Source organism: Nonomuraea sp. H19 (genome assembly GCF_052068215.1).
Taxonomy (GTDB): Bacteria; Actinomycetota; Actinomycetes; order Streptosporangiales; family Streptosporangiaceae; genus Nonomuraea.
In genome coordinates this window covers 57,672-104,952 of sequence record NZ_JBQHCV010000033.1, presented here as the reverse complement: position 1 = coordinate 104,952, position 47,281 = coordinate 57,672, and the positions used below count along the sequence as shown (strand labels likewise).

Annotated in this window: 44 protein-coding genes and 2 pseudogenes (1 of these 46 running past the window's edge); 25 read left to right on the top strand and 21 right to left on the bottom strand. The window is 69.2% G+C overall.

From position 1 onward, the window contains the following. Nucleotides 1–226: 226 nt before the first annotated feature. Complete coding sequence (locus ACTMTI_RS47740; RefSeq protein ID WP_441127509.1) at nt 227–469, bottom strand: class I SAM-dependent methyltransferase; 243 nt, start codon at nt 467–469, stop codon at nt 227–229. A gap of 311 nt (nt 470–780) precedes the next feature. Next, nucleotides 781–1,626, bottom strand: a complete 846-nt coding sequence (locus ACTMTI_RS47735) for an SDR family oxidoreductase (protein ID WP_441127508.1) — start codon at nt 1,624–1,626, stop codon at nt 781–783. Nucleotides 1,627–1,729: 103 nt separating this feature from the next. Between ACTMTI_RS47735 and ACTMTI_RS47730 the strand changes: the two genes are divergently transcribed. Further along, the gene (locus ACTMTI_RS47730; RefSeq protein WP_441127507.1) at nt 1,730–2,737 is read left to right on the top strand and encodes a helix-turn-helix transcriptional regulator; all 1,008 of its coding nucleotides are present in this window, start codon (nt 1,730–1,732) and stop codon (nt 2,735–2,737) included. Nucleotides 2,738–3,001: 264 nt separating this feature from the next. Here ACTMTI_RS47730 and ACTMTI_RS47725 read toward each other — a convergent pair whose 3' ends face one another. Next, nucleotides 3,002–3,235, bottom strand: a complete 234-nt coding sequence (locus ACTMTI_RS47725; RefSeq protein WP_441127506.1) for a hypothetical protein — start codon at nt 3,233–3,235, stop codon at nt 3,002–3,004. A gap of 170 nt (nt 3,236–3,405) precedes the next feature. Then, nucleotides 3,406–4,992 (bottom strand): annotated as a pseudogene (locus tag ACTMTI_RS47720) (transposase); the annotation flags it as partial. On the opposite strand from ACTMTI_RS47720, the gene ACTMTI_RS47715 reads away from it, so the two are divergent. Further along, nucleotides 4,992–7,424, top strand: coding sequence for a Tn3 family transposase (locus tag ACTMTI_RS47715; RefSeq protein ID WP_441127505.1), 2,433 nt, complete (start codon nt 4,992–4,994; stop codon nt 7,422–7,424). The pseudogene ACTMTI_RS47720 and the gene ACTMTI_RS47715 overlap by 1 nt on opposite strands. Nucleotides 7,425–7,748: 324 nt before the next feature. Continuing rightward, nucleotides 7,749–7,898 carry a hypothetical protein gene (locus ACTMTI_RS47710; protein ID WP_441127504.1) on the top strand — a complete coding sequence of 50 codons (150 nt, stop codon included), beginning with the start codon at nt 7,749–7,751 and terminating at the stop codon, nt 7,896–7,898. Nucleotides 7,899–7,967: 69 nt separating this feature from the next. Here the strand turns inward: ACTMTI_RS47710 and ACTMTI_RS47705 are convergent, their stop codons facing one another. Together ACTMTI_RS47705 and ACTMTI_RS47700 are read right to left on the bottom strand one after the other, a co-directional pair. Then, complete coding sequence (locus ACTMTI_RS47705; protein WP_441127503.1) at nt 7,968–9,059, bottom strand: serine hydrolase domain-containing protein; 1,092 nt, start codon at nt 9,057–9,059, stop codon at nt 7,968–7,970. A gap of 35 nt (nt 9,060–9,094) precedes the next feature. Next, on the bottom strand, nt 9,095–9,820 hold the full coding sequence (locus tag ACTMTI_RS47700) for a MerR family transcriptional regulator (RefSeq protein ID WP_441127502.1): 726 nt from the start codon (nt 9,818–9,820) through the stop codon (nt 9,095–9,097). Between the two features lie 168 nt (nt 9,821–9,988). On the opposite strand from ACTMTI_RS47700, the gene ACTMTI_RS47695 reads away from it, so the two are divergent. Further along, nucleotides 9,989–10,372, top strand: a complete 384-nt coding sequence (locus tag ACTMTI_RS47695) for a hypothetical protein (protein ID WP_441127501.1) — start codon at nt 9,989–9,991, stop codon at nt 10,370–10,372. A gap of 351 nt (nt 10,373–10,723) precedes the next feature. Here the strand turns inward: ACTMTI_RS47695 and ACTMTI_RS47690 are convergent, their stop codons facing one another. Next, nucleotides 10,724–11,458: an alpha/beta hydrolase gene (locus ACTMTI_RS47690; protein ID WP_441127500.1), complete on the bottom strand. Its 735-nt coding sequence runs from the start codon at nt 11,456–11,458 to the stop codon at nt 10,724–10,726. Between the two features lie 529 nt (nt 11,459–11,987). Then, nucleotides 11,988–12,950 carry a serine protein kinase RIO gene (locus ACTMTI_RS47685; RefSeq protein WP_441127499.1) on the bottom strand — a complete coding sequence of 321 codons (963 nt, stop codon included), beginning with the start codon at nt 12,948–12,950 and terminating at the stop codon, nt 11,988–11,990. Between the two features lie 153 nt (nt 12,951–13,103). Between ACTMTI_RS47685 and ACTMTI_RS47680 the strand changes: the two are divergent. Continuing rightward, nucleotides 13,104–13,238, top strand: a pseudogene (locus ACTMTI_RS47680) (YnfA family protein); the annotation flags it as partial. A gap of 400 nt (nt 13,239–13,638) precedes the next feature. Here ACTMTI_RS47680 and ACTMTI_RS47675 read toward each other — a convergent pair. The 4 genes from ACTMTI_RS47675 to ACTMTI_RS47660 form a co-directional block, all read right to left on the bottom strand. After that, nucleotides 13,639–14,172, bottom strand: coding sequence for a CocE/NonD family hydrolase (locus tag ACTMTI_RS47675; protein ID WP_441127498.1), 534 nt, complete (start codon nt 14,170–14,172; stop codon nt 13,639–13,641). A gap of 63 nt (nt 14,173–14,235) precedes the next feature. Further along, nucleotides 14,236–15,417: a serine hydrolase domain-containing protein gene (locus ACTMTI_RS47670; RefSeq protein ID WP_441127497.1), complete on the bottom strand. Its 1,182-nt coding sequence runs from the start codon at nt 15,415–15,417 to the stop codon at nt 14,236–14,238. Between the two features lie 52 nt (nt 15,418–15,469). Continuing rightward, entirely contained in the window at nt 15,470–15,904 is a 435-nt protein-coding gene (locus tag ACTMTI_RS47665) for a hypothetical protein (protein ID WP_441127496.1), read from the bottom strand. A 42-nt stretch (nt 15,905–15,946) separates the two neighbouring features. Then, nucleotides 15,947–17,092 (bottom strand): serine hydrolase domain-containing protein, encoded by a 1,146-nt coding sequence (locus tag ACTMTI_RS47660; RefSeq protein WP_441127495.1) that lies wholly within the window; start codon nt 17,090–17,092, stop codon nt 15,947–15,949. Nucleotides 17,093–17,221: 129 nt separating this feature from the next. Here ACTMTI_RS47660 and ACTMTI_RS47655 point away from each other — a divergent pair, with 129 nt between their 5' ends. Beyond that, nucleotides 17,222–20,374, top strand: coding sequence for a BTAD domain-containing putative transcriptional regulator (locus ACTMTI_RS47655; RefSeq protein ID WP_441127494.1), 3,153 nt, complete (start codon nt 17,222–17,224; stop codon nt 20,372–20,374). A gap of 714 nt (nt 20,375–21,088) precedes the next feature. Here ACTMTI_RS47655 and ACTMTI_RS47650 read toward each other — a convergent pair. Continuing rightward, a complete protein-coding gene (locus tag ACTMTI_RS47650) occupies nt 21,089–22,081 on the bottom strand; it encodes a quinone oxidoreductase family protein (protein WP_441127493.1) in 993 nt (330 codons plus the stop codon). 109 nt (nt 22,082–22,190) lie between these two features. On the opposite strand from ACTMTI_RS47650, the gene ACTMTI_RS47645 reads away from it, so the two are divergent. Together ACTMTI_RS47645 and ACTMTI_RS47640 are read left to right on the top strand one after the other, a co-directional pair. Next, complete coding sequence (locus ACTMTI_RS47645) at nt 22,191–22,634, top strand: MarR family winged helix-turn-helix transcriptional regulator (protein WP_441127492.1); 444 nt, start codon at nt 22,191–22,193, stop codon at nt 22,632–22,634. A gap of 796 nt (nt 22,635–23,430) precedes the next feature. Continuing rightward, nucleotides 23,431–24,210: a hypothetical protein gene (locus ACTMTI_RS47640; RefSeq protein ID WP_441127491.1), complete on the top strand. Its 780-nt coding sequence runs from the start codon at nt 23,431–23,433 to the stop codon at nt 24,208–24,210. 323 nt (nt 24,211–24,533) lie between these two features. Here the strand turns inward: ACTMTI_RS47640 and ACTMTI_RS47635 are convergent, their stop codons facing one another. After that, nucleotides 24,534–24,944 (bottom strand): hypothetical protein, encoded by a 411-nt coding sequence (locus tag ACTMTI_RS47635; protein WP_441127490.1) that lies wholly within the window; start codon nt 24,942–24,944, stop codon nt 24,534–24,536. A gap of 269 nt (nt 24,945–25,213) precedes the next feature. Between ACTMTI_RS47635 and ACTMTI_RS47630 the strand changes: the two genes are divergently transcribed. After that, nucleotides 25,214–26,872 (top strand): hemopexin repeat-containing protein, encoded by a 1,659-nt coding sequence (locus ACTMTI_RS47630; RefSeq protein ID WP_441127489.1) that lies wholly within the window; start codon nt 25,214–25,216, stop codon nt 26,870–26,872. Between the two features lie 710 nt (nt 26,873–27,582). Here the strand turns inward: ACTMTI_RS47630 and ACTMTI_RS47625 are convergent. Continuing rightward, nucleotides 27,583–28,035 (bottom strand): MarR family winged helix-turn-helix transcriptional regulator, encoded by a 453-nt coding sequence (locus tag ACTMTI_RS47625; protein WP_441127488.1) that lies wholly within the window; start codon nt 28,033–28,035, stop codon nt 27,583–27,585. Between the two features lie 99 nt (nt 28,036–28,134). On the opposite strand from ACTMTI_RS47625, the gene ACTMTI_RS47620 reads away from it, so the two are divergent. The 4 genes from ACTMTI_RS47620 to ACTMTI_RS47605 all read left to right on the top strand — a co-directional run bounded on the left by ACTMTI_RS47620 (nt 28,135) and on the right by ACTMTI_RS47605 (nt 34,804). Continuing rightward, entirely contained in the window at nt 28,135–31,359 is a 3,225-nt protein-coding gene (locus ACTMTI_RS47620; protein ID WP_441127487.1) for an efflux RND transporter permease subunit, read from the top strand. Between the two features lie 178 nt (nt 31,360–31,537). After that, nucleotides 31,538–32,968 carry an adenylosuccinate lyase gene (purB, locus tag ACTMTI_RS47615; RefSeq protein WP_441127486.1) on the top strand — a complete coding sequence of 477 codons (1,431 nt, stop codon included), beginning with the start codon at nt 31,538–31,540 and terminating at the stop codon, nt 32,966–32,968. After that, nucleotides 32,965–33,702: a GNAT family N-acetyltransferase gene (locus ACTMTI_RS47610; protein ID WP_441127485.1), complete on the top strand. Its 738-nt coding sequence runs from the start codon at nt 32,965–32,967 to the stop codon at nt 33,700–33,702. Before purB ends, ACTMTI_RS47610 begins: the two co-directional genes overlap by 4 nt. 61 nt (nt 33,703–33,763) lie before the next feature. Beyond that, on the top strand, nt 33,764–34,804 hold the full coding sequence (locus ACTMTI_RS47605) for a DUF4037 domain-containing protein (RefSeq protein ID WP_441127513.1): 1,041 nt from the start codon (nt 33,764–33,766) through the stop codon (nt 34,802–34,804). 45 nt (nt 34,805–34,849) lie between these two features. Here the strand turns inward: ACTMTI_RS47605 and ACTMTI_RS47600 are convergent, their stop codons facing one another. From ACTMTI_RS47600 to ACTMTI_RS47590, 3 genes are read right to left on the bottom strand one after another with little or no spacing between them, the layout of a single operon-like run. Further along, nucleotides 34,850–35,647, bottom strand: a complete 798-nt coding sequence (locus tag ACTMTI_RS47600; RefSeq protein WP_441127484.1) for an SRPBCC domain-containing protein — start codon at nt 35,645–35,647, stop codon at nt 34,850–34,852. Next, nucleotides 35,644–35,952, bottom strand: a complete 309-nt coding sequence (locus tag ACTMTI_RS47595; RefSeq protein ID WP_441127483.1) for an ArsR/SmtB family transcription factor — start codon at nt 35,950–35,952, stop codon at nt 35,644–35,646. Before ACTMTI_RS47595 ends, ACTMTI_RS47600 begins: the two co-directional genes overlap by 4 nt. A 45-nt stretch (nt 35,953–35,997) precedes the next feature. After that, complete coding sequence (locus ACTMTI_RS47590; protein ID WP_441127482.1) at nt 35,998–36,759, bottom strand: MerR family transcriptional regulator; 762 nt, start codon at nt 36,757–36,759, stop codon at nt 35,998–36,000. An 82-nt stretch (nt 36,760–36,841) separates the two neighbouring features. On the opposite strand from ACTMTI_RS47590, the gene ACTMTI_RS47585 reads away from it, so the two are divergent. The 5 genes from ACTMTI_RS47585 (at nt 36,842) to ACTMTI_RS47565 (ending at nt 41,218) form a co-directional block, all read left to right on the top strand. Next, nucleotides 36,842–37,630, top strand: coding sequence for a MerR family transcriptional regulator (locus tag ACTMTI_RS47585; RefSeq protein ID WP_441127481.1), 789 nt, complete (start codon nt 36,842–36,844; stop codon nt 37,628–37,630). Beyond that, nucleotides 37,627–38,139 carry a hypothetical protein gene (locus ACTMTI_RS47580; protein WP_441127480.1) on the top strand — a complete coding sequence of 171 codons (513 nt, stop codon included), beginning with the start codon at nt 37,627–37,629 and terminating at the stop codon, nt 38,137–38,139. Before ACTMTI_RS47585 ends, ACTMTI_RS47580 begins: the two co-directional genes overlap by 4 nt. A gap of 189 nt (nt 38,140–38,328) precedes the next feature. Further along, complete coding sequence (locus ACTMTI_RS47575) at nt 38,329–38,517, top strand: DUF5999 family protein (RefSeq protein ID WP_441127479.1); 189 nt, start codon at nt 38,329–38,331, stop codon at nt 38,515–38,517. Then, nucleotides 38,514–38,666, top strand: coding sequence for a hypothetical protein (locus tag ACTMTI_RS47570; protein ID WP_441127478.1), 153 nt, complete (start codon nt 38,514–38,516; stop codon nt 38,664–38,666). Before ACTMTI_RS47575 ends, ACTMTI_RS47570 begins: the two co-directional genes overlap by 4 nt. A gap of 182 nt (nt 38,667–38,848) precedes the next feature. Then, on the top strand, nt 38,849–41,218 hold the full coding sequence (locus ACTMTI_RS47565) for an ATP-binding protein (RefSeq protein ID WP_441127477.1): 2,370 nt from the start codon (nt 38,849–38,851) through the stop codon (nt 41,216–41,218). 171 nt (nt 41,219–41,389) lie between these two features. Here ACTMTI_RS47565 and ACTMTI_RS47560 read toward each other — a convergent pair whose 3' ends face one another. After that, nucleotides 41,390–41,818, bottom strand: a complete 429-nt coding sequence (locus tag ACTMTI_RS47560; protein WP_441127476.1) for a hypothetical protein — start codon at nt 41,816–41,818, stop codon at nt 41,390–41,392. Nucleotides 41,819–42,129: 311 nt separating this feature from the next. Here ACTMTI_RS47560 and ACTMTI_RS47555 point away from each other — a divergent pair, with 311 nt between their 5' ends. After that, nucleotides 42,130–42,381: a helix-turn-helix domain-containing protein gene (locus ACTMTI_RS47555; RefSeq protein WP_441127475.1), complete on the top strand. Its 252-nt coding sequence runs from the start codon at nt 42,130–42,132 to the stop codon at nt 42,379–42,381. A gap of 41 nt (nt 42,382–42,422) precedes the next feature. On the opposite strand, the gene ACTMTI_RS47550 is transcribed toward ACTMTI_RS47555, so the two are convergent. After that, nucleotides 42,423–43,376, bottom strand: coding sequence for a radical SAM protein (locus ACTMTI_RS47550; RefSeq protein WP_441127474.1), 954 nt, complete (start codon nt 43,374–43,376; stop codon nt 42,423–42,425). A gap of 122 nt (nt 43,377–43,498) precedes the next feature. Here ACTMTI_RS47550 and ACTMTI_RS47545 point away from each other — a divergent pair, with 122 nt between their 5' ends. Genes ACTMTI_RS47545 through ACTMTI_RS47525 form a run of 5 tightly spaced genes read left to right on the top strand, consistent with a single transcriptional unit; the run spans nt 43,499 to nt 45,673 of the window. Continuing rightward, nucleotides 43,499–43,822 (top strand): DMT family transporter, encoded by a 324-nt coding sequence (locus ACTMTI_RS47545; RefSeq protein WP_441127473.1) that lies wholly within the window; start codon nt 43,499–43,501, stop codon nt 43,820–43,822. Further along, entirely contained in the window at nt 43,819–44,388 is a 570-nt protein-coding gene (locus ACTMTI_RS47540; RefSeq protein ID WP_441127472.1) for a TetR/AcrR family transcriptional regulator, read from the top strand. The genes ACTMTI_RS47545 and ACTMTI_RS47540 overlap by 4 nt, the downstream gene beginning before the upstream one ends. Nucleotides 44,389–44,408: 20 nt before the next feature. Beyond that, nucleotides 44,409–44,963: a GNAT family N-acetyltransferase gene (locus tag ACTMTI_RS47535; RefSeq protein ID WP_441127471.1), complete on the top strand. Its 555-nt coding sequence runs from the start codon at nt 44,409–44,411 to the stop codon at nt 44,961–44,963. Next, the gene (locus tag ACTMTI_RS47530; protein ID WP_441127470.1) at nt 44,960–45,256 is read left to right on the top strand and encodes a DUF952 domain-containing protein; all 297 of its coding nucleotides are present in this window, start codon (nt 44,960–44,962) and stop codon (nt 45,254–45,256) included. Before ACTMTI_RS47535 ends, ACTMTI_RS47530 begins: the two co-directional genes overlap by 4 nt. A 42-nt stretch (nt 45,257–45,298) precedes the next feature. Then, nucleotides 45,299–45,673, top strand: a complete 375-nt coding sequence (locus tag ACTMTI_RS47525) for a nuclear transport factor 2 family protein (protein WP_441127469.1) — start codon at nt 45,299–45,301, stop codon at nt 45,671–45,673. A 958-nt stretch (nt 45,674–46,631) separates the two neighbouring features. On the opposite strand, the gene ACTMTI_RS47520 is transcribed toward ACTMTI_RS47525, so the two are convergent. Next, nucleotides 46,632–46,829, bottom strand: coding sequence for a hypothetical protein (locus ACTMTI_RS47520; protein WP_441127468.1), 198 nt, complete (start codon nt 46,827–46,829; stop codon nt 46,632–46,634). Nucleotides 46,830–47,239: 410 nt separating this feature from the next. Here ACTMTI_RS47520 and ACTMTI_RS47515 point away from each other — a divergent pair, with 410 nt between their 5' ends. Beyond that, nucleotides 47,240–47,281, top strand: the 5' portion of a protein-coding gene (locus ACTMTI_RS47515) for a hypothetical protein (RefSeq protein WP_441127467.1). It continues 204 nt past the right edge of the window; the window shows 42 of its 246 coding nt (coding positions 1–42); the start codon lies at nt 47,240–47,242; its stop codon lies off the right edge, out of view.

Genomic DNA, 47,281 nt, shown 5'->3' with positions numbered 1-47,281 from the left:
CACGACCGGCGAGGCCAACCGCCAACTGTCCGGTTCCGCACGAACAGTCGAGGACGTGAGCGTTCGACGGCAGGAGACTGAGGACGTCATCGAACGACGCAGCGAACTCGGCTGGAGGCAACTTTGCATCCGAGATGAGCCATTCATACACCTCGGCAAGCACGTCATAATCCGTCACAACCACTACCTCCGTCACGCGGCAGACTCACGGCGGGACGTCAGTCCATCATCGGAGCAAGCCGGGCACCAATGGTTTTCGCAAGGACAACCCGTCCGCGCATGCCGCGGATAGCGCGAGCTGATCCGCGTCGGCCCCCAGCCGCCGTCGGGCCATCTCCAGCATCCCCGCACTCGCGTCGACGCCGGTCACGAGGGCGCCTCGATCGCGCAGTTCGAAGAACAGAGGGCCAGAGCCGCAGCCGGCGTGGGCGTTATCTGGGGTTGTCAAGTGAACCTGCTGGTCAGCCACTTGAATGCCTGTCAGGCACGTCAGGCAAGTAGGCTGCCCGGATCGGTCCGGGGGTCATATGTGGCAGTAGGTTCGTCCCGGTCCCGCCGCTGTCGCGATTCCGTCATCGGCGGCTCTTGGATCAGGGGCGGGATCGCGGGCGTTGGGATCATGCTGGGTGAACAGATTCCCAGAAGGGCCTGGATCGGCAAACTGGCTGGGCTTGCTGCAGAGATGGCGGGGGGCCCGCCGGGCGGCGATCGGCGCCGTGCATGGTCGAGCGGATTCGGTTTCGGAGGCTCCTGCCCGACCATCGCGTCTGCCCGGTCCCGTCAGGCGGCCTCGAAGTCGGCTCGGTGGTCGGCGGCCCACTCCGCCAGAGTACGGCCCGGCCGCCCGGTCACCACGGTGGCGGGACGCGGGACGTCGGGGACGGTGAGGGTGTCGTGCCAGTAGTCGAGCAGCATCTTCATCACCGGCTCGGGGATGAACTGTGCGGTCTCGGTGCGGAACTCCTCGGGTGTGATCTCCACCAGCGGGATCTCCCGTCCCAGGGCCTCGCTGATGATGGCCACCTGCTCGGAGCGGGTCAGCGCTTGCGGGCCGGTGAGCGGGATCACCTCACCCAGATGATCGTCGGAGAGCAGGGTCTCGGCGGCGGCCTCGGCGACGTCGTACTCGTGGATCGGGGTCTGCGCCGATGCCAGGTACGGCGCCCGGATCGGTGCGCCGGATCGGATCTGCCAGGCCCAGGAGAGCAGGTTGTTGGCGAAGGTGCCGGGCCGCAGGATCGTCCAGGCATCGGTGCGGCCGGTCACGACGGCCTCCACCGCGCTGTGGTGAAGCTGGCTCGCCGACCCGTGGTCACGCTGGAACTCCTTCGCGGCAGCCAAGGAGGACAACACGGTGAAGCGGTGGACGCCATGCGCGATGGCCGCGGTGACGAACGCCTCGACGCCCTCGGCGGGGAAGACGAAGGCGCGATCGACACCGTCGAACACCTGCGACCCGAGCGTGGTGGCATCGGCCAGGTCACCGGCGACGACCTCGACCCCGGCCGGCAGGTTCGCGTCATCGGGCTTGCGGGTCAGCGCACGTACGGCGGCGCCGCGGGCGAGCAGGGTCGCGACGAGGTGACGACCGACGGCACCGGTCGCTCCGGTAACAAGGATGGTCACGATTGTTCTCCTTAGGGAAGTAGCCCGGCCTGTCCGGCTTGAACTGCAATCTAGAGCAGGTTTAGGTCATTTTCTGTCCCTATTTCTCCTAGACTCACGGATCATGCCGGAACAGACCACGACCGAGCGGGCCCTGCGCCTGCTGGAGCTGCTGCAGGCCCGCCGGTCCTGGAGCGGCGGCGAGCTCGCCGACCGCCTCGGCGTCGGCGGCCGCACCTTACGGCGGGACGTGGAGCGGCTGCGGGCCCTGGGCTATCACATCGAGGCACGCCGCGGCCCTGACGGCAGCTACTGGCTGACCACGGGCAGCGACCTGCCGCCGCTGGTGTTCACCCCGGACGAGGCGCTCGCCGTGGCCGCGGCCCTCGCTTCGTCAGCCGCGAACGGCGCCGCCGGCGGGGGTGAGGTCGCGCTCACCGCTCTGGCCAAGATGGAGCAGGTGATGCCCCAGGCGGTGCGCCGGCGGGTGCGGGCGCTGCGCTCCTCGATCGCCCTCGGCGACACACCGAACGCAGCGGCCGGCGCGTATCCGGCTCCATTGAACGCCGATGTGCTGGCGGTCCTGGCGCTGGCGTGCCGGGACGCGGAGCAGGTCCACCTGCGCGTGATGAGCACCGAGGGCGCAGAAACCGGACGGGAATCCTCGCGCCACGTCGAACCTGCCGCCCTGGTGCCCCGGCAGACCCGGTGGTTCCTCGTGTGCCGCGACCTCGACCGCGGCTGGCGGGTGCTGCGCGTCGATCGGATCACGCGAGCATCGGCGACGGGCGTGCGCTTCGAGCCGCGCGAGGTCCCCGGAGGCGACCCGGTCGCGTTCGTCACCAGCCAGCTCGGCGCTCCGCCTCGGAAACATACGGCGACGATCCTGATCCACGCCCCGATTGAACAGGTACAGGCGTACATGGGCGGCTTCGCCGCGGACTTCGCTCCGACGACAACCGCCACGGGTCAGGCAGCGACCCACTGGCGCATCGCCGACGTACGTCTGGAGGTCCTCGCCGGTGGCCTGCTCTGGGTGCGGTGGCCCTTCGAGGTGATCGACTCCCCCGAGCTCGCCGCCCTGCTGCGGGATCGAGCCGCGGCCTTCGCCTTCGCCGCCGACCCGTGCTGATGCCGACTCGCCAGGCCGTCACCACTAAGGGTCTCGCGCGGGCAAAGGGACACGCATTCCCGGACTCCTGCGCGGGCTGGGGCGATCGCCGCCGGGAGCCTCCTTCGTCGGCCCACGGCATCGAGCCCGAAGGCCACCTGAGGTGGCGTGATCACGGCAACGCTGACGTAAACGCATACGACCGAGCCCTGACGAGATTTCGCAGGTGACGAACGTGCCTGACAACCCCAGATAACGTGTCAGGCACGTTCCTCTATAGCCCAGTTACCTGACATGCCTGACGCCTTCTCGGCACCCCAGATAATCGAGCATGCGCCGGCCGGTCACGTCCCCGGCGAGCTCCAGCATCGCGGGCCGCTCGTAGTAGGCGTTCTGGAGGCCGGTCTCGTTATGGTTCGTGTACCCCTCGGCCATCCGATCGTAGTCATTGAATCGGGACGAAGATGTGGCCTCGGTGAGCTTCTCGGGCATAGCAGACATCAGGCCATTGCGGCCCATCAGTCGACGATCTCGTCCCACGCCGGGTGCATCTGCTCAGCCATCCCCAGATCCCCCGAAAGGTCGGCAAAGGGCCAGCCTCGCGCAAGCTCGTCCGCCGCGGCGGACGATTCGCCCGACACCGCTCAAGGAAGCCTTTCCGACACGGGCGCTGGCCGCGATCCTGGCCTTTACACCCCGTCCTCGTCCACGCTGTCGCCGCCCTCGGGCACGTCGGGGATCTCACCGAGTTGCCGCAGCCCTTCGGCCGGGGCGGAGGAGGCGATGGCATAGCGGCCCAGGACGTTGAGGTGGGCGTGACCGAGCGGGCTGAGCCGGGCGGCGTCCTCGTCTTTGACCGGCACGCCGTGGGCGCGTAGCTGGTCGACCGCGGCCGACAGGTACTTGGAGTTCCACAGCGCGACCGCGTTGACCACCAGCCCCAGCGCAGCCAGTTGATCTTCTTGCCCTTCACGGTAGGCCTTGCGGATCTTCCCGCCGTTGCCGTGGCAGATCTTGCGGGCCAGCCGGTGCCGCGACTCCTGCACGGTGAGCTGCTTGTTCAGCTTGCGCCGGTAGGTGTCGTCGATCGGATCCAGGATGGACAGCAGGTGCAGGGTCTTGTCGATCCGGCCGTACTCGGCGAACGCCTGCCCGAGCGGGGTCGGGCGCCCCTTGCGCGCGAACATGCGCAGCAGGTCGTAGGCGCGGACCTGGTTGGTCACCAACGATCCGGCGACCCGGGTCATGTCGGCCCACTGGGCATGGATCTTGCTTCGGTTGATCTTGTTGCGGGCGATCGCCTCCAGCGGCCCGTACTTCGGCGTGCTCCCGTCGGGCAGCTCGGCGCGCCAGAACCGCTGGTCGCCCAGGTCGGCGAAGCGGGGCGCGAACCGGTAGCCGAGCATGGAGAAGATGCCGAACACCATGTCGCTGTCGCTGGCCTGGTCGGTGGTGACCAGCTCGGGCTTCGGCCCGGCGTCGATGTTGATCAGGCAGTCCAGGATGTACAGCGAGTCGCGCGGCGTGCCCGGCACCACCACCTGCCCGATCCCCATCACTTGATCATTGACTGCGTTGAGGAGGGTCAGGCCGCGTTTGTAGCCGAAGTACTTGGGCGAGGGGGCGGCGTTGATCGTCTGCACCGGGACGACGAAGCGCAGCCCGTCGGCCGAGGCCAGCAGCCCGCCGCCCCACAGCTTCACGATCGGCACACCGCGCTGGGCCTCGATCAGGACCGCGTTGGCCGCCGCATGGGTCTCGGCGCGCACGTAGTTCTGGTCGACGTGCGACAGGCGGCCGCGGGTCAGCGCCTCATCCCCGTCCTTGATCACCGGGGTGAGGCCGACGTTGCAGGCCTCGCTGATCAGTAGCGCCGCCAGCGATCGGGGCAGGTCGGGCATGCGGGTGGAGATGTCGGCCAGATGCACATAGGCGTCCAGGAAGCTGGTCCAGGAGTGCACCTCCAGCAGCAGCTCGGGCAGGTCGATGCGCGGCAGCATCGCCTGGCAGGCCGCGCGCAGCCACTTCAGCGACGGCGACTCACCCAGCGCGCCAAGCTTTTCCACCGACAACCGGGCGTGCCCGTCGGCCGGGGTGACCACCCGCACCAGGGCGTCGTCACCGGCCTCCTCGAGTCGGCCGCCCATCTGCTTCCACGCCGCATCCAGCGCCAGCAGCTTGGCGTCCAGATGGGCTTGGACCGGATCGGTCAGCGACAGCGAGGCGAGCACATCCTCGCTGATGGCCTCCCACGCCGCCCCGTCCAGCAGATGAGTTGGCCGGGACCGGGCAGGGCAAGGCGCTGGAGCGGGTCGAGGCAGTGTGGGCGCTGGGCGGTGGAGCGGTGGACACCCTGGGGGTGGCGCCGGTGAAGCTGGCCGAGCTCGCCGCGTACGGGATGTCTGCCAAGGCCCCGAAGATCAAGCAGTTGGAGGCGATGCGGCGCTCGGCCACGTTGCTGGCGACGGTCTGGCATCTGGAGGGCGCCTCGGTGGACGACGCGCTGCTGCTGTTCGACGTGCTGATGGCGACCAGGCTGCTGTCGCGCGCCGCCCGGGCCGGGCGGGAGCAGAAGCTGCAGTCGCTGCCCAGGCTCCGCAAGGCCGCCGCTGACCTGGCCGCGGCGGTCGCGGTCGTCTATGCGACGCCGCTGGAGGCCGAGAAGGGGCCGACGCGGGCGGCGGATCTGGTCGGCCGGATCGAGCAGGTGATCTCCAAGGAGCGGCTGACCGCGGCGCTGGATCTGATCGCCGAACTGGTGCCGGGCGAGGAAGACGACAACGATCTGGAGTGGCGGGCGGAGTTGATCGCCCGGTTCAAGACGGTCCGGCCGTTCATCGACTCCCTGGCCCAGGCGATCCCGTGGAGCTGCACCCCGGCCGGGACGCCGATCGTGAAGGCGGTCAAAGACCTGCCCACCTTGCTGGCGCGCGGCAAGTACGCCGGGGTCGAGCACATGCGCGAGCACGACGGCCTGGTGAGCGGGTCGTGGCGGCGGCTGGTGTATCACAACCCGAACCTGCCCGACGGCTCGCTGGACCGTGCCGCCTACACCTTCTGCCTGCTGGAGGCCCTGCACGCGGCTCTGCGACGGCGCGACGTCTACGCGGTCGGTGCCGACCGGTGGGGCGATCCGCGTGGCAAGCTGATCCCGCAGCCGGTATGGCAGGTGCACCGCGACAGCGTCTTGACCGCGCTCGGCCTGGAGACGGACCCGACCCGGCATCTAAAGGATCTCGCCGAGGACCTGGACGCCGCCTACAAGCAAGTCGCGGCCAACCCGGCCGTCACGGTCAAGGGCGGCCGGTTGAACCTGGAGAAGCTGGAGGCGCTGCCGCTGCCGGACGGCTACCAGGCGGTGCACGACGCGGTGCAGGCGATGCTGCCGCGCATCGACTACCCCGAGCTGCTGCTGGAGGTCAACGGCCACACCGGGTTCTTGGAGGTGATGCCGCACCTGTCGGGGTCGGAGGCACGGCGCCCCGATCTGGACATCAGCCAGGCCGGCGTGCTGGTCGCCCGCTCGTGCAACGTCGGATTCGTCCCCGTGCTCAAGGCCGGTCAGCCGGCGCTCACGCTGAGCCGGCTACGCGGGGTGGAGAAGGGCTACTTCCACCACGAGGGCCTCGCCGCGGCGTCGGCGACGCTGGTGACCGCGCAGAGCGACATCTCGATCGCGGTGCAGGACTGGGGCGGCGGCCTGGTCGCCTCCGCCGACGGGCTGCGGTTCGTGGTCCCGGTCAAGTCGCTGCATGCCCGGCCGAACCCGGTCTACTTCGGGCGCGGCAAACGCTCCCGCGGCTCGACCTGGCTCGCGGTCGTCAACGACCGGGTCATGGGCCTGGGCGGTCTGGTGGTGCCGGGAACGATGCGGGACTCCCTGTTCATCCTGGACGCCCTGCACCGCCTGGACGCCATCGAGCAGCCCGACATCGTCACCACTGACACCGCCTCCTACAGCGACATCGTGTTCGGCCTGTTCGCGATCTGCGGCTACCAGTTCGCTCCCAGGATCGCCGACATCGGTGACGCCCAGATGTGGCGGCTGGACCTGGTCGACGCCGGGCTGGCCGACCAGGCGGTCGCCAAGGCCGACAACGGCTACCGGCACCTCAACGATCTGGGCCTACGCAAGATCAACATTCGGATCATCCGGCACCACTGGGCCCACATGCTGCATGTGGCCGGGTCCCTGGTGACGAACCAGGTGCGCGCCTACGACCTGCTGCGGATGCTGTCGGCCGACGGCCGCCTGACCGGGCTCGGGGCGGCGTTCGCCCACTACGGCCGCATCTTCAAGTCGATGCACCTGCTGCACGTGGCGCACCTGGAGGACTACCGGCGGATGATGGGCGCCCAGCTCAACATCGGCGAGGGCCGCAACGGCCTGGCCCGGCGCGTCTTCTTCGGTAACCTCGGCCAGCTCCGCCAGGGCTATGCGAAGGGCATGGAAGACCAGCTCGGCGCGCTCGGCCTCGGTTTGAACGCGATCATCTATTGGAACAGCCTCTACATCGACGCCGCTGTGAAAGCCCTGCAGGCGGACGGGCAACTGGTGATCGGCCCGGAGATCCGCGCTCGGCTGACTCCGTTGATCTGGGAGCACATCAACTTCCACGGCACCTACCCGTTCACCCGGCCGGAGACGCCGGGAAACCTGCGGCCGCTGCGCGATGCCAGAGCCGAAGACGATGAACAGGACTACTGAACACGCCAGGGACGCAGCCCCTCCGCCGCCGGGGCCAGGTGATCGCCCGCACGGCGGGGGAGTCCCCCGCCTGGCTGCATTTCTCTGTCGAAAGCATCGGGCGGGGAGTTGGATGGGGTCTGTCATCACGTTGGCTGCACCCGGTCTACGACGGGCCCGCCGACCCGCTGGCCGCCGAGCTGTGCCGGGCCCTGGCCCAGCACAACATCCCGGTGCAGACGGCCGCGGTCGGCGAGCACACCGCCGTGGTGGTGTGGAGCGGGCTGGTGGCCCGGGTGGGCGGCGGCCCGCCACGGTGGCCGTCCCAAGGTTTTCGACGACGACATGATCGCCTACGCCCGCGGCCTGCGCTCCCGCGGCGTGCCGGTGCCGGAGATCGCCCGCGAGCTGGTCATCCGGGCCGGGATCGACAAGGGCCGCAACCCGTCCCTGGCCGGCGTCTATCGGGTGCTGGGTCGGGAGGGCCAGAGCTAACACGCCGAGTCCGGCAGGCCAGGAAGGTCCTGGAACAGAACGGCCTGCCGCCCGGCCTCACGACCCGTCTCAACCACACATCAGATGGTCCATCGCGTCGTTGATCAGCTTCTCGATCGGAAGCGCGTTCTCGTTCGGCATCCACAACGTGGTGAACAGGACCATCCCGCGGCGCCCGTCCTCGGTGAACCCACTGTGAGCGGTGTGGCCCGGCGTGTTTCCGGCGTGACCCCAGTACGTGCCACACGGAGATTGGAACTGGCCGATCCCCAGACCGTAGCGTGCACCGGGCCAGACGACATCCCATTCGGCGGCGGGAACGGTCTGTTTCATCGCGGCGAGCTGCGCGGGCTGGAGGAGCTCGCCCCCGAGCAGGGCCTGCCAGAACCGCACGAGGTCGGCCGCCGTGGTGATGAGGTCGCCCGCGGCATCGCACGGGGTGAGGTTCATCTCCGTGGTCTCCACGGGCTCAACGCTGTCCGGGAACTCGGTGTAGCCCTTCGGATGCGGGTCCGGAAGCCGCGGATCGCCGCCGGGCGCGAAGGTGTGGTCCAGGCCGAGGGGCCGGATGATCCGGCTCCTCACCTCCTGTGCGCGCTGGTTGCCGGTGACCTTCTCGATGATCATCCCGGCGAGAACGTAGTTGGTGTTCGTGTAGCTCCAGCGCTGGTCGCCCGGTTCGGGCAGCCACTTCGGTTCATGCCGCATGGCGATGGCCACGAGTTCCTCGGAGGTGTAGGAGTCGTACCTGTGCTCCAGGAAATCTTTCGCCGTGAAGATCGGAATCTCGTAGATGTATTCCGCGAGCCCGGTTGTCTGCTGGAGCAGGCGCCTGACGGTGATCTTGGTGCCGTCGTTGCCGTTGCCGCGGACCACGCCGGGCAGCCAGTCCTCGACGGTGTCATCGAGGCTGAGCCGACCCTCGCCCACGAGCTGGAGTACAACCGTGGCGGTGAACGTCTTGCTGGTGCTGCCCATCCGGAAGTGACTGTCGTGGGCGATCGGCCGGTCCGAGGTGCGATCGGCCGAGCCGTAGCCAACGGTGAGCAGTTCCCGGCCGGTGTGTGCCGCGGCGAGCAGCCCGGGGACCCCCTTCGCATGGATGGCCTTCAGATCGGTCTCCAGCGTGGATCGGTCATATGCATGAGGTGATGTCGTCATGGATCCGATGCTGGACCCCTGACGCAGGGTCAAGGTCAAGCCTTGCTGCGCTGCCGGTCTCGAAGGAGCGTGTAGAGCCTCTGTATGCCCGGTGAGGAGCTGTCGATCAGACCGTCGATCAGGTCGATGGCCGCCGGCTGGTCCTCGCTGTCGGCTGGGTCGAGGCGGGAGAGCCAGGTCAGGATGCGATCGGCGAGTCGCGGAAGCCGGGGGTCGCTCGGCGGCCAGTCGAAGGCTTCGTCCAGGGCGAGGTAGATGCCCTGGGACTCGGGGTCGGCGAGGACCTCCTTCTTCGTCCTCACCCCTTCGGATACCGACTGCGGTGACAGCGCCGTCAGCAGGATCCAGACGTCGCGCTCGACGCGTATCTGTCGTTCACTGATGCCGATGCCGCGGAGCAGATCGAGGAGCTCGATGACCTCGGCGGGCAGAAAAGCCCGGTCTCCGGCGGCGAGTCTGGTGATCCGGCGGCGATGCTCGGTGAGCGCACTGATCTTCTGCAGCAGGGACGCGTCGATCTCGGTGATGGACTCGGCGAACTCCGCGGGACTCGCGCCGATCAACTCCTCGACGCGGGCGAGGGGGACACCGGCGTCGGCGAGCGTTCTGATCTTTATGAGGTCGACGACGGCCTGCGCGTTGTATCTGCGATAGCCGGACTCGTCGCGGGCGGGCTCGGGCAGGAGGCCGCGCTGGTGGTAGTGGCGTACGGTCCGCACCGTCACACCGGCATGGGCGGCGAGCTGACCGATCGTGAGCACGGTCCCTCCCAGTCAGAGGCGTCGGGCGGCTAGATGACGATCTTCGCACATCGCCCTCGATCCCGTCGAAGTGCTCCCGTGTGTAAATCAGTCATCCAGCACCTGCCTCAGGACAACGTGCGGCCGGTCTCAGGGCGTGGGGAACACATTCCCTCAAATCGTTGGCGGGTGGTCCTGGTACGGACGAGTCGCCGCGTCACCACGATGGTCATGGACCAGATGACCATGCTGTTCAACCCCCGGTACGGCGCGAGCGGTCGCCCGTTGTGGACGGCGCGAGACCGCGACGCTGAGGTCATCCGGACGGTGTTGCGCAAGGCGGGGCGTCGGGAGTTCAGCGAGCGCCACGGCAGGTTCGTCGTCGAGGGCGCCGGCGACGGAAGGCCGTTCCAGGTCGCGTGCGCCGACGACGCCGAGGCGTCCGCGCAGGAGCTCGCCCGGTACTCCGGCGACCTGCGCAAGCCCGGGTACCGGGTCGAACCAGACTGGCGCGTCACCTCGACGGCCCTCCGCTCCCGAAGCTGGCTCCAGCCCCAACGTAGCTGTGTGTGATCACGATTGCGATTCGTGATCACATCGTGGATGCTGAGCCCCAGCAAGGTGGTCTCCGGGGAGGATCGGACCGGAGTTTTGGCGCTAGAGAGTCGATCTTGACGACGATTCGGTGACGACGGCTGTTTGCCCTGGCCGAGCGCCCTAGCGTTCCTGCTCATGCCTGTGGATTTCCTCTCTGATGAGCAAGTAGCCCGCCGCCCCGACCGGCCGGTACCGGCCGGTCGGGGCGGTTGTGTATCTGCGGGCCACCGCTATCGAGGAGGGCCGAGGCTTGTCCTCGATGAGCGGCGTGCTGGCCGGCGCCGCCTACCCCCTGCTGCTGGCCTGGCGGCGGGCCCTGGCCTGCGGCTAGCGCAGATGCCGGGCGAAGAACCCGGCCGCATCCTCCCCTGCGAACTGCGGGACACCGGTGTGCCCGCCCATGTTGGCGTGCAGCGTTTTCTCCTTGGAGCCGAAGGCGTCGAACAGGTCCAGGGCCGCCTGCCTGTCGTTCCCTTCGTCATCCCACTGCAGCAGGACATGCAGCGGAATGGTGACCTGTCGGGCTTCCTCGAACATGGTGCGAGGCACGAAACTCCCGGCGAAGAAGCCGGCGGCCACGATGCGCGGCTCAACCACCGCAAGCCGGATGCCGATGGAGATCACTCCCCCCGAGTACCCGACCGGGCCGCCGATCTCGGGCAGCGACAGGAGGGCGTCCAAGGTGGCCTGCCATTCCGGGACCGCCTTGTCGACCAGCGGGAGGATGAGGGCGTCGATGATCTCGTCACCGACCGGCTCGCCGGCCTCCATAGCCCGGCGCAGGTCGGCGCCGGCCTGCTCGGCACCGGCCAAACGGGGCCGGTCACCGCTCCCGGGGAGCTCGATGGTGGCGGCGGCGAAGCCATCCGCCGCGGCCTGCCGGGCCCGCACCACCAGCCGGGGGTACATCTTGCGCAGCCCGAGCGGGGGGTGGCCGAGCAGGATCAGCGGGACCGGTGCGGACGCGGATGAGGGCGTCCACAGGATGCCGGGGATCTCACCGAGGGTGAATTCGCGTTCGACGACGCCGTCGTCGAGGCGCTGTTCAGAAGTGAATCGCAAGGTCGTGCCTTTCGGGAGTGCGCTTGAACGGCGCTCCCGGACGACCTATCGCCCGACCGTGACCCCAGAGGGGAGCACCCATGTCGATACTGCGTTCACGGGTACCACCTCCTCGTTCTCTCGCACGGCCTCCAGAAAGGTAGCAGCGGTCGCTGTGGTCCGCCAACGGGTTTTCGCGAAGGCTCCGTGGCCGGATACCACGGAGCCACTCGCCTAAGGCAAGGCCGTGTAGTAAAGGGCTTCGCTGTGACGTGATCGCAGCGTGACGAAATCGGAACACTGCGCAGAGCTACTTAGGAGGAGCCGACGAGGCCCCGAGCCGGAATGAGAGCCAGCGGCCTTCAGGGCACTGATCAGTTCGCCGGGAGGAGGGTGATCCAGGCGGCGCCGTCCAGGTACAGACTAAAGGCTGCCACCAGCCCCTCGCCCACGGTCTCGGTCAGCCACTGGTCGTCACCGACTTCGCCGCACCGCTGTAGGTTCCGGATAGACCTGTCGGTGTCCGAGTGTGTTGTCGTGCATAAGGCGATCAGAACACCATCGTGAGCAGGTCGGCAAACAGCTCCTGTTCGTCGATCTCGAGCCCACGGTTCGTGAACCAGGTGGCCATGTTGTGGCAGTCGCGCATCAGGAAGTCCATGCCCTTCGGGTTGCCGACGATGTCGACGACCTGGGGCAGGTCGATCATCACGATCCGCTCGTCCTGCGCGAGGACGTTGTACGGCGAAAGGTCGCCGTGCGCGAGTCCCGCGCGGGCCAGTTCACGCATGCCGTCGCGGAGCTGCTCGAAATACACACCGAGCAGCTCCTTCGACGGCCTGACCTGGGCGAGCCGGGGCGCGGCACCGCCCTCGCCGTCGTCGATGAACTCCATCAGCAACTCGGTGCCGTCCACCTGCACGGGATACGGCACCGGGACGCCGGCCTTCCACAATCGGTTGAGGGCGTCCCATTCGGCGTATGCCCACTGACCGGCCGCGACACTGCGGCCGTGCGAGGTCTTCTTCGCCATCGCCCGGCTGTCGCGGCTGTTGCGGGTATGGCGGCCTTCGACGTACGACGCGCTGCGGTGGAAGGACCGGTGCTCCTCGGAGCGGTACCGTTTCGCGGCCAGCAGCGAGGACTTCGCCGGGTTGTCGCCGATGGCTTCGACGGCCCGTTCGATCAGGAAGACGTCGGCTTCCTTGCCCGTTTTGAGGACGCCGAGCTCGGTGTCGATCGCAGCCTGCTCCGTCACAACCCACGAGGGGCGTGGTTCCGGGCCGCGAGAACCGCGCTCGACCTCCAGCCAGGTGGACCACCGCTGATCTGGGCCCAGCTCCTCGTCGACCGAATGGAACGTGAAGACGAAGGCTGCGGCCGGATCTGGCTGGGACTCGTCACGGGTGAATTCGGACCGGGGCGAGTGGAGGTCGGAGTAGCTATCAGAGGGTTCGTACTCGGAAGACAACGGGTGTGCTCCTGAACAAAGAGGTGGGACTGATGCGGACATGCCGCAGCGCAGTGATGGCCATCCGTCAGCCCTCCTTAGTCCAGGCAGCGCTCTCCGCCGCTCGATCGACCCAGCATGCCCCGCCCGTTCTGGACCCCGCAACGTATTTACCGGCGCTGGGACCGTGCTCATGCCATGATCCCGATGCCTAACGGTGGGGTGTTCGTCGCCGGATCGCTGGCGTGGGGCATGGTCATCGACAGATTCCGGCCCGATCGCTGGGATGTCATCGGCGCGCTGGTCTGCCTGGCCGGCGTCCTGGTGATCATGTTCGCGCCGCGGGGCTGAGCCGCCGGCCGTGACTCACTCGAGCCCGGAAGGGTGTCGGGATTAGAACCAATTCCGCCACCCCGAGAAGGTGCCACAACGCCATCAAGCGCCCTTTGGGACTGGGACATGGTTGGTTGTGACATGAGGTCGCACGTTGTGAGTGGTCACAAGAAAGGAGGCCCGACGATGTCGGGACCGTGATCCAGGTCATTGTCACGGCGTCCCATTCGCCGTCGCCGAGTGCGGCCTTCACCGATGCCGTGTCGGTGCGGTCGGCGATGCGCGCGCCCGGACTCCCGGGGGGGGGCCGGTGGGCGGCTGATGCCTCGGTTGAGGGTGCTCACCTCGTCGCCGCGCTGCAGTGCGGCTTCGACGACGGCACGGCCGACGTGGTGCGTACCACCGAGAACGAGAAGCTTCATGGGGTTTCCTTCGTGAGGGGCAGCCAGACGGCTGAGCGATGGTCGGAGTCGTGGAAGATCTCGTGCTCCGAGGCGAGCTGGTCCGTCCCGGTCGTCGCGAGCGGCTCGCCGGTTCCCGGGTTACGGCCGAAACACGGATGGGCGCCTCTGGATACCTGCAGCCGGATGCGGTGGCCGCGTCGGAGCCGGTGAGCCATCGGCCACAGGGTGACCTCCACGGCCCGGATGCTGCCCGGTTCGCGCAGCCGAGCGATGCCGTCGTACACGTTGACGGAACGGCCGCGCGTGTCCACGTCGCGCAGCCTGGCGAAGTCGTCGGCATGCGGGGTGGCGGATCGTGTGTGCAGGGGGACGTGGACCGGGCCGACGGCCTCGACGTCTTGCATCAGGGGCGCGGTGGTGAAGGTGAGCGCGTCGGTTCTTTGCCTCGATGGCGTGATTGTCCTTCGCCGCCGCGGAGATGCCCACCTGCGTGCCGCCGGTGCTCTCCAAGTTCGGCATGGCCGGGAAGAGGGTGCACCGAGCTGCATGCGGTTCGCGAGCTCATCCGGCCTCGCACTCGCGAGACCGGATGAGCAGGTGATATCGAGCGGTTATCGGGAAGTCGGCGGGCACATCTCCGCTTCCATTTCCTTGGTGAGGATGCTGATCGGGTTGCCCCAGTCGCCGTTGATGTTGGTGGCGACCATGTGCTTGCCGTCTCGGGTGCCCATCGCGTACGTCCAGGAGCCGTGGATCCTGCCGCCGTTGCCCCAGACCGTCACGCCGCAGGACAGCTTCTGGGAGAAGACGCCGAGCCCGTAGGCGGTGTTGTCGATCCACTGCACGCCCTTGGTGGAGACGGTGGTGAACATCTCCTTTTGCTGCGCGGGCGGCAGCAAGCGGCCGCTCAGCACTGCCCGATAGAAGGTGTGCAGGTCGCTCATGGTCGAGACGATGCTGCCGGCTGCCCCGGCCCAGGAGGCGTTCATGCCGGTGAGGTCGTAGGGGGTGGTGGTGTCCTCGCCGACCAGGAACTTGACGTAGTGCTGCGCGTGCGGACGGCGCAGCTTCGTGCCTTCGCCCGGCAGATACGTTCTAGTCAGGCCGAGCGGGCGGATGATGCGCCGTGTGATCTCCTGGGCGTAGGACCTGCCGGTGACCTTCTCGATGATCATCCCGGCGAGCGTGTAGTTGGTGTTGGAGTAGCCCCACCCCTTACCAGGCGCGAAGGAGGGCGGGTTACGCATGGCTGTCTTCACCAGTTGCTCGGGACGGTAGCTGGTGAAACGGGTCTTGAGGAAGGCGGTGCTCCACTGTTCGGTCGCCAGGTCCGCATCCGAGGTGTAGGGGAAGATGCCGCTGGTGTGGTTGAGCAGTTGCCTGATGGTGATCTTGCTGCCGTCGTGGCCGTTGCCCTGCACCACGCCAGGCAGCCACTTGTCCACGGTGTCGTCGAGGCTCAGCCGGCCCTCGGCCGCCAGCTTCAACACCACGACCGCGACGAACGTCTTGGTGGTGCTGCCGGCCCGGAAGTGCTCCTGCCGGCGGCGCTTGAGGCCGGTGTCGGTGTCAGCCACGCCTGCCGTACCGAACCATGACCTGCGGCCGTCACGGACTTCAGCCATGGCGCCAGGCATGCCGTCGGCCACGGCTCGGTCAAGCACCTGCTGGAGCCGGGCGTGGTCGTCGGTGCGGTCGGCGTGGTCGCCGGCCGCCGCCGACGACGTGCTTACGGTCACGGCGACTGCGGCGGCGAGCAGGCAGGTGGTGGTGGTGCGGAGGATCTTGGTCATGGGTCGATCGCCATTCATACAGGTGGAGTGTTGGTGTAGGGGAATACGTGAGTCAGCTGGTGACACGGTGGAGCAGGATGTCGCCCTGGGTGACGTGGGCGTGGAGCTCGACGGTGTTGCCGTCGGAGACCTCGGAGTCGTCGCCCAGGTTGTCGTGGACCCTGCCGAGCGCGGTCTTGGCGTCCGCCAGTACGGCGGTGCCGTTCGGGATTCCGACGTTGATCGTCCCGGTGCCGACGTCCAGATCGGCGCGTCCGCGCGTCATCGCGCCGACCTTGACGGCGCCTTGCTCGACGGTCACGCGCAGGCCGTCTTCTGCCCGGTCCACCGTGACGTTCCCGGCGCCGTTGCCGATCACGGTGGCGCCGATGCTCTCGCCGACCTTGATCTGGCCGTGGGCGGTGGTGAGGGCAGCCGGGCCCCCGGACGTGGCCACGGTGAATGACAAGGCGGCGACGATCGGCTCCGGTGTGTCAAAGGTATCCATGGGTGGTTCACTTTCAGCGGGGGTCGGTGGCGGGCGGCGTGCTTACGCACCGATGGAAACGCCGAACTCCGCTTCGATGACTTTGAACATGGGGTCCCAGGACTTCCACTCGGTGTTGGTGTGCACGGCGACGGTGTGCCGGCCGTCGGGGGTGCCGACCGCGAAGAAATAGGAGCCCCAGAAGCTGCCGCCGATGCCGCGCAGCGTCCGGCCGCCGGTCGCCTGCTCGTCGAACTCGAACAGGCCCAGGCCGTAGCGGGTGTGCGGCATCCAGTAGCTGCCCTCGGTGGAGACGGTGGTCCACATCTGCCGGTGCTGTGCGGGCGGCAGCAGGCTGCCGGTGGTCATCGCGTTGAAGAAGCGGATCATGTCCGTCGTAGTGGAGACGACGTTGCCGGCCGCGTAGCCCAGGGAGGAGTTGAGCTCGGTGACGTCCAGGGGCGGCAGGCCGGGCTCCTCCATCAGTGATTGCCAGTTCGCCGGGGTGAGCGTGGCTGGGTCGGCGCCGTCCTTGAAGAACAGGTTGGAGTAGCCTCGCGGGTGCGGAGTGGGGTATCCGGTCTCGGTGGTGGGGCGCACGCGGGTGTGGGTCAGGCCGAGCGGCTGGACGACCCGTCGGTCGACCTCGTCGGCGTAGCTGTTGCCGGTGACCTTCTCGATGATCGCGCCGGCGATGTAGAAGCCGCCGTTGGCGTACTCGAAGCGTTCGCCGGGCGCACCGACCGGCGGCTGGGACACCGCCACCCGCAGCAGTTCCTCGGTGCTGAAGGTGTCGAAGCGATGCCGGTCGAACCCGGAGCGGGTGGCGTAGCGGTGGCTGACCTCCGGGGCCAGGCCGGTGGCGAACAGGCCGCTGGTGTTGCTGAGCAGGTGCCTGATGGTGATCTTGTCGCCGTCGTAGCCGCCTGCGTCCAGCACGCCGGGCAGGTGGGCGTTGACCGTGTCGTCGAGGCTGAGGCTGCCCTCGGCCTCCAAGGCCAGAAGCGTCGCGGCGGTGAAGGCCTTGCCGCTGCTGCCGGCGTGAAAGTACTCGCCCGGCACGCGCGGGGAACCGGTCTTGATGTCGGCCACGCCGGCGGTGCCGAACCAGGTCCGATCACCGTCCTTGACCTCGGCGACGATGCCGGGAATGTCGATCTCGGCCACCGTCCAGTCGAGTACCTGCTGGACGTTCTCATTCATTGCCATCGCACTGCCTTCCGGGTGGTTCCTCCGATGTTTTCAACGATGTCCGGCAGCTCTGACAGGCGGCTTATATCCCGCTTCTAGCCACACCGGCCGGCTGTAAGGCAGTGCTTGATCGGTAACCTGGCGAGCATGCGCATTGAGGTGTTGGGGCCGGTTCTGGCGTATGCCGACGATGGCGCGCCGATCGACCTGGGCGGCACCAGGGTTCGCGCGCTGCTGGCCAGGCTGGCTCTGGCCGCGGGCGAAGTGGTGTCCGTCGATGCGCTGCTCGACGCCCTGTGGGGCGAACGCGCGTCCGGCGACACCGTCAACGCGTTGCACGCGCTGGTACATCGGCTGCGCAAGGCCCTGGGCGAGGCCGGGGTGGTGGAGAGGGTGGCCGGCGGATATCGCCTGCACGTACGCGCCGAGCAGGTCAACGCGGCCCGGTTCGAGGAGCTGGCAAGGCGAGGCAGGCGCGAACTGGCCGCAGGCGACGTGCAGCGGGCGGCCTCGCTGCTGGAGGAGGCGCTGGCGCTGTGGCGGGGAGAGGCGCTGGCCGACGTGCGCGACATCCCGTTTGCCGGAACGGCTGGCGCGCGCCTGGACGAGCTGCGCGTCGGGGCCGTCGAAGACCGCTTCGAGGCGGAGCTGCGGCTTGGCCACCACGGCGAGATCCTGGCGGATGTGGAGGCGGCGGCCGCGGCCCATCCGTTGCGGGAACGGCTGGCCGGGCTGCGGATGCGGGCGTTGCATGCGGTGGGCCGCCAGTCCGATGCGCTGGCCGTGTTCGAGAAGGTCCGCGAGACGCTTGCCGAGGAGCTTGGCGTCGACCCCTCCGAGGAGCTGCGTAAGGCGCACCTCGCCGTGCTTCGGGGTGAGCGGGAGACCCTCCAGGCGGAACAAGCTCGACCGCAGGCGGTACGAGGACGTCTGCCGGCCCGGCTGACCAGCTTCGTCGGCCGGGAGGAAGAGTTAAGGTTGCTGACCGGCTTGCTGGAGACCTCCCGGCTGGTCACCGTCGTGGGCCCGGGAGGAGTGGGCAAGACCCGGCTGGCCGTGGAGGCGGTGAGCCGGCATCGGGCCCATCAGCGCGGCCGGGTCTGGCTCGTTTCCCTGGCCGCGGTGGACACGGCCGACGGGCTGCCGGAGGCGGTGCTGGGCACGCTCAGCGTCGCCGATGCCCAGCCGTCTGGCACGCCGCTGGAGCGGGTGGTCAACCTGCTCGCTGGTGGTGAGGGCGTGCTGGTGCTGGACAACTGCGAACAGATCTCCGGAGCCGTCGCGGAGTTCGCCGGGCATCTGCTGGAGCGCCGGCCGGACCTGATCATCCTGGCCACGAGCCGGGAGCCGCTGGAGGTCATGGGGGAGACGTTGTGCCGCCTGGGTCCGCTCGACCTCCCTCCGGCGCACGCGGATCCCGTTCGTGCCTCCGCATCGGCCGCGGTGCGGCTGTTCCTCGATCGGGCGGCAGCCGTACGGCCCGGCTTCGCACTGGATGCGCCCACCGCACGACCGGTCGTGGACATCGTGCGCCGGTTGGACGGACTGCCGCTGGCACTGGAGCTGGCCGCAGCGCGCCTGCGGACCATGAGCGCCGAGCAGATCGCCCGGCGGCTGGATGACCGGTTCCGGCTGCTCAGCACCGGCAACCGGACCGCCCAGCCCCGCCAGCAGACCCTCCTTGCGGTCATCGAATGGAGCTGGGACCTCCTCACCTCACAAGAGCGCACACTGGCCGCTCGGATATCGATATTTCCGGCGCAGACGGGTGTCGCCGTGATCGAGGCAGTTTGCGCCGATTCGGAGGGGGCGCTTTCCCCGGACGAAGTCGTCTACCTCCTGGGCTCTCTGGTCGACAAGTCCATCGTGGAGCGGGCCGGCGACGGATACCGGATGCTGGAAACCATCCGGGCCCACGCGGCGGACAAACTCCGGCTCACGGGGGAACGCGAAGCCGTCCTGCACAGGCTCACACGGCACTTCGCCGACCTGGCCGAAGCACACGAGCCGCTGTTGCGCTCGGACAAGCAGGCGGAGTCGCTGTGGGTGTTCCAGGCCGAATACGACAACCTGACATACGCCCTGCAAACGGCCATCGACAGCGGCGACGCCTCGGCCGCCGCCCGGATTCTCGGACCGCTGTACTGGTACTGGGTCATGCTCCGCTACGACGCTCGGGCCGACGCCTACGTCGCCAAGGTAGCCGAGTTCGGCGACGCGCTGCCCGCGGACGCCCGGGCCGCGTTCACCGCGATCCACCTGGTGGGCGTCGAGGGCGGGCCGATCACCGACCCCGAGCGGCTGCGCGCGCTCATCGACGACTGCGCGCGCACGGGCGCGCTGCGCCGCTATCCGATGCTGCTGACGATCGTGCTGGTGATGGCGGCCGTAGTCGGGCTGGATGAGCTGCTCGATCAGGAGATCGCCCGGGTACGCGGCGGCTCGGACCGCTGGGCGATCGCCTGCACCTTCATGATCGAAGCCATGCGCCATCGCGAACAGGGCGACCGGGAGAGCTCCGCGACCGCGATGACCACGGCACTGCGCCTGTTCGAGGAGACGGGCGATCGGTGGTGGGCGGCCAAGGCGCTGTACGGCCTGGCGCAGATCCACGCCATCGCCGGAGACCACGACCAGGCGATCACCGCCTACGAGCACAGCATCGCCATCGCCAGCGACCTCGGCTCGCAAGATGAGGTCTCCACCCGGCTCGGGCTGGCCACTGAACGCATGCGCGCCGGCGACCTGACAGGCGCCAGGCACGACATCGCAACCGCCGAACGAGTCGCCTGGCGGCGTGGCCAGCCGGTGCTGGAGATCGAGGTCCTTGGCGCCTCGGCAGAGCTGTACCGCCGCGCCGGCGAGGTCGAACGCGCCGATCAAGAGCTCGATCGCATACAGACGCTCACCCGCGAGCTGACCCTGTCGCCCGGGATCACCGCCGATCGGGTGCTCCCTGCCCGGGTGGCCAATCTGCTCGCCGCCGGGGACACCGTACGCGCACGCGAACTACTGCCCCGCGCCGTCCAAGTAGCACAGCAGAACATGGACGCCCCCTCGGCCGCTCACCTCCTGGCAAGGCTGCTGTTCCTGGAGGGCGATCCGGCCGGCGCGACCACCGCGCTCGGCCTGAGCCAGGCGATCCGCGGCACCTTCGACCACGGCGACACCGAACTGCGCCGCCTCGCGGAGGTGCTCGCGGAACGGCTCGGGCGTACCGACTACGACACCGCCTACCAGCGGGGCGCCGACATGACACCCCATGAGGCCGCCGACCGCCTGGCAAAGCTGCGTGTATAAGCCCAGGGTTGCAGACGTAGCGGGCGGGGCTGTTGAAGCATTTGAGCCGATCAGTCCGTTCGCCGCACAGTTCACCCCGCCCGAGGCCACCTGACGTGATCTCAGAGATGCGGCGTCGGCCGGGGACTGGCAGGCCTGGGCCTTCTTGCGCTCGAGGCGCGCGGTCGGTTTCGGTACCGGCGCACCGTGCTTCTTGATCGTGCGCCGGACCTCCACGCTGACTCGCGATCTCACTCGAGAAGAGCCGTACCTATCTCGCTTCGCCTCGCCAGGACCGTCCCGGACAACCCCCGTTGATTAGCTACCTGGCGGCTGGGGACAGGTTCGGGAGCGGAGGGCCTTGTCGCTGAGGTTTTTGCAGTAGCGATGAAGCCGAGGAGTCGCGTGCCGGCCCTGGCCTGGGCATCTCGGTCCAGTGCCGAGTATCGCCCCGACAGAGAACACCTGCTCACGCGGGGGCGGCTCAGTACATCAGCTCAGGCACACCGGCCGCCGTCGCTGCGTCCAGGGCGCTGCCCGGCGCCGCTGGGACCGTTTTGGCCGTACACGGTCCCCGGTTCCGACGAACCCAAGGGTGCATAACCACCCAGACCACCCCAACCGTTCGACGTCGACCCTTGGGTTCGCGGGAACTCTGGGCTTTCTAGGGGTCCTGGTAGTACTGGGGAAATTTTCGACGGATACGCAGGTCGGAGCACCCGTGAAGACCTTGGATCACATCCTGGAAGACTGGTTGCTGACCTGCGTATCCGTTGTTTTCTTCGCCGTTACTACCGGGACCCTCTCGGGGACCAGGACGACCTTGCCGAGGTTGCGGCGGGACTCGATGATCTCGTGGGCGCGCGCTGCTTCGGCGAGCGGGATTTCAGCGAATACGTGGGGGCGCAGCGTGCGGTTGCGGTGCAGTTGCCACAGCTCGTCGAGCCAGCGCGCGTACACTTCGGGCTTGCCCCGTGCGATGGCCGCCATCTGGAAGCCGATGACCGAGGCGCCCCGGACCAGTAGCTCGTACGCGTCGATTGTGCCGCCCCCCGAGCTGAAGGCGACCAGTCGGCCGCCGGGGGCCAGGGCGCGCACCGCGGGGCTGAGGAGTTCTCCGCCGACCCCGTCGATGACGATGTCAGCGGGATCGCCCCAGGACTCGTCCCCGTAGAGCACGACCTCGTCGGCGCCGAGGGCGCGAACGAACTCCGCCTTGTCCGCGCTGCTGATGGCCGCGACTACGCGGGAGGCTCCGCCTGCCTTCGCGTACTGCAAGGCGAGGGTGCCGACCGCACTGGCCGCTGCGGTAACCAGGACGGCGTCGCTGGGGCGGGGGCGGCCGGCCTCGTAGGCGCCGCGCGCCACCAGGCCGCTGCGGACCAGGGCCACGGCATCGACGGCGGTCGCCCGGTCGGGAATGCGGGAGGCCATCGCGTGGTGGATGAGGGTCAGTTCGGCATAGGCGTGGGAGAAGCAGAGACCGGTGACGCGGTCGCCCACGGCAAAACTGGTGACGCCTTCACCGACGGCGGCGACGGCGCCTGCTACCTCGCCGCCGAGCGGGCCGGGCTCGGTGCCCTCGCGCACCTTTCGTACGACGGGGAGCGTGACTCCGACCGCTTCGGTACGTACGAGCAGTTCACCCGGGCCGGGCTCTGGAACGGGGACCTCCTCGGCGAAGAGAACCTCGGGGCCGCCGTTGACCTCATAGCGCACACGACGCATGGACACCTCCGGGTGTGACACAGGCTCAAAATCGTTGGAATTTCCAATGGATTGTCAGCGTAGAGGAAGGTCATTGGGAAGTCCAATGACTTCGGGATAGCCTGCTTCCATGACTCGCACCGAACGCCTGCGTGCCCTGGCACACATCCAGTCACTGCCAAGCTGGCTGACCGGTCGGGTAGCGGCGCGCGGCCGGAGCCTGGTCGCTGAGGCATTCGCCGAGGAAGGGCTGAAGCTGCCGCATCACGCCGTGCTCGCGGCAGTGTCCGAGTACGGGCCTGTCGCCCAGGCGGATTTGGTGCGCCGACTGGGGTTCGACGCGAAGGACGTGGTCCTCCTGCTCAACCACCTGGAGGAAGCCGGGCTGGCGGCGCGGGAACCCGATCCGCGGGACCGCCGCAAGAACGCAGTGACGGTGACCCCGGCGGGCGTGCGGACCCTGGAGCGGTGCGCGGAGCTGGCGGAGCGGGCCAACGCCGAGCTGCTGGCGCCGCTCAGCGCGGCGGAAGGCCAACAGCTGATGGAGCTGCTGACCCGGGTGTACGAGGCGTAGCGCCGCTCTACCTGTCTTCGGGGTGTTGGCCTCCGAGTAGGAACGGACCGGTGAGCCGGGGTTACCGTAACATCTTGTGACGCTCTGGATCTTCGTGCAGGTCAGCGGTGGATCGCGGCGTGGCGCTTGCCCGAGCACGCGGAACGGAGCAAAGTGTGCGGGTTTCGGTCGGGACGCCAGGGGATGAGTCCACGCTGCTGCCGCCGGGACATCCCGCACCACCGGGCACCCACCGAAGCGCGGCGCCGGCGCCGCCGCCGTGCTGGTGTCCACGCCCGAACGGCGGCGGCAGGCCCGACGTACGGCAACCAACTGAGCTTGCGTTGCACGGGGATTCCGGACCCCTCCGCTCCCCTTCGGGTGATCCCATCGTTATCTAGGGTTGTCGGACCCTTCCAGCAGGTCAGAGGATGATGATCTCTTCTTTCACGTAGGCCAAGTTGACCGAACTCAGCCCGGTGTCGGCGTACGGATTCCGGTGCGGAGTCGGGTACGCCAAATGTGCAGAGGTCGGGGGCGCGAAGCATTCGGGACGCTGCGATGGCGGCCGGCCCGACGACCCAGGTCCGCTACTCACGATGAGTAATCGGTGGACGTGGGCTAGCGCCCGGATCGCGGCAGATCCGCATGGGTCAGATGTGGAAAGCCCGCACGAGAACGATCCTGAGCCGATGGTCCACCGGTGAGGGCTTAGCCGTTTCGTCCGGCGGGCGGCGTGCGTCGCGGATCAATGGCTCCAGCTCCAGGCCGGTACCGATATGGCGCTCCAACCCCGCAAGCCCTATTCTCACCCATCGTGAAGCCCCTCAAGATCGCGGCACTCGCCTGCGCCCTCCTCACCCCCTTGACCGTCACGGCGGCCGCGCACGCCTCGGCGTATCCCGTGAAGAACCCCGTGCTCGTCAAGAACGCGTTGTACCAGGCCGGGCCGCTGCCCACCACGACCTGTAACGACCTGCCGGACGAGCCCATGACGCCCGCCGAGGCCCGTACCTACATCAACGAGGCCCTGCGCTGCCTGGAGAACACGTGGGGACAGCACCTGAAGAAGGCCGGCCTGCCCTATGAGCCGGTCAAGGTGCGGTACGTGACCCGCCTGCCCAAGAACTACTGCGCGTCCGAGGACGGCGAGACGATCCAGTCGTCCACGGTGTGGTACTGCGACTGGGACCGCACGCTGTCCTTCAAGATCGGCAAGTACTGGCTCCTCGGGCCAATTACCGGCCTCGATCTCTTCAACACGATCGCCGTCACGTACGGTTACCACGTGCAGAAGCAGGCCGGTCTCTACGACGCCGGCGAGGACCTCAGAGCCGGCAGCAAGGCCGAGCACCTCGAGCAGGGGCGGCGCATGTACCAGCAGGTCGAATGCCTGGGCGCGGCCTTCACCAAGAGCGTCTGGCCGCTGCCGGGCAAGACCGCGCGGGACTGGGAGAGGGTCGCGTCGTCCTTCTACCGCGACTCCGCCGAGTACGGCAAGGCCGCCAACCGCAAGCGATGGGTCAAGGCCGGTTTCCGCACCGCCGACCCGGCCTCCTGCAACACCTGGGCGGCAGCCTCGTCCAAGGTCTCCTGACGCGATCGACCCCGGCCTGGCCGGCCAGAACGTCCTGGCCGCCGCAGGGGCGGGCGGCATCGGCACGGCGATCAGCCGGGTGCTCGCCACCCATGGCGCCCGCGTGGCGATCCGCTACCTCGAGCGGGACGCCACACCGCCGACCTGCCCAACATGCCGTACGGACCCCCAGGTACTGTGCGTCAAGTAGCCGCTCACACTACTTGAAGTACTTGCTGCACGACTGAGAGCCACCAAAGATAACCGCAGGAATTGGCAGGTGGGAGCCTTCGAGTGCCCGGCGCTCGCCGGAATTCGTATCGTCCCCGAACTCGGCGAGCGGGTCAGGCGGCCGTCGTGTGGGTGGCCAGCAGGTGGGCTCGGGCGGCGCGGTGGTCGGCCCGGCCGTGGCGGTCGCGAGGATAGCGGTCGCGGTTGGCGTGAGCGGGGGCACCGGCGAGGATGAGGCGGCGTTGCCCGGGTATGTGCCGCTGGCCTTTGCGGGGTTTGCCGCGGGTGCGCATCCACTCGTGTTCGGCCAGCCACCAGGCCCAGGCGGCTCGTTCGATGGCGTAGGCGCGGTGGCGGCGCTCACGGGTGCCGTCGGCGCCGATGCGTCGTGCGGCTTGGTCCAGGCGGCTGAGCAGGCGCTCGGCGGCGTCGGCGGCCTGCTGTTCGACCTGCCGGCCGAGCACCAGCCCGATCTGGACGCCGGCCGGGTCACGCCCGCGGCGCAGGCCGTCCTGCGCGAGCACGGCCTCACCCTCACCGGGGTGACGGGCGCCGCGCCGCAATGGCGGCTCACCACCGGCGAGGGCCTCGTGCTGACCGTCCGGCGCGAGGGCCTGCGGCTCAAGGTCTTCGGCACAGGGGACCGCTACTACGTCCGCTACTTCACCAAGGACTACCGGACACCCGACGCCGGCTACCCCAAGCCGCTGTCGGACAACTGGTGGAACCTGCCCGAAGACATGCTTCACCTGGGACCGACGGTCGCGTCTACCTGTTCTCCGGCGGCCGGTTCATGCATTCCGACGCCCGCCGCCGCTGGTGGTCGCAGCCGATGTACCTGCGCGAGTACTGGGACAGCATCCCGTTCGACATGGTCGACGCGGCCTTCGTCGACGAGGACGGCCGCACCTATTTATTCGCCGGCGGCCAGTTCATCCGGTACTCCACCGCCGACTACACTCGCCTCGACGACCGTTACCCGGCCAACGTCGCGGGTTTTTGGGGCCACGTCTCCAACAACCTGCAACGCACCGGCACGGTCGACGCCGCTCTGGTCCTGGACGTCACCGAGAACGTCGACGGCCTCGACGTGCCGCGCACCTACACCTACCTGTTCTCCGGCGACCAGTACGTCCGCTACGGCGACGACCTCACCACCGTGCAACTCGGCTACCCCAGACCGGTCGCCGACCTGGCGGACGAGCCCGGCCTGTCGGCGCTGGAGGTGAGCCTGGACCGCGTCGATGCGGCCTACTCCGACCGGCGCACCGCCTACCTGTTCCGCGACGGCGTCTGCCACGCGGTGTCCACCGCGCTCCAGCGCCGCTACACCGATGTGCCGCTCAGCGACGTGAAGTGCGCGTTCATCGAGGACGGCTCGATCATCACCGGCGGCTACTACGGCGACTGGCACAAGCGTTCGGCGTTCGAGGGCAGGGAGGTGACGGCCACGCCGTTCCGCCCGCGCACCCTGCGGACGGTCCCGGAGGAGTTTCGGACCTACCTCGACTCCGTCCTGTCCGGCGCCGACGGCAACACCTACCTGTTCCGGGGCGAGCGCTGCTTCAACACCCAGCTGAACCGCTCCTACCCGCTCGCCGAGGAGTGGGGCCGGGTCCGCAACACCATCTACGAGGACGACGCGGTCGACGCGGCGTTCGTCGGCCTCGACGGCCGCACCTACCTGTTCTCCGGCGACCAGTTCGTCGTCTACGCCGACGCCGGCCAGACGATCGACGGGGTGCCGCGCTCGATCGAGGAGCACTGGGCGGGCCTGACTAGCGTGGCGCTCGCCTACGTGAAGGGCGAGCGGACGTTCCTGTTCGAGCACCCCGGCGACGACGGGTCGATCCGCTACGTCGTCTACTCCGGCGACGGCTACGACGCGCCGGACGACGGCTACCCGGCCGTCACCGACGACGGCTTCTTCGACGCGCCCGACGGCTTCCCCTTCCCCGCCGCCGTCCTGTTCGAGGGCGAGACCATGCTGCTGCTGAGCGGCGAGCGCTGCGTGTCGTTCAACGACGGGACCGGCCGCTGGTCGGCCGAACGCCCGATCGCGCGGCTGTGGCCGGGTCTCGGCGCCGACCTGGACGCCCCCGACACCCTGCGCGCCGCCTTCACCGCCCTGGACGGCGCGACGTACTTCTTCTTCGACGACACCTACGCCCGCTTCGCCGGGGGGACCCTGTCGGCGCGGTCGGCGGTCCGGGAGCGGTGGGGGCTGTCGGCCACCCCGTTCACCGCCCCCGGAGGCGGCGTCGACGCCGCCTTCGTCTGGCGCGCCGCGCGTTTGGCGTTGAACGTCGCCGGGGCGCGATGCCCCCAGGCGGTGCGGATGTTGAGGTGCAGCCGGTCCCGGCCGGGCCTGTCCTCCAGCTGGCTCACGTTCGCGATGCCTGGCAAAGGCGACCGGCAGTGCGCAGGTGTAGGCGCGCATGGTTTCCGATGAGGAGAGACGGCCGGAGCGGCCGCGGTGGCTGGCCAGCCACCGCAGGTACTCGGCCAGCGCCGCCGCGGTCGGCATCCCGGCCGGAGCGGTGACGGCGGTGAGCGTGGGGCTCGTCGTCGGCGGACTCCTCGGTTGTCAGATAACACGCAGGAGAGGGACGCCGCCGGGCGGAGTGTTTCCCCAGGAGCGACACCCCTGATTGTCAGATAACGGGCGATTATCTGACAACCATGCCGGAGTCCGGTCGTCTGTCACCACGGCGCAACCCCCCACCGCGAGCCAAACCGACACGCCGCGACCCGGTCAAGGCAGCTGACCCACTCGAGACCCGACTCAATCGACGACGACGTCCTGCACTCAGTTCGACCACGACAAATAACGATCCCAAAATCACGTCATCAAGCAATCCAAGTCACAGCCTCCGCAAAGGGCCTAATGGCCAGGGCAAACGCGCTCGCGTGTACCTGGTGACAGCTTCGTTAACGACAGGTCAAGTAGCCAAGATCAAAGCGGTCGGGTCGCCAAGAACGCCCGCGGTGTTGCAGTCTTCGACGTCGCCCTCCGTCAGACGATGACGGCCATGAGGTGGCCGCCACCTGGGCCACGGTCTACGAGGGCGAACCCAACTAGAGATCTACAATGTAAAGGCGGTGGATCTGGAGGTGGTTTTTCGTCGATAGGCGAAAAACCACCTCCAACGAGGCCCGGGGTCAGTCCTGGTCGAGCTTGTCCGCGACGGCGCGGATGGCGCGGGTGACGTGGTCGAGGGCGCGCAGGGTCTCGGTGTCGAGGTGGGACACGATGCGGCGCAGGTGCTCCAGGCCGGCGTAGTGGATCTCTTCCATGAGGGCGGCGCCGGCGGGGGTGAGCTCGATGCGGCGCACGCGCCGGTCGTGGGGGTCCTCGTGCCGGCTGACGAGGTCCTGGGCGACGAGGCGGTCGACGATGCCGGTGACGGTGCCGAGGCCGACGCCGAGGTGGTGGGCCAGGTCCTGGCCGGAGGCGGAGCCGCCTCCGGCCAGGAGCATGAGGACCTTGAGCTGGCGCATGGTGAGGTTGGAGGCGAAGAGGGGGGAGTGCTGGAGGCTGAAGTGCCGTCCCAGGCCGCGCTGGGTTTCGGTGATCCGTTGGATCAGGTCCTCGCGTTCGTCGTTCACACTCACCTCTCGTTTCCTGAGAAGGCTATCAGGAAAGCCTGCACGGTCTAAATATTCGTATGAGGCGAAGTGTTAGTCTGGGGCGAACTCTTTGGAGGGGAGCCCATGACCGCTTTAGCCAGGTTGAGCCTGGTCAACCGCAGCCTTGTGATCTTGGTCACGGTCGTGCTGAGCGCGTTCGGCGTGTTCACGATTCCGCAGCTGAAACAGCAGTTGCTGCCCTCGCTGGCCTTTCCCGGCGCATTCGTGGTCGCCTCCTATCCCGGTGCCTCGCCCGAGATCGTCGAGGACCAGGTCACCAAGCCGATCGAGGACTCCTTTCAGGGGCTGGCCGGCCTGGAACAGACGACCTCGACGTCGAAGGAGGGCCTGGCGCAGATCCAGGTGGCCTTCGAGTACGGCACCGACGTCGAGTCGTCGCTGAACAAGATGCAGCAGGCCATCGACCGGGTGACGCTGCCGGCCGGTGTCGATCCGCAGGTGGCGGCCGGCAACACCGACGATATTCCGGTGCTGGTGCTGGCGGTGGGCGACGGCGGCGACGAGCGGGCGATGGCCGACAAGCTGCGCCGGATCATGGTGCCGGAGCTGCAGGGCGTGGAGGGCGTACGCGAGGTGTCGGTCACCGGCACCCGCGACGAGGTCGTCACGATCGAGCCGGACGCCGAGGAGATGAAGGAAGCCGGGGTGTCGGCGTCGCAGATCCCCGACGTGCTCAAGGCGAACGGCACGCCGATCCCGGCCGGCACGCTGACCGACGCGGGTCAGTCGCTGACGGTGCAGGTGGGCGCGCGGGTCGACTCGGTGGAGAAGCTGAAGGACCTCTACCTCACGCCTACGCAGCCGCAGCCGCAAGCCGTCCCGCCTTCGACGGCGCAGGTCCGGCCGGGCCAGGGCGGGCTGCCGCAGCAGGTGGTCAAGCCCAAGCCGCTCAAGCCGGTCAAGCTGGGCGACGTGGCGAAGATCACGCGCGGGCTGGCCGAGCCGGCCACGATCACCCGCACCGACGGCAAGTCGAGCCTGGGCGTGTCGGTGACGATGGCGGCCGACGGCAACGCGGTGACGATCTCGCACGCGATCAGGGCGAAGCTGCCCCAGCTGACCAGGGCGCTGGGTGATTCGTCGGACACGGCGGTGTCGGTGGTGTTCGACCAGGCGCCGTACGTGGAGGAGTCGATCGAGAGCCTGACCACCGAGGGGTTGCTGGGGCTGGCGTTCGCGGTGCTGGTCATCCTGGTGTTCCTGTTGTCGGTGCGTTCGACGGTGGTGACGGCGGTGTCGATCCCGCTGTCGGTGGTGATCGCGCTGATCGTGTTGTGGGCGGGCGACTATTCGCTGAACATGCTGACGCTGGGCGCGCTGACGATCGCGGTGGGCCGGGTCGTGGACGACTCGATCGTGGTGCTGGAGAACATCAAGCGGCATCTCGGGTACGGCGCGGCGAAACTCCAGGCGATCTTGACGGCGGTGCGGGAGGTGTCGGGGGCGGTGACGGCCTCGACGCTGACGACGGTGGCGGTGTTCGCGCCGATCGCCGTGGTGGGCGGCATGGTGGGCGAGCTGTTCGGCCCGTTCGCGATCACGGTGGCGGTGGCGCTGATGGCGTCGCTGGTGGTGTCGCTGACGGTGGTTCCGGTGCTGGCGTACTGGTTCTTGAAGGCACCGGAGCTGACGCCGGAGCAGGCGCGCAAGCAGCGGGAGGAGGCCGAGGCCAAGGAGTTGCGCTCGCCGTTGCAGCGGGCCTATCTGCCGGTGCTGCGGTTCGCGACGCGGTTCAAGGTGGTGACGGTGCTCATCGGGGTGGCGGTGTTCGTCGGCACGATGGGGATGGTCGGCGGGTTGCAGACCAACTTCCTGGACTCCTCGGGGCAGAACACGATCTCGCTGTCGCAGCGGATGCCGGCCGGCACCGATCTGGCGACCACGGACAAGGCCGCCAAGCAGGTGGAGGGTGTGCTGTCGGGCCTGGACGGCGTGGAGACCTACCAGGTGAACGTGGGCGGCGGCGGCAACGGCTTCCAAGGCGGTGGCGGCGGCGCGGACCGGGCCTCGTACTCGGTCACGATCAAGGAGGGTGCCGCCACCGCGAAGGTCGAGCAGGAGCTGCGCGATAAGATCGCGGGCCTGTCGGGGGTCGGCGAGGTGACCGTGGGCGGCGGCGGAGGCGGCGGGTTCTCCTCCGACTCGATCGACGTGATCGTGCGCGCGCCCGACATCGAGACGCTGCAGGGCGCCACCGGCGCGGTCGCCCGGGCGATGGGCGAGGTGCCGGGGCTGCGGGATGTGGCCTCGAACCTGGAGGCGAGCGCGCCCCGGGTGGAGGTCGTCGTCGACCGGGAGGAGGCCGCCGAGCGGGGCCTGTCGGAGGCGCAGATCGGCCAGGCGGTGGCGCAGGCCTTCCGCGGCGCGCCGCTGGGCCAGATCACCCTGGACGGCCGGGCCAGCGACCTGGTGCTGCGCGGCGCGGACGCGCCGCAGGACGTGGAGGCGGTCGAGGACCTGGAGCTGGCCACGGCGGGCGGGATGGTGAAGCTGTCGAAGGTGGCTGAGGTCAAGAAGGTGGCCGCGCCGACGCAGGTGACCAGGATCGACGGTGAGCGCTCGGCGACGGTTTCGGCCAAGGTCGCCGACGCCGGTGATCTGGGTACGGTGACGCAGGCGCTGACGACGAAGCTGGGCGGGCTGCAGCTGGCTTCGGGAGCCCAGTACGAGATCGGCGGCGCGTCGGCCGATCAGGAGGAGGCGTTCGCCGACCTGGGGCTGGCGATGCTGGCGGCGATCGCGATCGTTTTCTTGATCATGGTGGCGACGTTCCGCAGCTTCGTGCAGCCGCTGATCCTGCTGGTGTCGATCCCGTTCGCGGCGACGGGCGCGGTCGGGCTGCTGGTGGCCACGGACACGGCGCTGGGCGTGCCGGCGCTGATCGGCATGCTGATGCTGATCGGGATCGTGGTGACCAATGCGATCGTGCTGATCGACCTGATCAACCAGTATCGCGAGCAGGGCATGGGCGTGGTCGAGGCGGTGATCGAGGGTGGCCGGCGCCGGCTGCGGCCGATTCTGATGACGGCGGTGGCCACGATCTGTGCGCTGACGCCGATGGCGCTGGGTGTGACGGGGTCGGGCGGGTTCATCTCGCAGCCGCTGGCGATCGTGGTGATCGGCGGGTTGATCTCTTCGACGCTGCTGACGCTGGTGCTGGTGCCCACCCTCTACGTCGCGGTGACGAGGAAGCGCGATCGGGGACCGCAGGTCCCCGAGTCCCGCGATCGGCTCGATCACAGTGCCGATGATGCTGGAAGGGAAGATCTCGCCGGCCATCCGGCGTGACTTCGTCGAGGTGTTGGCCGCCCGGCGGGGGCTACTGCATCCCGCCGGGCAGCTGACCGGACGGCCGTTACCTCGCCCTGGGCGATCCAAGGGTCCTTGTGCGTCACGGATCAGGGGTGAGCGCGCCGGTGTGGCCTGGTGCCGTGTGGCGGCGGGCGGGTGAATACACTTGTCGAACGTGACTTCCAAGCCGCGTATCCCTGATGTCCTGGCCGCCCGTTATGCCTCGCCGGAGCTGGCCCGCCTGTGGTCGCCCGAGTACAAGATCGTCGCTGAGCGGCGGTTGTGGCTGGCGGTGCTGCGGGCGCAGGCCGAGCTGCGGATTGCGGTGCCCGCGGGGGCGGTCGAGGACTACGACAAGGTCGTCGAGCGGGTCGATCTGGAGTCGATCGCGGCGCGTGAGCGGGTCACCCGGCACGATGTGAAGGCGCGGATCGAGGAGTTCAACGCGCTGGCCGGGCACGAGCAGGTGCACAAGGGCATGACCTCGCGCGATCTGACGGAGAACGTCGAGCAGTTGCAGATTCGCGACAGCCTGCTGCTGGTGCGCGATCGGGTGGTGGCGTTGCTGGCGCGGCTGGCGACGCTGGCCGAGGAGCACGAGGCGACGGTGATGGCGGGCCGTTCGCACAATGTGGCGGCGCAGGCGACCACGCTGGGCAAGCGGTTCGCCTCGGCCGCCGATGAGCTGCTGGTGGCCTACCGCAGGCTGGAGGAGCTGATCGGCCGCTACCCGCTGCGCGGCATCAAGGGCCCGGTCGGCACCGCTCAGGACATGCTCGACCTGCTGGGCGGCGATCGGGGCAAGCTGGCCGAACTGGAGGGCCGGGTGGCCGCTCATCTGGGGTTCGCGCGCCGTTTCACCAGTGTGGGGCAGGTCTATCCGCGCTCGCTGGACTTCGAGGTGGTCACCGCGCTGGTGCAGCTGGCGGCGGCGCCGTCGTCGCTGGCCAAGACGATCCGGTTGATGGCCGGGCACGAGCTGGTCACCGAGGGGTTCGCCGAGGGGCAGGTCGGCTCGTCGGCGATGCCGCACAAGATGAACACGCGTTCGTGCGAGCGGGTCAACGGCCTGGCCGTGGTGCTGCGCGGCTATGCCTCGATGGTGGGCGAGCTGGCCGGGGATCAGTGGAACGAGGGCGACGTGTCGTGCTCGGTGGTGCGGCGGGTGGCGTTGCCGGATGCGTTCTTCGCCTTCGACGGCCTGGTGGAGACGATGCTGACGGTGCTGGACGAGTTCGGCGCCTATCCGGCGGTGATCGCCGCCGAGCTGGGCCGCTATCTGCCGTTCCTGGGCACGACGAAGATGCTGATGGCGGCGGTGCGGGCCGGGATGGGCCGGGAGCAGGCGCATGAGCTGATCAAGGAGCATGCGGTGGCGGCGGCGCTGGCGATGCGCTCGCGCGGGGCCGCCAACGAGCTGCTCGACCTGCTGGGCGCCGATGAGCGCTTCCCGCTGGACCGCGCGCGGCTGGAGGAGCTGCTGGCGGATCGGGTGTCGTTCACCGGGGCGGCGGCCGATCAGGTGGAGGCACTCTCGCAGCAGGTGGGCGAGATCGTGGCGGCTCATCCGGAGGCGGCGGCGTACCGCCCTGGCGCCATCTTGTGATCACCGGGCTGCGCGAGCTGCGGTCGGCGGCGCAGGTGCGGGTGGCCTGCGCGGACGACGACCTGGTGATGTGGGTGGCGCAGGGGCTGCGCGGCGGCGCCCGCGCCTGGGCGCTGGGCGATGCGGTGGTGGCGGCGTGCCCGCAGGTGTCGCGGCGCGACCGGCTGGCGGTGTGGGGCGGCCGGGCGTGTGCGGTGCGGCTGGTACGGCACGCGCTGGGCGAGCTGGGGACCTCCTTTCGGCCGTTCGGCGATCGCGACCTGCTCCGGTACGTCACCGGCGAGGTGGACGGGCTCGAGGCGGGCGGGGAGTTCACCTGGATGAGCCTGGAGGAGGCCGTGCCGGGCGGCGACGGAGTGGCCTGGCTGGCCGGCGGCGCCGAGGCGGAGGTGGCGGCGCTGCTGGCGGCCGATGCGCCGGAGTCGTACGCGGTGCCCGGGGTGGCGGGGGTGCGCCGCTGGGCGGGCGTGCGCGTCGGCGGGCAGCTGGCGGCGGTGGCGGCGGATGCGTGGCCGGCGCCGACGGTGGGGCTGCTGGCGGGGGTGGCCACCCGGGCGCAGTTACGCGGGCGGGGGCTGGCCGAGCGGGTGTGCCGGTGGGTGTCGCGGGAGCTGTTGCGGGCCTATGGGCGGGCGGCGCTGATGGTGGACGACGACAACGCCGCGGCGATCACGGTGTACGAGCGGATCGGCTACCGGCGTCGGCCGGTGATGGCCTCGCGCGTCTGCGCCTAGTGCGCACCCGGTGGAAATTCGGGTGAGGTTCGGTCGGCGCTGGTGCAGAGTTGACGGCGTGATGTCCAATTTTGTGCCTGGTATCGAGTTGTCACGAGCGTTCTATGGCGAGGTGGTGGCGCCGCTGGTGCCGCAGGTTGCGCACAGTGCGGCGTTGATCGGGCCCGGGTCGGAGGTGCTGGAGTTCGACACGGAGCGTTCGGCCGACCATGACTGGGGGCCGCGGGTGCTGCTGTTCGTGGCGGCCGAGGCGGTGGCCGAGGTGGAGGCGAAGGTGGCGGCCGGGCTGCCGGAGCGCTTTCGCGGGTTGCCGACGGTGTTCGGCTACCACGGTGAGGTGCGTCCGGGGGTGACGGTGACGGAGCTGGGGACGTGGCTGAGCGGACAGCTCGGGTTCGATCCGCGGGCGGGGGTGTCGCTGCTGGACTGGCTGTCGGTGCCGTGGCAGCGCCTGGCCGAGGTCACGCGCGGGGAGGTCTTCCATGACGGGCTCGGCGTGGACGGGCTGGAGGCGGCCAGGGCGGCGTTGCGCTGGTATCCGCAGGACGTGTGGCGGTATGTGCTGGCCTGTCAGTGGCGGCGGATCGCGCAGGAGGAGCCGTTCCCGGGCCGGTGCGGCGAGGTGGGCGACGAGCTGGGCTCGGCCGTGGTGGGGGCGCGGCTGGCTCGGGAGGTGATGCGGCTGGCGTTGCTGCTGCGGCGCCGCTATCCGCCGTACGCCAAATGGCTCGGCAGCGCGCTGGCGCGGCTGCCGGGCTCGACGGAGCTGGGGGAGTGCCTGGGGGCGGCGCTGGCGGCGCGGTCGTGGCAGGAGCGGCAGGGCAGGCTCGCGGCGGCGTACGGGCGGGTGGCGGCGCTGCAGAACCGGATGGCGCTGGCTGAGCGGCTGGATGAGGGGGTGCGGGCGTTTCACGACCGGCCGTTCCAGGTGATCGGCGGGGACCGGTTCGCCTGGGCGCTGATGGCGTCGGTGTCGGATCCGGTGATCAGGGGGTTGCCGGTGGTGGGGTGTGTGGATCAGCTGTCGGATTCGACGGATCTGCTGACGGATGCCGGGCGGGCGCGGGCGGTGACGGCGGCCGCTCTCGGTCTCGGAGCTTAGAAATCTACAATGTAAAGCACATGGGTTGTTGAATTGCAGAATTCATCACTCCGAAAACCCCTCGGCAAGCGCAGCGGCCAGGGCCTCGACGCGGATGCGCCAGGCGGGCAGGGCGGTGGTGTCGCCGGTGTGGGTGAGGATGAGGCGCGCGCCGTGGCCGGTGCCGTCGGCCAGTTCCCAGCGGACGGTGCCGTGCGGGGTGTCGTATTCGAGGAGCTTGCCGGTCTCGGCGCGGGTGACGGGCCCGGGCTGGACGGCGGGTGTGGTGAAGGGGGCGGGCGGGGGCTGTCCGATGGTGGCGTGGTCGCCGTCCAGGTGCTGCCAGACGTCGTCGGCGGGGCGGGTGAGCTGGCGTTCGAGGCGGATGGTGGTGTCGTCGCCGGTGGCGGGGTCGAGGCCGAGGATGTGGATGTAGTCCTCGTGCAGGCGGGCCATCGCGGCGGGGTCGGGGTGGAAGGGGCGCTGGTCGAGGTGGGCGAGCATGGCCATGATGCAGGTGTGCCAGCCGGCGGTGAAGCTGGCGGCGCCGTGGCGGTCGGTGAAGGTGTGGGTGAAGGTGAGCAGGGTGCCTGCGGGGCCGTCGGGCTGGAGTTCCCAGCGGAGGTGGTCTTCGCCCCAGGTGTGGGCGAAGACGTGGGGTGGGTCGTTGCTGGTGATGCGGCCGTCGGGGCCGAAGCCGTAGGTGATGTGGTCGCCGTCGATGGTGACGGGGGCGGGGAACCAGGCGGCGAGGTGTTCGGGCTGGGTGATGGCGCGCCAGACTTTTTGCGGGGGGTGGGAGAGGCGGCGTTGCATGCGTACGGTGGTGCGGCCGTCGGGGTGGAGGGTGAGGGTTTCGTTCATGGTTGGTCGTCCATGGTGTCGAGGTGGGTTTCGAGGCGGTCGAGGGTGTGGTTCCAGAGTTTGCGGTAGGGGGTGAGCCAGGCGTCGATTTCGGCGAGGGGGGCGGGGCGGAGTTCGTACCAGCGGCGCTGGGCGTCTTTGCGGACGGTGACGAGGCCGGCTTCGCGCAGGGCGCGCAGGTGTTTGGAGGTGCCGGGTTGGGTGAGGCCGAGGTGGTGGGTGAGTTCGCCGACGAGGTGGGGGCGTTGGAGGAGGAGGTCGAGGATTTGGCGTCGGGCGGGTTCTGCTAGCACGTCGAAGCGCATACCGGCGAATATACCGGTATGGCTATATGCCTGCAAGGGAATGTATCAGGTGCCGGCGCGGCGGGCGTTGGCGTGGATGGCCTGGCGCAGGTAGCCGGCCAGGCCGGGGGCGATGGCGTCGAAGGTGGCGGTGAAGCGGGGGTCGTCGACGTACAGGTCGCCCAGGCAGCGGTGGATGTCGTGGTCGCAGTCGTAGAACCAGCGGACGATGTGGCCGCGGTGGCGTTCGGCCAGGTCCATGGCGTGCGGGCCGTCGGCGGGCAGGCCGGCTTTGCAGGCGGCGACGAGGTCGTCGTTGATGGCGGCCGCTTCGGCTTTGAGCTCGAGCCAGTCGGCTTTGGTGTAGGAGGCGACGCGGCGGCGGCTTTCGGCGTAGTGGTGAGTGTGTCCCCAGCGGCGTTCGACTTCGGGTTCGTGGTCTTCGGGGCGGAAGTCGCCGAAGATTTCGAAGCGTTCGGCGGGGGTGAGGGTGATGTTCATGGTGTGGGCCTGCATGGCGCGTTCGACGGCGGCGATGACGTTGTGGAGGTGCTGGGCGCGGCGGGTGAGGAGTTCGTGCTGGCGGCGCAGGTGGGTGAGCTCGTCGGTGTGGGGTTCGTCGAGGATGACGGCGATCTCTTCGAGGGGGAAGCCGAGCTCGCGGTAGAGGAGGATCTGCTGCAGGCGGACGAGGTCGGCGTCGGTGTAGCGGCGGTAGCCGGCGTTGGTGCGCTGGCCTGGGGTGAGCAGGCCGATCTCGTCGTAGTGGTGCAGGGTGCGTACGGTGATGCCGGCGAGCCTGGCGACCTGTCCTACAGAGAAGCTCATGCTTCCACGATGAGGGCTGACGTGGCGTGAGGGTCAAGGGAGGCTGGACTCTCCCATAGGGGGAGGGGCCATGCTTGGGGACGTGGAAGAGGATCTTCTGCCGATCGGGCAGTTCGCCCGGCTTGCGCGGTTGAGTGTGAAGCAGTTGCGGCACTACGGCGAGCTGGGGTTGTTGCGGCCGGCGTACGTGGACGGTGAGACCGGTTACCGCTATTACCGGGCTTCGCAGGCGCGGGCGGCGTTGTCGATCGGTTTGCTGCGGTCGCTGGATGTGCCGTTGCCGGTGGTGGGGGAGGTGCTGTCGGGGTCGCCGGGCGCGCTGGAGGGCGTGCGGGACTCCCTGGAGGCGGAGCTTGCGCGGCGGCGGCGCACGCTTTCCGTGCTGGAGCGGCTGGTGGCGGAGGGGCTGCCGGCGGCGCAGGTTCGCCTGGTGCACGAGCCGTCGTGCCGGGTTGCGGTGGTGCGGGAGCGGGCGGCGGGGCCTGAGGACATCGGGCGGGCCACGTCGGCGGCGATGGCGCGGTTGCTGGGGTGCGCGCGGGGGGCTGCCTCGCCGGTTCGGCTGGTCGGGTTGTTCCCGGTCGATCTCGGCGAGGTGGTGGAGGTGTCGGCCGCCGTGGCGCTGGAGGAGGAGGGGTCGGGCGGGGGTGCGGAGGTGTGCGTGCTGCCGGGCGGGGTGTTCGCGTGTGCCACGCATGTGGGCCCGTACGACCAGATCTCTTTGACGGCGCATGCGGTGCTGGCGTGGTGTGCGGAGCGGCGTCATCCGATGCGGGGGCCGCTGCGCGAGGTGTATGTGTCGGATCCGGCGGTTACGGCGCCGGATCGGCTGGTGACTCATCTGATGATCTGTCTGGAGGAGGACTCATGATTCCTGTGCTGACCGTCCACGGTCCGGTGACCTGTCTGAGCGTCTCGGGGGTGGGGGAGCCGGGCGGCGCCGAGCACGTGGCGGCGATTCGCGCGCTCTACACCGTCGCTTCGGCGATGGGTGGTCCTGGGGGGCCGATGGAGGGGATGTGGTACGTGGAGGACGAGCGGCCGGGTTTGGAGGTGCCGCGGGAGTTGTGGCGCTGGCATCTGCTGCTGCCGCTGGCGGTGGCGCCGGAGCCGGGGGCGCTGGAGCGTGCGCGGGAGGCGGTGCGGGCGTCGGGGGCGGCGGTGGATCGGGTGCTGGTGGCGACGTTCGCGGAGGGGGAGTGTGTGGAGCTGGTTCATGAGGGGCCCTTCAGTGAGGAGCATGTGTCGTTGAAGGTGATGGAGGAGTTCATGGCCGAGCGGGGGCTGGTGGTCAACGGCCTGCATCATGAGGTGTATCTGACGCCGCTGGATGATCCGGCGCCGCGTACGGTGCTGCGTCAGCCGGTGCGGGCCGGGTGAGGTGGAGGTGAGTTGACGTGGTGGCGGGCCGTCTTCCCGGGTGCCGGGGTGGCGGCCCGTTGTTCTACGTAGGTAGTCCGAATAGGTACCTGTATGGGCATTTGTCACCTCTTTCTTGAGTGGGCTGCGGCGGGATGCTGAAGGTCTGAGCGATATGCGCTGACCAGCGCAGGAGCGAGGATTTCAGTCATGTGCCAGCATCAGCCTTCATGCCCGTCCGCCGACGCCGCCGGCCGCGAAGCCGCGCGACTCGTGGCCTTCCACCCCGAGCAAGGGTGGGGGCTGCTGTGCAACGGGGTGGTCTGCTTCGACGACGCCGGCGAACTGCTCCCGGACGGGCGCAGCATCGCCCCCCTCGCCATGGCCCACGCCGCATGAACACCCCTGGGGCGTCGCCGACGCCCACGCCCCAGGCCGCGCCGGCCGCCCGCACAGCCACCCGCACAGCCACCCGCGCGGCCGGGCACGCGCGCGGCGCCGCCCGGCTCGAGATGACGCCGGCCACGCTCGGCGCCGACGCCGCCTAGAGCCTGCGCCCCCGCCATGGAACACCTGCCCGTCAAGCCCGGGACGCCGCAACGCCAAGCCAAAGGAAAAACTTGTTGTGGCTTTTTGACCGTGACCTCCTCAGATAACGGGCGAGACATAACCTGGTTAGTGACGGGGTCGCGGCTCATGGTGACCCGCCGGCCACGTCGCGCGAGGCGCCATGACAGCGGTGACGACCAGCACCTCCAGGGGGCACCACATCGGCATCCTCCCGGCCGAGGTGACGAGTTTCGTGGGACGTCGGCAGGAGATCGCCGAGGTCAGGCAGTTGCTGTCCATCTCCAGAGCGGTCACGCTGACGGGCATGGGAGGAGTGGGCAAGACCCGCCTGGCCTTGCGAGTCGGCCACGAGGTACGGCGCGCTTTCCGCGACGGCGTGTGGCTGGTCGAGCTGGCCGCGCTGGAGCAGCCGGACATGCTGGCCCGGGTGGTGGCCGAAGCTCTGCAGATCCGCGACCACAGCACCGCGCCGCCGCTGCGGGTGCTGGCCGACCACCTGCGCGACAAACAAGCGCTGATCATTCTGGACAACTGCGAGCACCTGGTCGCCGAATGCGCCGTGCTGGCCGAGACGCTGCTGCGCGCGGCACCCGAGCTGCGCATCCTGGCCACCAGCCGGCACGTGCTGGGCATCGCCAGCGAGCATGCGGTGCCGGTGCCGACGCTGCCGCTGCCCTCCGGCGACGGGCCGGCCCCCTCACCGGAGACGCTGACGCAGTGGGACGCTGTGCGGCTGTTCACCGAACGCGCCCGGGCGGTGCTGCCGTCCTTCACCGTCACCGAGGACAACCGCGATGTCGTCACCGCCATCGTCCGCTGCCTCGACGGCCTGCCGCTGGGCATCGAACTGGCCGCCGTGCGGCTGCGCGCCCTGTCGGCTCAGCAGGTGCTGGACCGCCTCGACGACCGCTTTCGCCTGCTCACCTCGGGGCCGCGCACGGTGCTGCCCCGCCATCAGACCCTACGCGCACTCATCGACTGGAGTTACGCCCTATGTTCGGAGAAGGAACGGCTGCTGTGGCATCGCGCCTCGGTGTTCGCCGACAGCCTGGACCTGGAGGGGGCCGAGACGGTCTGCTCCGGGGACGGCATCGAAGCGGAGGAAGTCGTCGACCTGGTGATCGGCCTGGTCGACAAGTCCGTGCTGATTCGAGAAGACCACCAGGACGGCGTCCGCTACCGGATGCTGGACACCCTGCGCCACTACGGTCGCGAGCGGCTGTCCGCCTGCGGCCAGGAGGCGCCGCTGCGGCGGGCACACCGTGCTTATTACCGCGATCTGGCGGCTCGGGCTCGGGCGGAGCTGTTCGGGCCTGCTCAGGTGGCCTGGTTCGGCCGGCTGCAGGCGGAGGGCGCCAACCTGCGCGCCGCCCTGGACAACTGCTTCACCGCACCGGCGGACAGCAGGGCCGGCCTGAGCATGGCCACGGATCTGCTCTATCACTGGATCACCAGTTATTACCTAGGTGAGGGACGGGCCTGGCTGGAGCGGGGACTGGCCGCCGTCACCGAACCGGACGAGGTACGCGGCCGCGCGCTGTGGGCCGGCGGCTGGCTGGCCGTCATCCAGGCCGACATCGGCGCCGCCGCCACGATGCTGGAGGAAAGCCGCCGCATCGGCGAACGCCTGGGCGATGAGTCCATCCTGGCCTATGTGGCGTTGTTCTCCGGCATGGTCGCCATGTGCGAAGGGCGTACCGAAGACGCGATCGCCTGCTACGAGCAGGCGCTGGCCGGGCACCGCCGCACCGGGGACGCGGCGGGCCTGGCCCTGTCGCTCATCCGGCTGTCGCTGGCGCGCTCGTTCGCGGGCGATTCGGCGGCGGCCATCGCGGCGGGCGAGGAGTGCCTGGCCGTGTGCGACGCGCACGGGGAGGGCTGGCACAAGGCGTACACGATGATGGCCCTGGGCGTGGAGGTGTGGCGGCAGGGGGACCCGCAGCGGGCGACGGAGCTGGAGAAGCAGAGTCTGCTGTCCAACCGCTCGATGGGTGACATGCTGGGCGCCGGGGTCAACATCGAGGTGCTGGCCTGGGCCGCCGCCACCCAGGGCCTGCACCAGCGGGCCGCGCGGCTGCTGGGTGTCCTGCAGACGGTGTGGGACTCGATCGGGGCGCCGCTGTCCGGGTACGGGCATCTGGCCCACTATCACGACGAGTGCGAGGCGGCCACTCGCCGGGCGCTGGGGGAGTCGGCGTTCGCCGCGGCGGTGGCGCGGGGCGCCCGGCTGCCGTATGAGGAGGCGCTGGCGTACGCGCTGCACCAGGACGACCGGCCCGGCGAGGACGACATGCCCGGCGAAGGCGTCAAGGGGGAGATGGCGCCGCTCACGCGCCGCGAGACGGAGATCGCCCAGCTTGTCGCGCAGGGGCTGACGAACAAGGAGATCGCGGCGGCGCTGGTGATCGCTCAGCGCACGGCGGAAGGCCACATCGAGCATATTTTGACCAAGCTCGGTTTCGGCTCGCGCGCGCAGATCGCCGTGTGGGTCGGCGAGCGGGTCAGGGCCGAGGGGCCTTCGCGGTCGTAGCCGGCCTCGGGGGTCCTCGGGGGTCCTCGGGGGGCGGGGGGTGCCGTCAGTACGGCAGCTGGCGTCCTGAGGGGGTCCGCAGGTCTGTGCCGTGGTCGTGGCGGGGCTTGGTCCTGGGTGTGCGGATCCTGATCCTGCGCACAGGCGTCGGTCCTTTCTGCTGGGTGGCGGTCAGCTGCGGAGTTCGAACCAGACGGTCGTGCCGGCGACGCCCCAGCAGCAGGCCAGCCGCTCCAGCGCCGGGTGGTGCGGGGGCCGGGCCGGGTGTGCGGCGTCGGCGATCTCGAAGCGCAGCAGCCCGTCCTCGGCGGAGACGGTGAGCCTGATCTTGTCTGCGCCGTTGTCGAGGGCGTCGGTGACGAACTCGCCGACGAGCCGTTGGGCGGCGCCGGCGTGCTCGCCCAGCTGCCAGGCGGCCAGCTGGGTGGCGGTCATGCGCTGTGCGCTGGGCACCGCCGAGGGGCGTGCCGACAGCGTCCAGGAGGCGGTGTGGTCCTGTCCGGTCCATCCGGCGCGGACCGCGAGGTCGTGGGCCGTGGCCAGGAGCCCGTTCCAGGAGGCGAGGCCGGTGGCGGGCCGTTGTGGGACGTCACCTAGCATGAGGTCGCCGCCTTGGAGATATTCGGTATGACACATGGCTCGCACATCGATCCTTTCCCCCGTCGGTGTGAGCATGTCTTCAGCATGCGTGGCTAACCCGCGAGAGAAGGACGGGACAATTCCCCTTTTCGATACCTAGTGGGTACGTAGGTAGCCGCGGTCACATCCTCCTCATGCCGGAGAAGGACGAATCCGGTCGAGCCGGACAGGGGAGTGGCCCGCTGGGGATCGGTCTGTGCGCGGCGGCAGGGCATCACGCCGGAGACGATAAATATACCGGTATTTCTATGCCAGGGTATAGACTGGATGCCATGGTACGACCTCCGCTGACCCCCGAAGAGCGGCTCCGCGGCGAGCAGCTCGGCTTCGTCCTGCGCCAGGCCCGGGGCGAGCGCAGCATCGTCGAGGTCGCCGCCGCGGCCGGCATGTCCGCCGAAACCCTCCGCAAGATCGAGACGGGCCGGATCGCCACACCCGCCTTCTTCACCATCGCCGCACTCGCCGACGTGCTCGGCATCTCCCTGGACCACCTCGCCGGCCGCTCCACCCCCGCCCCCACCTGACATCAGGAGCACCCGGGCGGCTCGGCCTCACCACACCGGCGTCACACCAGCGCCAGCTGCGCCACCCGCGGCTCGCGCGGCCGCGGCACACCCGGCCCGCAGCGCATCCCGTACATCTGGCACAACTGGGCGATCTGCCCGGTGATGCGCTCCTCATAACCGGGGGAAGGCAGCCCCGACCGGTCATACAGCTCCTCATACCGCGCCACCAGCTGCGGATGCGCCTCCTGCAGCCACTCCAGATACCACGCGCGCGTGCCCGGCGGCAGCCGCAGCACCACCGGCTCCACCGCCCGCGCCCCCGCACCCGCGATGCGCCGCACCGTGGCCGACAGCTGATCGGCGGCGTCACTCAGCAGCGGCAGCACCGGCGCCATCAGCACCCGGCAGTCCACCCCCGCCTCCACCAGCGCCGAGACCAGCTCCAGCCGCACCTGCGCCGTCGGCGCGCCCGGCTCGACCGCCCGCCGGATCCGCTCGTCGACGAACGCGATCGACACCGCCACCTGCGCCCCCGCCCGCGCCAGCAGCTCGGCGTCACGCAACACCAGCGCACCCTTGGTGTAGACGGTGAACGGCACCCCCGCCTCCGCCAGCGCCCCGATCACCCCCGGCATCAGCCGGTAGGTCTCCTCCGCCGCCTGATAGCAGTCGCCGGTGACGCCCACCGCCAGCTCCTGGCCGTCCCAGCGCGCCAGATCGGCCCGCAACCTGGCCACCGCGTTCGGCTTGACCACGATGCGGGTGTCGAAATCACGACCGGCGTCCAAACCCAGCCGGCGATGACCCGCGCGGGCGCCGCAGCCGCGGCAGGCATGGGCGCAGCCGCGATAGGGGGAGACGGCCCACCGCTGGGCGATGCCCGCGGCCTGCGGCACCCGCTCGATCATGGTGCGGGCCTGCGTCTCGTAGAAACCGTCACGCACGACCGCGCGCCGCTCGATCAGCGGGCGATCGTCGGCGGCGTCAACCAGCGGAAGCGCGTCCCAACCCACACCGACCAGTGGAACACGTTTTCGACAGCGTTTTCAAGCGGATCCGCCAACCCCGGGGGAGCCATTCCCCACACTAAACTGGCACGCTCGTACCAGTTTCCGACCCTCGAGGGGAAACACCCATGGCCTGGCTCCTGCTCGCCGCCGCCATCGCCTCGGAGGTCCTCGCCACCTCCGCACTCAAACTCAGCAACGGCTTCACCCACCTCGGCTGGACCCTCGCCGTCGCCACCGGCTACATCACCTCCTTCGCCCTGCTCGCCCAAGCCCTCAAACTCCACCTCGACATGGGCACCGCCTACGCCATCTGGTCAGGCGCCGGCACCGCCGCCATCGCCCTCATCGGCGCCGCCTTCATGGGGGAGACCCTCACCCCCCTCAAGATCGGCGGCATCCTCCTCATCATCGGCGGCGTCGTCGTCCTCAACCTCGCAGGTGGCCATTGAACCCCCACCACGACCCCGCACCACCCCGCCCCGCACAAGAACGCGGCCGCCGCCGCCGCGCCACCCTCCTGACCGCCGCCGTCGACCTGCTCACCGAAGGCGGATTCGCCGCCGTCACCCACCGCGCCGTCGCCCAGCGCGCCCACCTGCCCCTGGCCGCCACCACCTACTACTTCACCTCCCGCGACCAGCTCCTGGCCGAAGCCTTCGCCCGGCTCGTCGAAACCGAACTCGCCACCACCCGCACCTGGATCACCGACCACGGCCTGACCGCACTACCCGACCAGATCGCCCACACCGACCGCCACCGCCAGCTCGGCCTCTGGGAGCTCTACGTCCACGCCGGCCGCGACCCCGTCCTCCAGCAGATCGCCCGCCGCTGGACCGACGGTTGCGTACACCTCGTCGCCGACGCCCTCCACCTGCCCGCCACCGACACCCGCGTACGCCTCCTCTACACCACCCTGTTCACCCTCTGGCTCGAACACCTCGTCGAACAACGCCCCCTCGACGACACCCGAGCGCTGCTCACCACCGCGATCGAAAACGCATTGCGACCCCCATGACCCGTCCCTACACTTCCCCCGTGCTCCAACCCACGTACCCGATCACCACAGACCGCCTCATCCTGCGCCCCTTCACCCAAGACGACCTCGACGCCGTCCACGCCTACGAATCCCGCCCCGACGTCGCCCGCTACCTGCTCTGGGAACCCCGCGACCGCGACACCTCCCGCACCTACCTCGACAAGAAGATCGCCCGCACCGCCCTCCACGACGAAGGCGACGCCATCGACCTGGCCATCACCCTGCGCGACACCGGCCACCTCATCGGCTCGGCCCTGCTCATCTGGACCAGCAAAGAGCACCGCCAAGGCGAGATCGGCTACATCCTCCACCCCGGCCACCACGGCCACGGCTACGCCCCCGAAGCCGCCCGCGAAATGCTCCGCCTCGGCTTCACCGACCTCGGCCTGCACCGCATCACCGGCCGCATCGACGCCCGCAACACCGCCTCCGCCCGCGTCCTCGAAAAACTCCACATGCGCCACGAAGCCACCCTCATCGACAACGAATACGTCAAAGGGGAATGGGCCAGCGAAGCCATCTACGCCATCCTCGACACCGAATGGACCCCATGACCATCCACCACCTCGCCCTGGCCGCCGACTGGCACGCCGCCCAGAAAGCGGGGGAGTACCGCATCTCCACCCTCGGCCGCACCCTCGAACAAGAAGGCTTCATCCACTGCAGCCACGACCACAACCAGCTGCGCACCGTCCACACCGCCTACTACAGCGGCGTCACCCAACCCCTGCTCATCCTCGACATCGACCCCACCGGCCTCGACATCCGCACCGAGAACGGCTACCCCCACCTGTACGGGCCCCTGCCCATCACCGCCGTCACCGCCACACGCCCCTACACCACCTGACGCGCCGCCACAGGGATCCACACCACCAGCACAATGGTCCCCATGGACACCCGAACCGCAGCCCAACGCTTCGCCGACACCTGGCAACACGGCTGGACCCACCACGACACCGCCGCCATCACCGCGCTCTACCACGACGACGCCGTCCACACCAGCATGCCGTTCCGCCCCCCGCACGAGAGCAAACAAGCCATCGCCGACTACATCCAATGGTCGTTCACCGGCGAAAGCCAGCCCCGCGTCACCTTCACCGCACCTATCGTCGACGGAGACCAGGCCGCCATCGAATTCCGCGTCCACGCGCTCGCCAACGGCCGCCCCGTCACCCTCGCCGGCTGCGTCTTCGCCCACTTCGACGCCGACGGCCTGGCCGTACGCACCCGCGACTACTGGCACACCATCGACGGCCACCGCTGACCCGCCATCTCCACACGCCCGCCGGAGACATGCTGATCGCCCAATCATCGGAGACCTGTGCCGTCTCCGGCATTGCCGCCGCCCGCAAGCACACGACTGTGACGCCGTGTGACCCGAGGCCGGCCCCCGGACAAGGCTTCGATCGCCGCCCACCCAGGCACCATCCCCACTGCGCGGGGCGGCCAGCGGCCGCCGCCTACGGCCTTGACCTTGCGCTGCCACCCTCCCCGGACCATCTGCGCTGGGTGATGCTAATCCCGCCCGGATCGCTCCCCGATTCCGCACCCCGCCCAATGTCCGGGAACGACGCCCATGATCCCGCTATCGGCGACAACAGAATGGCACCCCGACCTTCGGCAGGTCATCCGCCTCACGGACCCGGGCGACACGTCTCAGTTGCCGCTGCGCACCTACACCGCAGAACAGCGCTGGACATCAGACCGCAGAACAGCGCTGGACATCAGGACGGGTCACGTGGGCCGGCGACGCAGCCCACACCGCGGCTCCCACCACTGGCAAGGCGCGAACACCGCGCTCCGGGACGCGCAGGCGCTCGCCTGCCATCTCGCCTCCATGGCACGGAGCGAAGCCACCATCACGAAAGCCTTCGAACGCTACGAAACGACCATGCTGGACCTACGGCCGCGCAGCCGTCAACGAAAGCCCCGCCGGCCGTTCCGATAGACCTCAAGCTCGACGCCGACGGGTGCCAGCCGCTACGCGCGGCACCAGCAGCCGTCCGAGCATCGGCACACGACCGACATCCGCACCCGTGATCACGAACCCCAGGCGGTCAGTGTCGGAAACCCGCGTCGGAAAGCAACCTCAGTGAACGCCGACCGCCATCACCCTTGGACGCCTTCATCCCTGAGCTGCGGCCGCAACCCACGGGACACCCCCCGGCGCCGCTCGCCCATCGAATCGCGCCGGGGCACGACAGAACCCCGTACAAAAAAGATCAGCGCACCACGCGCAGCGGCGCCACACCGGCCGCCGCCGGCGGCCGCGGCGCCGGCTCGGCACGCACCGCCGGCTCGGGACGCGCCATCTGCTGCGTCTGCTCCGCCCTCTCGGCGCACCCGCCCTCGCAGTAGCCGTTCGTCACGATCAACCGGCCCCGCAGTGTCGTGTACGCATCCTTACCGGACGCGGGCATAACACCCTGACACACCGGGCATAGCACCGACTGACTCCCCACGTGCTGCTCCTCTCACGGCGCGAATAGCACGAGCTCCACCCTAAATCCATACCTTGCGTAAAGGACAGCGAATCAACATAGCGTCAAACGGCCCGTCAGACCCGCAGGGGACCCGCGCCGCACCGCACCCGAACCGGCGAAACCCCGCTCAGCACGCCGAACACGCCATCTCCGGCCCCGCGGCGCACGCGCGAACGCCGTCCGTGCCGCTGAAAAACTTTCGCACCAGACCCGTCCGCCTCAGCCGTGCAGGGGAGCGGCAGCCCCTACCGGAACAGAGTCAACTTGACATAATGTTCATTATCAAGCAACGATCCGTACGCCGAATAGACCCCGTATTCCAGGGCAGACGCACACACATGCTCACCATGGAGATCACGACCCCGAGCCTCATCGCGCTCACGGCCGTC

Bases quoted from the DNA above. Each gene is read 5' to 3' on its own strand.
- ACTMTI_RS47730 (WP_441127507.1), top strand. From the start codon at position 1,730: ATGCCGGAACAGACCACGACCGAGCGGGCCCTGCGCCTGCTGGAGCTG.
- ACTMTI_RS47725 (WP_441127506.1), bottom strand. From the start codon at position 3,235: ATGGGCCGCAATGGCCTGATGTCTGCTATGCCCGAGAAGCTCACCGAG.
- ACTMTI_RS47710 (WP_441127504.1), top strand. From the start codon at position 7,749: ATGATCGCCTACGCCCGCGGCCTGCGCTCCCGCGGCGTGCCGGTGCCG.
- ACTMTI_RS47705 (WP_441127503.1), bottom strand. From the start codon at position 9,059: ATGACGACATCACCTCATGCATATGACCGATCCACGCTGGAGACCGAT.
- ACTMTI_RS47685 (WP_441127499.1), bottom strand. From the start codon at position 12,950: ATGTCCGCATCAGTCCCACCTCTTTGTTCAGGAGCACACCCGTTGTCT.
- ACTMTI_RS47675 (WP_441127498.1), bottom strand. From the start codon at position 14,172: ATGCAGCTCGGTGCACCCTCTTCCCGGCCATGCCGAACTTGGAGAGCA.
- ACTMTI_RS47670 (WP_441127497.1), bottom strand. From the start codon at position 15,417: ATGACCAAGATCCTCCGCACCACCACCACCTGCCTGCTCGCCGCCGCA.
- ACTMTI_RS47665 (WP_441127496.1), bottom strand. From the start codon at position 15,904: ATGGATACCTTTGACACACCGGAGCCGATCGTCGCCGCCTTGTCATTC.
- ACTMTI_RS47660 (WP_441127495.1), bottom strand. From the start codon at position 17,092: ATGGCAATGAATGAGAACGTCCAGCAGGTACTCGACTGGACGGTGGCC.
- ACTMTI_RS47655 (WP_441127494.1), top strand. From the start codon at position 17,222: ATGCGCATTGAGGTGTTGGGGCCGGTTCTGGCGTATGCCGACGATGGC.
- ACTMTI_RS47650 (WP_441127493.1), bottom strand. From the start codon at position 22,081: ATGCGTCGTGTGCGCTATGAGGTCAACGGCGGCCCCGAGGTTCTCTTC.
- ACTMTI_RS47645 (WP_441127492.1), top strand. From the start codon at position 22,191: ATGACTCGCACCGAACGCCTGCGTGCCCTGGCACACATCCAGTCACTG.
- ACTMTI_RS47630 (WP_441127489.1), top strand. From the start codon at position 25,214: ATGCATTCCGACGCCCGCCGCCGCTGGTGGTCGCAGCCGATGTACCTG.
- ACTMTI_RS47620 (WP_441127487.1), top strand. From the start codon at position 28,135: ATGACCGCTTTAGCCAGGTTGAGCCTGGTCAACCGCAGCCTTGTGATC.
- ACTMTI_RS47605 (WP_441127513.1), top strand. From the start codon at position 33,764: ATGTCCAATTTTGTGCCTGGTATCGAGTTGTCACGAGCGTTCTATGGC.
- ACTMTI_RS47600 (WP_441127484.1), bottom strand. From the start codon at position 35,647: ATGAACGAAACCCTCACCCTCCACCCCGACGGCCGCACCACCGTACGC.
- ACTMTI_RS47595 (WP_441127483.1), bottom strand. From the start codon at position 35,952: ATGCGCTTCGACGTGCTAGCAGAACCCGCCCGACGCCAAATCCTCGAC.
- ACTMTI_RS47590 (WP_441127482.1), bottom strand. From the start codon at position 36,759: ATGAGCTTCTCTGTAGGACAGGTCGCCAGGCTCGCCGGCATCACCGTA.
- ACTMTI_RS47580 (WP_441127480.1), top strand. From the start codon at position 37,627: ATGATTCCTGTGCTGACCGTCCACGGTCCGGTGACCTGTCTGAGCGTC.
- ACTMTI_RS47575 (WP_441127479.1), top strand. From the start codon at position 38,329: ATGTGCCAGCATCAGCCTTCATGCCCGTCCGCCGACGCCGCCGGCCGC.
- ACTMTI_RS47570 (WP_441127478.1), top strand. From the start codon at position 38,514: ATGAACACCCCTGGGGCGTCGCCGACGCCCACGCCCCAGGCCGCGCCG.
- ACTMTI_RS47565 (WP_441127477.1), top strand. From the start codon at position 38,849: ATGACAGCGGTGACGACCAGCACCTCCAGGGGGCACCACATCGGCATC.
- ACTMTI_RS47560 (WP_441127476.1), bottom strand. From the start codon at position 41,818: ATGCTAGGTGACGTCCCACAACGGCCCGCCACCGGCCTCGCCTCCTGG.
- ACTMTI_RS47555 (WP_441127475.1), top strand. From the start codon at position 42,130: ATGGTACGACCTCCGCTGACCCCCGAAGAGCGGCTCCGCGGCGAGCAG.
- ACTMTI_RS47545 (WP_441127473.1), top strand. From the start codon at position 43,499: ATGGCCTGGCTCCTGCTCGCCGCCGCCATCGCCTCGGAGGTCCTCGCC.
- ACTMTI_RS47530 (WP_441127470.1), top strand. From the start codon at position 44,960: ATGACCATCCACCACCTCGCCCTGGCCGCCGACTGGCACGCCGCCCAG.
- ACTMTI_RS47525 (WP_441127469.1), top strand. From the start codon at position 45,299: ATGGACACCCGAACCGCAGCCCAACGCTTCGCCGACACCTGGCAACAC.
- ACTMTI_RS47520 (WP_441127468.1), bottom strand. From the start codon at position 46,829: ATGCCCGCGTCCGGTAAGGATGCGTACACGACACTGCGGGGCCGGTTG.